Origin of the sequence: Pseudomonas sp. NBRC 111130, assembly GCF_001320485.1 — a bacterium.
Lineage (GTDB): Bacteria > Pseudomonadota > Gammaproteobacteria > Pseudomonadales > Pseudomonadaceae > Aquipseudomonas > Aquipseudomonas vlassakiae.
This window is the reverse complement of record NZ_BCBG01000043.1, coordinates 1-46,803: the sequence shown is the minus strand read 5'-3', so window position 1 is coordinate 46,803 and position 46,803 is coordinate 1. Positions and strand designations below refer to the sequence as shown.

The 46,803-nt window shown below is 60.5% G+C and carries 43 protein-coding genes, 4 pseudogenes and 1 riboswitch; of the genes and pseudogenes, 17 read left to right on the top strand and 30 right to left on the bottom strand.

Annotation, left to right across the window (positions count from 1 at the left end; all coding sequences use genetic code 11):
• The first annotated feature begins 174 nt into the window (after positions 1–174).
• Positions 175–380, top strand: a riboswitch (cobalamin riboswitch).
• Positions 381–479: 99 nt separating this feature from the next.
• Genes cobW through APH33_RS18335 form a run of 4 tightly spaced genes read left to right on the top strand, consistent with a single transcriptional unit; the run spans position 480 to position 6,983 of the window.
• Positions 480–1,547, top strand: a complete 1,068-nt coding sequence (cobW, locus tag APH33_RS18350; RefSeq protein ID WP_054886517.1) for a cobalamin biosynthesis protein CobW — start codon at positions 480–482, stop codon at positions 1,545–1,547.
• Positions 1,548–1,550: 3 nt separating this feature from the next.
• Entirely contained in the window at positions 1,551–5,312 is a 3,762-nt protein-coding gene (gene cobN, locus APH33_RS18345; protein WP_054886516.1) for a cobaltochelatase subunit CobN, read from the top strand.
• A 1-nt stretch (position 5,313) separates the two neighbouring features.
• Positions 5,314–6,315, top strand: a complete 1,002-nt coding sequence (locus APH33_RS18340) for an ATP-binding protein (RefSeq protein ID WP_054886515.1) — start codon at positions 5,314–5,316, stop codon at positions 6,313–6,315.
• A 35-nt stretch (positions 6,316–6,350) separates the two neighbouring features.
• A complete protein-coding gene (locus APH33_RS18335; RefSeq protein ID WP_054886514.1) occupies positions 6,351–6,983 on the top strand; it encodes a VWA domain-containing protein in 633 nt (210 codons plus the stop codon).
• 115 nt (positions 6,984–7,098) lie between these two features.
• Here the strand turns inward: APH33_RS18335 and APH33_RS18330 are convergent, their stop codons facing one another.
• Entirely contained in the window at positions 7,099–7,365 is a 267-nt protein-coding gene (locus tag APH33_RS18330) for a hypothetical protein (RefSeq protein ID WP_054886513.1), read from the bottom strand.
• Between the two features lie 343 nt (positions 7,366–7,708).
• Here APH33_RS18330 and APH33_RS18325 point away from each other — a divergent pair, with 343 nt between their 5' ends.
• Entirely contained in the window at positions 7,709–9,034 is a 1,326-nt protein-coding gene (locus APH33_RS18325) for a sigma-54 dependent transcriptional regulator (RefSeq protein WP_054886512.1), read from the top strand.
• Here APH33_RS18325 and APH33_RS18320 read toward each other — a convergent pair whose 3' ends face one another.
• The 11 genes and pseudogenes from APH33_RS18320 to APH33_RS27985 all read right to left on the bottom strand — a co-directional run.
• On the bottom strand, positions 9,035–11,236 hold the full coding sequence (locus APH33_RS18320; RefSeq protein ID WP_054886511.1) for an LTA synthase family protein: 2,202 nt from the start codon (positions 11,234–11,236) through the stop codon (positions 9,035–9,037). It lies immediately after the preceding gene.
• 122 nt (positions 11,237–11,358) lie between these two features.
• Positions 11,359–12,639 (bottom strand): hypothetical protein, encoded by a 1,281-nt coding sequence (locus APH33_RS18315; RefSeq protein WP_054886510.1) that lies wholly within the window; start codon positions 12,637–12,639, stop codon positions 11,359–11,361.
• A gap of 47 nt (positions 12,640–12,686) precedes the next feature.
• Positions 12,687–13,433 (bottom strand): hypothetical protein, encoded by a 747-nt coding sequence (locus APH33_RS18310; protein WP_054886509.1) that lies wholly within the window; start codon positions 13,431–13,433, stop codon positions 12,687–12,689.
• Between the two features lie 46 nt (positions 13,434–13,479).
• Complete coding sequence (locus APH33_RS18305; protein ID WP_054886508.1) at positions 13,480–14,160, bottom strand: C39 family peptidase; 681 nt, start codon at positions 14,158–14,160, stop codon at positions 13,480–13,482.
• 68 nt (positions 14,161–14,228) lie between these two features.
• On the bottom strand, positions 14,229–15,719 hold the full coding sequence (locus tag APH33_RS18300; RefSeq protein ID WP_054886507.1) for a hypothetical protein: 1,491 nt from the start codon (positions 15,717–15,719) through the stop codon (positions 14,229–14,231).
• A gap of 48 nt (positions 15,720–15,767) precedes the next feature.
• Positions 15,768–16,346 (bottom strand): hypothetical protein, encoded by a 579-nt coding sequence (locus APH33_RS18295; RefSeq protein ID WP_054886506.1) that lies wholly within the window; start codon positions 16,344–16,346, stop codon positions 15,768–15,770.
• Between the two features lies 1 nt (position 16,347).
• A complete protein-coding gene (locus APH33_RS18290) occupies positions 16,348–16,779 on the bottom strand; it encodes a hypothetical protein (protein WP_054886505.1) in 432 nt (143 codons plus the stop codon).
• A gap of 297 nt (positions 16,780–17,076) precedes the next feature.
• Positions 17,077–17,628 (bottom strand): AAA family ATPase, encoded by a 552-nt coding sequence (locus APH33_RS18285; protein WP_054886504.1) that lies wholly within the window; start codon positions 17,626–17,628, stop codon positions 17,077–17,079.
• Positions 17,625–18,191 carry a nicotinamide riboside transporter PnuC gene (gene pnuC / locus APH33_RS18280; RefSeq protein ID WP_054886503.1) on the bottom strand — a complete coding sequence of 189 codons (567 nt, stop codon included), beginning with the start codon at positions 18,189–18,191 and terminating at the stop codon, positions 17,625–17,627. The genes APH33_RS18285 and pnuC overlap by 4 nt, the downstream gene beginning before the upstream one ends.
• Before the next feature lie 107 nt (positions 18,192–18,298).
• Positions 18,299–19,033: a methyl-accepting chemotaxis protein gene (locus tag APH33_RS27990; RefSeq protein WP_371263257.1), complete on the bottom strand. Its 735-nt coding sequence runs from the start codon at positions 19,031–19,033 to the stop codon at positions 18,299–18,301.
• A gap of 138 nt (positions 19,034–19,171) precedes the next feature.
• A pseudogene (locus APH33_RS27985) lies at positions 19,172–19,843 on the bottom strand (cache domain-containing protein); the annotation flags it as partial.
• Positions 19,844–20,232: 389 nt separating this feature from the next.
• Between APH33_RS27985 and APH33_RS18270 the strand changes: the two are divergent.
• Together APH33_RS18270 and APH33_RS18265 are read left to right on the top strand one after the other, a co-directional pair.
• Positions 20,233–21,063 (top strand): undecaprenyl-diphosphate phosphatase, encoded by an 831-nt coding sequence (locus tag APH33_RS18270; protein WP_054886520.1) that lies wholly within the window; start codon positions 20,233–20,235, stop codon positions 21,061–21,063.
• A 1-nt stretch (position 21,064) separates the two neighbouring features.
• Positions 21,065–21,493, top strand: coding sequence for a DUF1294 domain-containing protein (locus APH33_RS18265; protein WP_054886501.1), 429 nt, complete (start codon positions 21,065–21,067; stop codon positions 21,491–21,493).
• On the opposite strand, the gene APH33_RS18260 is transcribed toward APH33_RS18265, so the two are convergent.
• A complete protein-coding gene (locus APH33_RS18260; protein WP_054886500.1) occupies positions 21,494–21,853 on the bottom strand; it encodes an MmcQ/YjbR family DNA-binding protein in 360 nt (119 codons plus the stop codon).
• Entirely contained in the window at positions 21,846–22,748 is a 903-nt protein-coding gene (locus APH33_RS18255; protein ID WP_054886499.1) for a LysR substrate-binding domain-containing protein, read from the bottom strand. Before APH33_RS18255 ends, APH33_RS18260 begins: the two co-directional genes overlap by 8 nt.
• 133 nt (positions 22,749–22,881) lie before the next feature.
• On the opposite strand from APH33_RS18255, the gene APH33_RS18250 reads away from it, so the two are divergent.
• Together APH33_RS18250 and APH33_RS18245 are read left to right on the top strand one after the other, a co-directional pair.
• Positions 22,882–23,493, top strand: a complete 612-nt coding sequence (locus APH33_RS18250; protein WP_054886498.1) for an FMN-dependent NADH-azoreductase — start codon at positions 22,882–22,884, stop codon at positions 23,491–23,493.
• A 133-nt stretch (positions 23,494–23,626) separates the two neighbouring features.
• On the top strand, positions 23,627–24,661 hold the full coding sequence (locus APH33_RS18245; protein ID WP_054886497.1) for a dienelactone hydrolase: 1,035 nt from the start codon (positions 23,627–23,629) through the stop codon (positions 24,659–24,661).
• On the opposite strand, the gene APH33_RS18240 is transcribed toward APH33_RS18245, so the two are convergent.
• The 3 genes and pseudogenes from APH33_RS18240 to APH33_RS26800 all read right to left on the bottom strand — a co-directional run.
• Positions 24,632–25,825: an MFS transporter gene (locus tag APH33_RS18240; RefSeq protein WP_054886496.1), complete on the bottom strand. Its 1,194-nt coding sequence runs from the start codon at positions 25,823–25,825 to the stop codon at positions 24,632–24,634. The genes APH33_RS18245 and APH33_RS18240 overlap by 30 nt on opposite strands.
• A gap of 251 nt (positions 25,826–26,076) precedes the next feature.
• Positions 26,077–27,663, bottom strand: a complete 1,587-nt coding sequence (locus tag APH33_RS18235; RefSeq protein WP_054886495.1) for an ABC-F family ATPase — start codon at positions 27,661–27,663, stop codon at positions 26,077–26,079.
• A gap of 20 nt (positions 27,664–27,683) precedes the next feature.
• Positions 27,684–27,917: pseudogene (locus tag APH33_RS26800) on the bottom strand (site-specific integrase); the annotation flags it as partial.
• 25 nt (positions 27,918–27,942) lie between these two features.
• Here APH33_RS26800 and APH33_RS27710 point away from each other — a divergent pair.
• A pseudogene (locus tag APH33_RS27710) lies at positions 27,943–28,038 on the top strand (hypothetical protein); the annotation flags it as partial.
• 148 nt (positions 28,039–28,186) lie between these two features.
• On the opposite strand, the gene APH33_RS18230 reads toward APH33_RS27710, so the two are convergent.
• The 4 genes from APH33_RS18230 to APH33_RS18215 form a co-directional block, all read right to left on the bottom strand.
• Complete coding sequence (locus APH33_RS18230) at positions 28,187–28,798, bottom strand: YitT family protein (protein WP_054886494.1); 612 nt, start codon at positions 28,796–28,798, stop codon at positions 28,187–28,189.
• A complete protein-coding gene (locus APH33_RS18225) occupies positions 28,788–28,970 on the bottom strand; it encodes a type II toxin-antitoxin system Phd/YefM family antitoxin (protein WP_054886493.1) in 183 nt (60 codons plus the stop codon). Before APH33_RS18225 ends, APH33_RS18230 begins: the two co-directional genes overlap by 11 nt.
• A gap of 465 nt (positions 28,971–29,435) precedes the next feature.
• A complete protein-coding gene (locus APH33_RS18220) occupies positions 29,436–29,756 on the bottom strand; it encodes a hypothetical protein (RefSeq protein ID WP_054886492.1) in 321 nt (106 codons plus the stop codon).
• 28 nt (positions 29,757–29,784) lie between these two features.
• A complete protein-coding gene (locus tag APH33_RS18215; RefSeq protein WP_054886491.1) occupies positions 29,785–30,504 on the bottom strand; it encodes an SOS response-associated peptidase in 720 nt (239 codons plus the stop codon).
• Positions 30,505–30,605: 101 nt separating this feature from the next.
• Here APH33_RS18215 and APH33_RS18210 point away from each other — a divergent pair, with 101 nt between their 5' ends.
• The 3 genes and pseudogenes from APH33_RS18210 to APH33_RS27705 all read left to right on the top strand — a co-directional run.
• Positions 30,606–31,034, top strand: coding sequence for a LexA family transcriptional regulator (locus APH33_RS18210; protein ID WP_054886490.1), 429 nt, complete (start codon positions 30,606–30,608; stop codon positions 31,032–31,034).
• Positions 31,024–32,298, top strand: coding sequence for a Y-family DNA polymerase (locus APH33_RS18205; protein WP_054886489.1), 1,275 nt, complete (start codon positions 31,024–31,026; stop codon positions 32,296–32,298). Before APH33_RS18210 ends, APH33_RS18205 begins: the two co-directional genes overlap by 11 nt.
• Positions 32,292–32,495, top strand: a pseudogene (locus APH33_RS27705) (hypothetical protein); the annotation flags it as partial. The gene APH33_RS18205 and the pseudogene APH33_RS27705, both read left to right, overlap by 7 nt.
• A gap of 144 nt (positions 32,496–32,639) precedes the next feature.
• Here APH33_RS27705 and APH33_RS18195 read toward each other — a convergent pair.
• The 4 genes from APH33_RS18195 to APH33_RS18180 all read right to left on the bottom strand — a co-directional run bounded on the left by APH33_RS18195 (position 32,640) and on the right by APH33_RS18180 (position 36,872).
• Positions 32,640–33,467, bottom strand: coding sequence for an aldo/keto reductase (locus tag APH33_RS18195; RefSeq protein ID WP_054886487.1), 828 nt, complete (start codon positions 33,465–33,467; stop codon positions 32,640–32,642).
• Between the two features lie 64 nt (positions 33,468–33,531).
• The gene (locus tag APH33_RS18190; RefSeq protein WP_054886486.1) at positions 33,532–34,761 is read right to left on the bottom strand and encodes an MFS transporter; all 1,230 of its coding nucleotides are present in this window, start codon (positions 34,759–34,761) and stop codon (positions 33,532–33,534) included.
• A 95-nt stretch (positions 34,762–34,856) separates the two neighbouring features.
• The gene (locus tag APH33_RS18185) at positions 34,857–35,720 is read right to left on the bottom strand and encodes an SDR family oxidoreductase (RefSeq protein ID WP_054886485.1); all 864 of its coding nucleotides are present in this window, start codon (positions 35,718–35,720) and stop codon (positions 34,857–34,859) included.
• Between the two features lie 21 nt (positions 35,721–35,741).
• Positions 35,742–36,872, bottom strand: a complete 1,131-nt coding sequence (locus tag APH33_RS18180; RefSeq protein WP_054886484.1) for a metallophosphoesterase — start codon at positions 36,870–36,872, stop codon at positions 35,742–35,744.
• Between the two features lie 135 nt (positions 36,873–37,007).
• Between APH33_RS18180 and APH33_RS18175 the strand changes: the two genes are divergently transcribed.
• Both APH33_RS18175 and APH33_RS18170 read left to right on the top strand, forming a co-directional pair.
• Positions 37,008–37,931 carry a LysR family transcriptional regulator gene (locus APH33_RS18175; protein ID WP_054886483.1) on the top strand — a complete coding sequence of 308 codons (924 nt, stop codon included), beginning with the start codon at positions 37,008–37,010 and terminating at the stop codon, positions 37,929–37,931.
• 184 nt (positions 37,932–38,115) lie between these two features.
• Positions 38,116–39,552 carry an IS1182 family transposase gene (locus tag APH33_RS18170; RefSeq protein WP_054886519.1) on the top strand — a complete coding sequence of 479 codons (1,437 nt, stop codon included), beginning with the start codon at positions 38,116–38,118 and terminating at the stop codon, positions 39,550–39,552.
• A 431-nt stretch (positions 39,553–39,983) separates the two neighbouring features.
• On the opposite strand, the gene APH33_RS26790 is transcribed toward APH33_RS18170, so the two are convergent.
• The 4 genes from APH33_RS26790 to APH33_RS18155 all read right to left on the bottom strand — a co-directional run bounded on the left by APH33_RS26790 (position 39,984) and on the right by APH33_RS18155 (position 43,866).
• Positions 39,984–40,853 (bottom strand): oxaloacetate decarboxylase, encoded by an 870-nt coding sequence (locus APH33_RS26790; RefSeq protein ID WP_082433643.1) that lies wholly within the window; start codon positions 40,851–40,853, stop codon positions 39,984–39,986.
• Between the two features lie 142 nt (positions 40,854–40,995).
• Positions 40,996–41,604 (bottom strand): L(+)-tartrate dehydratase subunit beta, encoded by a 609-nt coding sequence (gene ttdB / locus APH33_RS18165; protein WP_054886482.1) that lies wholly within the window; start codon positions 41,602–41,604, stop codon positions 40,996–40,998.
• Positions 41,601–42,509: a L(+)-tartrate dehydratase subunit alpha gene (ttdA, locus tag APH33_RS18160; protein ID WP_082433642.1), complete on the bottom strand. Its 909-nt coding sequence runs from the start codon at positions 42,507–42,509 to the stop codon at positions 41,601–41,603. The genes ttdB and ttdA overlap by 4 nt, the downstream gene beginning before the upstream one ends.
• A 10-nt stretch (positions 42,510–42,519) precedes the next feature.
• Complete coding sequence (locus tag APH33_RS18155; protein ID WP_054886481.1) at positions 42,520–43,866, bottom strand: dicarboxylate/amino acid:cation symporter; 1,347 nt, start codon at positions 43,864–43,866, stop codon at positions 42,520–42,522.
• A 194-nt stretch (positions 43,867–44,060) separates the two neighbouring features.
• Between APH33_RS18155 and APH33_RS18150 the strand changes: the two genes are divergently transcribed.
• Entirely contained in the window at positions 44,061–44,990 is a 930-nt protein-coding gene (locus APH33_RS18150) for a LysR substrate-binding domain-containing protein (protein WP_054886480.1), read from the top strand.
• A 241-nt stretch (positions 44,991–45,231) separates the two neighbouring features.
• On the opposite strand, the gene APH33_RS18145 is transcribed toward APH33_RS18150, so the two are convergent.
• The gene (locus tag APH33_RS18145; protein WP_054886479.1) at positions 45,232–46,173 is read right to left on the bottom strand and encodes an aromatic alcohol reductase; all 942 of its coding nucleotides are present in this window, start codon (positions 46,171–46,173) and stop codon (positions 45,232–45,234) included.
• 98 nt (positions 46,174–46,271) lie between these two features.
• Between APH33_RS18145 and APH33_RS18140 the strand changes: the two genes are divergently transcribed.
• Positions 46,272–46,721 carry a helix-turn-helix domain-containing protein gene (locus APH33_RS18140; protein ID WP_054886478.1) on the top strand — a complete coding sequence of 150 codons (450 nt, stop codon included), beginning with the start codon at positions 46,272–46,274 and terminating at the stop codon, positions 46,719–46,721.
• Positions 46,722–46,803: the final 82 nt, after the last annotated feature.

The following is a 46,803-nucleotide window of genomic DNA, read 5'->3' as shown; positions in this document are numbered from 1 at the left end:
TTCGGCGTTTGCTGAACTACCGCGCGCTTAGAAGCAAAAGCAGAGCAACAGCAAGAGCAACAGCAAGAGCAACAGCAAGAGCAACAGCAAGAACAACAGCAAAAGCAACAGCAAAAGCTGAACCATGGGCTTCGTGGACAGGATGGCAACAGTTGACCACCCGCCACCCCCCGCGTAGCCTTGCGACTTCGAGGTTCTTCGGCACTGCCGAAGCTAAGACGGGAACGCGGTACAAGCCGCGGCTGCCCCCGCAACTGTAGGCACCGACAATGGGTCGACACAGCCACTGCGCCACCGCGCGGGAAGGCGTCACCCCGCCAGATGCTTGATGCTCTGGAACGGTGCAAGCCAGGAGACCTGCCTCGAGACGATTTCGACTTTCAACCGGGCGGGGTGATCCGGTGGCGAACGAGCCCGGCCGGCCTTGCCTGCGGCTTTCGTCCCGTGTGCCCGCACCAACCTGCCAAGGGCAACGCGACATGAAAACACTGGCCAAGCTCCCCGTCACCATCGTTACCGGCTTTCTCGGCTCGGGCAAAACCACCTTGCTCCGCCACATGCTCGACAACGCCCAAGGCCGCCGCATCGCGGTCATCGTCAACGAATTCGGCGAGCTTGGCATCGACGGCGAAATCCTCAAGCAATGCAGCATCGGCTGCACCGAGGAAGAAGCCAGCGGCCGCGTCTATGAACTCGCCAACGGCTGCCTGTGCTGCACCGTGCAGGAAGAATTCTTCCCGGTGATGCGCGAACTGGTCGCACGCCGCGGCGACCTCGATCACATCCTCATCGAAACCAGCGGCCTGGCACTGCCCAAGCCCCTGGTGCAAGCCTTCCAGTGGCCGGAAATCCGCAACGCCTGCACCGTCGATGCGGTCATCACCGTGGTCGACAGCCCGGCCGTGGCTGCTGGCACCTTCGCCGCCTACCCGGACCAGGTCGACGCGCAACGCAAGCTTGATCCCAACCTCGATCACGAATCGCCACTGCACGAACTGTTCGCCGACCAGCTGGCCAGTGCCGACCTGGTGGTGCTGAACAAGGCTGACCTGATCGACGCCGAAGGCCTGGCCAAGGTGCGTGCCGAAGTGGCCGAGGAGCTGCCGCCAGCCGTCAAGGTAGTCGAAGCCAGCAGCGGCCGGCTGCCGCTGGAAGTGCTGTTGGGCGTAGGCGCCGAGTCCGAGGCGCACATCGATGGCCGTCGCACCCACCACGATTCCCACCATGACGGCGATGACCATGACGATCACGACCATGATGCCTTTGACTCGATCTCCATCGACCTGCCCGAAGCTGACGAAAGCCTGCTGCTCGATGCCCTGACCCAGCTGGTGGTGGAATTCGGCATCCTGCGTGCCAAAGGCTTCGCGGCCATCCCCGGCAAGCCGATGCGCCTGCTGGTACAGGGCGTGGGCACCCGTTTCGACAAGCACTTCGACCGCGCATGGCGCGCTGACGAACCCCGCATCACCCGCCTGGTGCTGATTGGCCAGGACCTCGATGCGGTACAGCTGGAAGCGCGCCTGCGCCAGGCCCTGGGCGCCTGACCCATGCACCTGCTGCGGACCCAGCCCGGCGGCTTCGTGCCAGACGACAGCATTGCCGACCTCGGCCAGACGCCCGCCGACCTAGTGATCCTCTGCAGCGGCGACTCGCACCTGGCACTGCTAGCCGAAACCGCCGAGCAACTGCCAGACGATTTCCCCAGCCTGCGCCTGGCCAACCCGATGCAGGTGCAGAACCATGCCTCGGTCGACTTGTATGTCGACGAGGTCCTGCGCCACGCCAAGGTAATCCTGGTGTCGCTGCACGGTGGCGTCGGCTATTGGCGCTACGGCGTCGAGCAGCTGGTCGAACTGGCAACGCGGGGCGTGCAGCTGATCCTGGTCCCCGGCGATGATCGCCCGGACCCGGAGCTGACCGGCCTCGGCACGGTCACCGGCGAGCCGGCCGAGCGCCTCTGGCACTACTTGCGCCAGGGCGGCAAGCGCAATGCCATCAACCTGTTCAACTGCCTGGCCAACCAGTGGCTGGGGCGTGACTACCCTTGGGACGAACCGCAGCCTTTGCCGCGCACTTCGGTGTATCACCCGCGCCTCCCCGGCGCACGGCTCGAAGACTGGTACAGCCACTGGAACAGTGAGTATCCGGTGGCACCGCTACTGTTCTATCGTTCTCACCTGCAGGCTGCCAACACCACATTCATTGACGTGTTCTGCGAGCGCTTGCAGGCCGCCGGCCTCAACCCGCTGCCCATCGCGGTGGCGAGCCTCAAGGAAAGTGCCTGCCTGGAGCAGGTCGAAGCCTGGCTGGACGAAGTGGGGGCCGAGGTGTTGATCAACACCACCGGTTTTGCCCTTTCCAGCCCGGAACGGCCCAACCTGCGCCCGTTCCGTCGTGATATCCCGGTGTTGCAGGCCATCTGTGCGCAGGACAACCAGCCCGGCTGGGAGGCCAGCGAGCAGGGCCTGGGTGCCCGCGACCTGGCCATGCACATCGCCTTGCCCGAACTGGACGGGCGCATCATCACCCGACCGGTCAGTTTCAAGGACATGGCCTGGCGCAGCGAGCGCAGCCAGTCCGATGTGGTCTGTTACCGTGCCCACCCCGAGCGTATGGACTTTGTCGCCGAGCTGGCACGGCGTTGGGTAGAACTGGCGCGCCTGCCCAATGGGCAAAAGCGCGTGGCCCTGGTGCTGGCCAACTACCCGACCCGCGATGGCCGCATCGGCAATGGCGTCGGCCTGGATACCCCGGCTGCTGCCCTCAACATCCTCAAGGCACTGCAGGCCGAAGGTTATCCGCTTGCAGAGCTGCCAGGCAGCGGCACGCAACTGATTCATCAGCTGCTGGGCGGGGTGACCAACGACCTTGAACACCTCGACCAACGCCCGTGCGCCCAGAGCCTGAGCCTGGCGGACTACCACGCGGCCTTCGCACGCCTGCCAAAGGCCAATCGCCAGGCCGTGCTGGAGCGCTGGGGGCCGCCCGAGCAAGACCCGATGTACCGCGCTGGCCGCCTGATGGTCGCCGGCCTGCGCTTTGGCCTGACCTTCGTCGGTATCCAGCCAGCGCGCGGCTACCAGGTCGACCCCAGCGCGGTGTACCACGACCCGGACCTGGTGCCACCGCATGGTTACCTGGCGTTTCACTTCTGGTTGCGTCATGCCTTTGCTGCCGATGCCGTGATCCACGTCGGCAAGCACGGCAACCTGGAGTGGCTGCCCGGCAAGGGCGTCGGCCTGTCCGCACACTGCTGGCCGGACGCGCTGCTCGGCCCGCTGCCGAATATCTACCCGTTCATCGTCAACGACCCGGGCGAAGGCGCCCAGGCCAAGCGCCGGACCCAGGCGGTGATCATCGATCACCTGATGCCGCCGCTGACCCGCGCCGAAACCTACGGCCCGCTGCGTCATCTGGAGCAGCTGGCGGACGAATTCTACGAAGCCCAGCTGCTCGACCCACGGCGTGCACGAGAGCTGCAGCGCGACATACTCGAGCTGGTCAAGGCCAACCATATCGACCGTGAGTTGCAGCTGGAGGGCCAGCTGGACGATGCCGCGGTGTGGTTGCCGCGCCTGGATACCTACCTGTGCGACCTGAAGGAATCGCAGATCCGCGATGGCCTGCATGTATTCGGTCAGTCGCCGCAGGCGCGCCTGCGCCTCGATACCTTGCTGGCTTTGCTGCGCGTGGAGCGGGGCGATGGTCGCGGTGGCAATGCCAGCTTGCTGCGGACCCTGGCCAAGGCACTGACGCCGGGCTTCGATCCCCTCGACTGCGACCTTGGCGAGGCCTGGTCAGGGCCACGCCCGGCGATGCTGCAGGCCGTGCAAGCGGGCGCTTGGCGCACTGCTGGCGATACCCGCGAGCGCCTTGAGTTGCTTGCCTTGCGCATCATCGAACAGGCCCTGGAAGGGCCGGCGCAGCTGCCCGAACAACCGCAATGGCAGCCAGTGCACGACGTGCTGGACGCCCTGCGCGAGCAGGTCGCCCCTGACCTGGATGCGTGCGGCGCTGCGGAGATCAATGGGCTGCTGGCCGCGCTGTGCGGGCGTTTCGTACCGGCCGGTCCCAGCGGTGCACCCAGCCGCGGCCGCCTGGATGTACTGCCCACCGGGCGCAACTTCTACACCGTCGATGTGCGCAACCTGCCCACCACCACCGCCTGGCGCCTGGGGTTCGCCTCGGCCAACCTGATCCTCGAACGGCACCTGCAGGACCATGGCGACCATCTGCGCCAGCTGGGCTTGTCGGTGTGGGGCACGGCGACCATGCGCACCGGTGGCGACGACATCGCCCAGGCCATGGCATTGATGGGGGTGCGCCCGGTGTGGGCTACCGGCAGCCAGCGCGTCGACGACTTCGAGATCCTGCCACTGAGCCTGCTCGACCGCCCACGGGTGGACGTGACGCTGCGCGTCTCGGGCTTCTTCCGCGATGCCTTCGGCAACCTGATCCGCCTGTTCGATGCGGCGGTGCAGGCAGTGGCGGCACTGGACGAGCCGGACGACCTGAACCCCCTGGCCGCACGGGTGCGCAGCGAACGCGCCAGCCTGCAGGCGCAGGGCGTGGATGCCGAACAGGCGGCGCGCCAGGCGGGATGGCGGGTGTTCGGGGCCAAACCAGGCGCCTACGGTGCCGGCGTGCAGAACGCCATCGACGGCCGCCTGTGGCACAGCCGCGAAGACCTCGCCGAGGTATACCTCAATCATGGTGGCTATGCCTACGGTGGCCGCGATGAAGGCACCCCGGCGCGCGCTCAGTTCGCCCGGCGCCTGGGCCAGGTGCAGGCGGTGTTGCAGAACCAGGACAACCACGAGCACGACCTGCTTGATTCCAACGATTACTACCAGTTCCAGGGCGGCATGCTGGCCGCGTCGGAGACCTTGTCCGGTGGGGCAGTGGCCAGTTATCACGGCGATCACAGCCAGGTCGACCGGCCGCGGATCCGTACCTTGAAGGAAGAGCTGAACCGCGTGATCCGTGCCCGCGCCCTGAACCCGAAGTGGATCGACGGGGCGAAACGCCATGGCTACAAGGGTGCGTTCGAGCTGGCCGCGACCGTCGACAACCTGTTCGCCTTTGACGCCACCACGCACCTGATCGATGACCATCATTACCAGTCGCTGGCCGATGCCTACGTGCTCGACCCGGCGACCCGCGACTTCATGCGCGAGCACAACCCCGAGGCGCTGCGCGACCTCACCGAACGCTTGCTGGAAGCCCAGCAGCGCGGGCTTTGGGAAGCCCCCGGTGACTATCGCGAGGCACTTGAGGAACAGTTGCTCGACGGCGAGGAACAGCCTTGAAATGAGTGAACCCGTGCAATTCCCACTGGCGGCCGTGGTCGGCGCCGAGGACCTCAAACTGGCCCTGTGCCTCACCGCCATCGACCCGAAGATCGGCGGCGTGCTCATCGAAGGCCCGCGCGGCATGGCCAAGAGTACCTTGGCGCGTGGCCTGGCCGACCTGCTGGGCGAGGGCCCGTTCGTGACCTTGCCGTTGGGCGCAAGTGAAGAGCGTTTGATAGGGACGCTGGACCTGGATGCTGCACTTGGCCAGGGCAAGGCGCAGTTTAGCCCCGGTGTGCTGGCCCATGCCGATGGTGGCGTGTTGTATGTCGATGAAGTCAACCTGCTGCCCGATACCCTGGTCGACCTGCTGCTGGATGTGGCTGCCAGTGGTACCAACCGCATCGAACGCGATGGTATTTCCCATCGGCACAGTGCCCGTTTCGTGCTGATCGGCACCATGAACCCCGAGGAAGGCGAGTTGCGTCCGCAATTGCTCGACCGCTTCGGCCTCAATGTGGCGCTCGATGGCCTGCCGGCTCCAGAGGCACGCCAGCAGATCATCCGTCGGCGGCTGGCGTTCGACAGCGACCCGCAGGCATTCTGCGAGCAGTGGGCCAGTGCCCAGGCGCTACTGCGCGAGCGCTGCCAGGCGGCGCGCCAGGGGCTGGCGGCGATTGCCCTGGACGATCAGGCCCTGGCCTGGATCACCGAGCGTTGTTTCGCCGCTGGCGTCGATGGCCTGCGTGCCGATCTGGTCTGGCTGCGAGCTGCCCGTGCGCATTGTGCCTGGCGCGGTGGGCAGGCGATCGAGGAGGGGGATGTCGACGCCGTGGCCGAATTCGCCTTGCGCCATCGCCGGCGCACGCCAGCCGAGGTGCCAGCCTCTGCGCCGCCCGGTGCAGCGGATGGCCGCGACAGGCAAGGCGAGGGTGGCCAGGGCGATTGGGGCGCACTGCCGGCGCAACCGGTGAGCAGCGGCGCACGGCGAGAGGTGCCGAACTGGGCAAAAAAGCCCTGAGCATCCGCCAACCAGATTTGCAGCTGGCGGATGCCATGCCTCGTGCCGGAAAACTGCCAGGTGCCAGCCGAGGCCGCAGCCGTGCAGCCTCCTCTGGCCGGGTGGCCTGGCTGCCGACCTTGCTCAAGGGCCGCCCACGGTTGCGCCAGGACCTTTGCTGGCAGCAGCGCCAGGCGCAGGCCAATGAACTGTGGCTGGTGATCGTCGATGCATCGGCTTCCACCCGGCGCCACCAGGCGCTGGCGCAGTGCAAAGGCCTGCTCGCCGAGTTGTTCGACCAGGCCTATCGGCAACGCGCCCGCCTTGCGCTGCTCACGGTCAGCGGTGGCGCTCCACAGTGGCAGCGTCATGGCCTGAAGGCGTCGGCAAGCCTGCAGCCTTGGCTGCAGGCCCTCGGGGCTGGCGGCGGCACGCCTTTGATCGCAGCGCTCGATCAGGCCAGGCGCTGGTTGCAGGCCCGGCACAAAGCCCATCCCCACGAGTTGCAGCGCTGCCTGGTATTCACCGATGGTCGCCTGCAGCGTTGCAATGGCGTGCAGCCCATGCCTTGCGCAACGGTGCTGGTTGACATGGAATTGGCGCCAGTTCGCCTTGGCCGGGCGCACCAGTTGGCCACGCAATTACAAGCCGTCTATCAGCATCTTGAGCAATTCAAGGTAAAGCAGTGAATAAGGTGGGGCGGGATGGGCGCGACACTATGTCGCAATAAGAAAGTTGCCTGGCAGGCTATCGCTAAGTTGCTCAAGTGCGTGCCGGGCACGCACTTGCAAAGGCGCAACGCGATTATTTCGGCATTGACCAAGGTTGCAGATCGTAACCTTTCTGGGACAGTTCGGCGCGGACTTCCTCGATCAGGCTGGCCCACTGTGCAGGGTCCGAGTAGATACGCGACGATACTTGTTTGCTGCCGATACGGGTGCTGGTCCGGTCGATCACCGCAAGGCTCAGTTCGCCTGTACCGTTGGGCGCATCCCAGGCAACGCACTGGAAGGGTTCGAATGCGTGGTCGGCAATCAGCAGTGCCTCGTTGACACGGAGCGGTGCATTCATGGTTCGGTCTCTCTATGGTCCCAAACAGCGAAGTGAGGTCCGCGTAACTGCTACGTCGCTTCAGGTGTTATCGCGATCCGCAGCGCGGGGTTACTCGTACTGATGCTCCAAGTTAGGGGTGGAGTCACACAGCGCATGTAAAATTTTTGCCGGTTACAGATTTTTTGTTTCCCGGCGCCGCTGTGACGCCAATGAATATGAAAAATTCCCGAGCCGGTTTGCTTCGTCAGAATCCGGCAGACAAACGGTCGTGGGCAGCGTCAAGTTCGTTGCTACTGTTAATTCGGCGCCGCAACTTACTGTTTTAACGAAAAAAACCAACAATTGGCGCCAAGGAACGGTCATGCACGAGACTGCCGCCCTGCGTCGCTTGCTCATCGTCGACCCCTGCGACGATTGTCACCGTCTGCTACCCGGCTTGGAGAGTGCCGGCTGGGAGGTTCACAGTTGTGGCCTGGACCAGGCCCTTGAGCACCGTTGTGATATCGGGGTGTTGCGCCTGCAGGCCTCGCACTTGCGGCATCCGGACGCGGTCAAGGACATGATCAAGCGCAGCAACACCGAGTGGATTGCCGTGCTCAACGCCGAGCAGTTGCGTATGCAGAACGTCGGTGACTTTGTCTGCGAATGGTTCTTCGATTTTCACACCTTGCCGTTCGATTACTCCCGCGTGCTGGTGACATTGGGGCGAGCATTCGGCATGGCCCGCCTGCGCGGCAAGGGCACGGTGAGGGTGGATGGGCTGGAGCATGAACTGCTCGGCGACAGCCGGCCGATCCTTGAGTTGCGCAAATTGCTCGGCAAGTTGGCGCCTACCGAATCGCCTGTGCTGATCCGCGGCGAGAGCGGCACCGGCAAGGAGCTGGTGGCGCGGACACTGCATCGGCAATCCCAGCGCAGCGAAATGCCGTTCATCGCCATCAACTGCGGGGCGATCCCTGAAAACCTCATCCAGTCCGAGTTGTTCGGGCACGAGAAAGGGGCCTTTACCGGTGCCCATCAACGCAAGGTCGGGCGGATCGAGGCAGCCCATGGTGGCACCTTGTTCCTCGATGAAATCGGCGACCTGCCCCTGGAGCTGCAGGCCAACTTGCTGCGTTTTCTGCAGGAAAAACACATCGAGCGGGTAGGTGGAAGCCAGCCGATACCGGTCGACGTGCGGGTACTGGCGGCAACCCACGTTGACCTTGAAAAGGCCATCGAACAAGGGCGCTTTCGTGAAGACCTCTACTACCGGCTCAACGTGTTGCAAGTGGTGACAGCGCCGCTGCGTGACCGGCATGGCGATCTGTCGATGCTGGCCAATCATTTTTCCCACTTCTACAGCCTGGAAACAGGCCGCAGGCCCCGTTCATTCAGCGACCATGCGCTGGCAGCGATGGGGCGGCACAACTGGCCGGGCAATGTCCGTGAACTGGCCAACCGGGTCAGGCGCGGGCTGGTGCTCGCCGAAGGGCGCCAGATCGAGGCCCAGGACCTTGGCCTGCAGGGCCTGGAGCAGGAAGAGCAGCCGCTGGGCACGCTGGAAGACTACAAGCACCGGGCCGAGCGCCAGGCGTTGTGCGATGTGCTGGACCGGCACAGCAATAACATGAGCATTGCGGCGAAGGTGCTTGGTGTATCACGGCCAACGTTCTACCGGCTGCTGCACAAGCACCAGATTCGTTGATCAGCTGGATTGGGCGATATGCCCGTCAGACAAGTCTTCCAGCGGCTCTTCCTCGCCAGGTAGCGCGGTGATCACGCTGAAGTCACTGATCTCGACCTCGCCGCCGCCGTAGCCGAGCAGGTGGAAGGAAAACGCCTTGCGCATCGTCGGATTATCGAACCCGAACTCGATTTCCAGGGGTTCGTCGGCCGTCACCCGGATCTCTTCGGGCAACCCCAGCGGCACATCCTGTTCCAACTCCTTGGCCTTGAGCTGAATGTAGGCCGCGTGCTGCCGGTCCAGCGAACGCACCTTGACCCGCACCCGGGTGTGCGAGCCTTCGGGCATTTCCAGGTACTGTGCGCCGATCAGGTTGTCAGCCCAGTCGTCGCGTATGCGCGCCTGCAACTGAATGGCGGACGGGCCGCCGAACTGATAACGCAGGTTGAGCGGCGTCTGCAAAAGCGACTGGTCGAGCACACCGGCCAGCGCGCCAATCTGTATACCCAGGGTGCTGTCGCCAGGGCCGAGGTAGCGGGCCTTGTCAGCTATGAAGCCTGGGCTGTCATAGCGGCGGCAACGCTGCTGGAAATCGCACTCGGTGAAAACGCCCTTGCCATCGTGGTAGCGCAGCATGCCGTTGGTGTAGGAAATCATCTCCCGGCCACTGTCGTAATCGCGGTACAGCGAGCGCCCGCCAAGGGCGACCGGTATCGGCAGGGCAAAGTAGTCGAGCAGCGACGTGGCCAGGTCGATGTGGCCGTAGGTACCGGTCTTGATGTGCGGCAGTTGCGCCTGCTCCGGTGCCAGGGTCAGGTTGAAGCCCCAGGACGAGGCCAGACGCACGCCATCGATACCGTGGGATTCGTCAGAGGTCACCACTACCAATGTGTCCTTGAGCACGCCCTGACGTTCGAGGTTGTCGAGGAAGGCACCGATAGCATCGTCGAGGTAGGCAACCGCCGCTTGCTTGGCGGTGTCGTAGCGCTGCAGGTAATCGTCGGGAGCGGAGTAGGGCTGGTGGGTACCCACGGTGAGCAAGGTGAGCATCCATGGGCGGTCTTGCTGGCGCAACTGGCCGACATAATCCAGGGCCCCTTCGAAGAAGGCCCGATCGTCCTTGCCCCACGGGAATTCCAGGTAGTTCTTGTTGCTGAACCACTCCAGCCCGTGCACCGAGTCGAAGCCGATATGCGGCATGATCCGGTCCTTGGCCATGAAGCGCAGGCCCGCGCCTTGCAGGTAGTGGGTGGTGAAGCCTGCCTGGCGCAGCTGTGCTGGCAGGCAGGCCTGGTTGCGCTGCTGCTGGGTGAGCAGTTCGACCCCCTTCGGTGTGCCGTTGGCCAGCTTGTCATAGTCGCCACACAGCATCGCGTACAAGCCGCGAATGGTCTGGTGCGTATGCAATACGTAGTCCGGGGTGTTCATGCCTCGTTCCGCCCAGTGGCTGAGCTTGGGCATCAGGTCTTCATCGAAGCGGCTGTGCAAGGCCTGGCGGTTGGGGCGCACATAAGCGCCGGGGATGCCTTCGAGGGTGATCACCAAGAGGTTTCGGGCACGACCTGGTGCGGCCAGCAGCTTTTGCCCGCTCAGGTCATGCTGGGTCAGGCCGGCACTTGGCAACGGCGTGACGGCGGGAGCCCGACCGGCCCAGTGCTGGGCGTGACGCTCCAGGTCGCCGACGGCCGCAGACAGCAGCTGATGAGCAAGCGTGTACTGGCGCCACTGGTCAGCGTCACTGGGCGCCAGGTGCTGGCTGCCCCAGTGTGCAGCGAACAACAGCGCCGGGATGGCCCAGGCCTTGCGCGTGAACTTCGCACCCGGCTGCCTGCGGCTGCGCCAGGCGCTCCCCAGCCAGACCAGCAGGCCGCCCGCGAGCAACAGGGGCAGCCAGGCATGGGCCAGACCGCCGCCGGTGGAGTTTTCCATGAATTGCGGGTCGAACAGATAGCTCAGGTCGGCACTGGTGGGCAGCCTGCCCACGGCGCTGACCAGCTCGGCCGAAGCCACCCACAGCGCGGCCCAGGCCAGCAGAACCGGCAGCGCCAGCCACCATGCGCGGCGCTGCAACAGCAGCACCAGCAGACTACCTAGCGCCAGGTCCGACAGATAGCCATACGGGCTGGACCAGCCCAGCAGGGCGCGCACGACCAGGGGAATCACCAGTACCAGTGTTGCCAGGGCAAGCAGCCGGGTGCGTGGTGGGCCTTGCAGGTTCTTCACGAAAACTTTCCTTTTTGCCATGAAATCGTCACAAATATGTGCGCGATGATAACAGGCCGATCCCCCGGAAAGCCGTTGCCTACAAGGTTGGTAACCAATTGGGGCGCGATGCGCCCCGACGGTCAGAAGTAGTACGGGAATTTCAGGCTGAAGGAAAAGTCGGGTGCATCATCTGTCAGGCCAATCGACAAGTTCGGTACGATCGTCAGGTTGTTAGTGGCGGCAAAGGTCAGGCCGACGTTGAAGTTGGCCGCGTTATAGTCACTGTTGGTGATCGACTGCCAATCACCCCCGTCGGGCTTGATCTTGCTCTTGCTGGAAAACTGGTCGGTCACCGAGAACGACATGCTCATCTTTTCGTTCAGGGCGAACGCGATACCGCCGCCGATCTGCCAGGAATCGCCCAGCTTCACGTCACCTGGCACCTTGGTGTTGACCTGCGGGCTGATGTCGCTGAACGAGTCCTGCATGTTGTAGGTGTATTGCAGGCTGCCGAATAGCACGGCCGGGTCGAACGTCTTGACCAGCGAGATACCTGGCGAGATCGACCAGACACCATTGCCCGTAGGCAGATCTTCCGGCACCGCCAGGTTGTCGTTGCCAGGGCTCTGGATCAGCTTGATGCCATACGGATCCTTGCCAGTGGGTGCTTTTACCCGCAGCGTGGCCACGGCGTCGGGCCAGGTTTCGTCCTCGTCGAGGAATTTGTAGGCGATACCCACGTTGACGTCGCCGATGGTCGGGTCGCGGGTCACCGATTCATCGTTGGTGGTGCCAGCAGCACCGCCTGCACCACCCGACGAATAGGTGGACTGGCGATACACGATGGGGACGTTAATATCGAACTGCCAGCGTTGATCCACGTTGTAACGGGCCGTCAGGTCCAGGGTCCAGTTGTCGGCCTTGATGCGGTCGATGTTGATGTTGCCCAGAAAGATCGAGTCCAGCGCCAGGAAACCGTTGAGGGTCAGCGCACGGGTATCGTAGTGGGTGTAGGTCAGGCCGGTTTCGACACTGAACTTGCCGCCACCGAAGAAGCCGCTCGCTTCGTCGTACAGGTTTGACACGCTCTGCGCCGGCTCCGAGTTGTCCTGCAAGGACTGCCCGTAGGAGCTGCCGCTGCTACCCGGCGTGCCGGTGGCTACGGTCTGGCCACCTTTCACCCCCTCCGCAGGGGACTTGGTCAGGCGCTTCGGTGCTGGCTGAGCGGGGGCCTCTTCGACCTGCTTGAGCCGTTGTTCAAGCACCATCAGTGCGTTCTGTTGGGCTTCGTAGCGCTGTTTCAGCGCAATCAGTTCCTGTTTGAGTGCTTCGACCTGAGGGTCGGTTGCCGCTTGCAGCAGAGTGGCCGGGGCCAGTGTTGAAATACAAACGATAGCTCTGAACGTCGACAAACGGTGCATGGATTAGCCGTCCCTTCTGACTACATACGATGAGACATGAGCGTAGTTCAGTATCCGAGATTGCGAAGGCCTTTGAGCTGCTCAAGATTGGCCCCCATGGCCCCGGCCATCGGCGCGCTGTCACGCAACACCACATTGAGCGAGGTCAGGTTGCTGACCCGGTTGCTGGAGCCGAGCAGGGTGGTGTTCTGCATCAGCCCACCTTCGCCCAGGCGCTGCAGGCTGCTGCCCTGGTTGCCGTTGGCAATGATGTTCATCTGCACGCCAGCGCTGCTGGACGACACGCTCATCGAGCCCGCGCCGTTGGACCCCACCAGGGTGGAGCCGGCCGCCAGGGCCTGGCCCTGTGGTTGGTTGGCAGGCGCTTCGTTGCCCTTGGTGACGTTGATGTCGACATTGTTGTGGGCCGTGTTGAAATCACCGGCCGCGCGTACCACCTGGGTTACCCCCTCGGTGGTGTTGAGGCCGCTGCCGCCAGTGACGGTACCGGTACCGGCGCTGCTGGTTCGGGCGCTGCCAGTCCCTTTTTCATCGATCATCGAGACATAGAACTGCGGTTTGATGGTCGATTGCTGGATTTGCATCGTCGAGGTCGCACCGATCACTTCGCCATTGGCGTTCTGCCAGGTACTGCTCATGACGACACCGAAGCTGACGATTCGCCCGGGCATCACGTAGCGCCCGCGCAGGTTCGCCAGTTCCTGATCCTTCAATTCGACCGGTTTCAATGTTTCTGCCTGGCTCGGCAGGCTGGCGGCAAGGCAAATGACTGCCAGCCACAGGGAAGTCTTCATGGGGTTCTCCCGGAGCGTCTTGCCCTACTTCATGAAAAGAAGGTGGTTAGAAGAAGTCGCTTTGAATGAAACCGAAGTCCATCAACTCTGCGTCCTGCACCGGCTGGAAGTTGCTGATGCGGTTCTTGGCGCTCAGCGGCAGCGGTGGGTCGAGCAGGATGTTGTTCTTGTCATAGCCCTTGCCGATGACGGCGAAGATGATGCCGTTCCAGCCTTTGACGAAATCATCGAGCTTGAAGCGTTTATGGCCGAGAACCGGATCGCCGATATACACCCAGCCCCTGTCGACTTTCTGCATGACCACGAAGTGCTTGTAGCCGCGGATGTCCATCAGCACGACCACGGGAATGCGGATGCTGTTGAGTGTGTCTGGGGCTACCTTATAGCCGCGTGCACGCATGCCCAGGCTTTCCACGTACTTCTTCATGTCGAGCATGGAGAACCCTTGTGTGCGCACCAGGTCCTGGTTGGCGTGGGCCAGCATGCCCTCGATTACCTGGTGTTCATCCACGTCCAGCCAGTAAGCCTGGCGCAGGATGGTCGCCAGCGACGCTGCTCCGCAGCTGAAATCGGTCTTCTGTTGCACCAGGTCGGCGAACTTGCGTTCGCGAACGCTCTGGATCGGTTTGTAGATGACTGCACCACCTGGCAGTACGGACAACGGCATCTGCGAGGCTTCGCCGACGCTGGCGATGCACAGCAGAAATGCCAAGGCGAAAATGCGCATGTTCGACGCCCCCTGCCTTCTTCTTGTTGGAAAGAGGCTCCCCGAAGGGAGCCTCCAGACCGCAGTGCTTACATCGAGGTGTTGGAGATGGCCAGCGAGTTGCTCTGCTGGTTGCCTACACCCGCTGCCACGTTCACGCCCAGGTTGCCGCTGCCACCGTTCACCGAACCACTCAGGGTGGCGGTGTTGGTCACAGGGTTGGCCCAGCCGGTCGGGGTCAGCACTTGGAACGACACGGTGTTGCTCAGCGCGTACTCGCTAGACTCGCTGAAGCTCTTCGAGATGCTGTCCGACGACTGCGATGCTTTTTCGCCGGCTTTCTCGTAAGCCGAGGCACTGGCTTTTTCCCATGCCGAGGCGTTGGCTTTCTCGTAGGAAGTATCGCGAGACTTGTCGTAGGACGAGTCATGGCTACGGTCATACGAAGAGTCATAGGCTCTGTCGAAAGACGAGCTGAGCGACTTGTCGAACGACGAGTTGCTGGACGAGTCATGCGACTTGTCGATCGATGCATCCAGCGATGCACTGAGCGATGCGTCGAAGTCCGAGCTGCGCGAGCGAGTGAAGTTACCGAAGGTTTGCGACGACGATGCGCTGCCATTGGCGCTGGCATCGAGCGATGCGCTAACCGTGGTGTTGGAGGACGAGCTGTGGTCGCGGCTGGACGAGCCGTTCGCAGCCCAGTTGTTGGAGCCACTGGCGCTCATGCTGTTGCTGCCGCTGGAGCTGCTGCTGTTAGAGCCGCTGGCGGTCATGCTGCTAGAGCCGCTGGAGCTGCTGCTTTTGCTGCCGCTGGCACTGGCGCTCTGGCTGCCAGATGCGCTGTAACTCGAGCTGGAGCTCTTGTCGACGCTGGCATCGAACGAACCGCTACGCGAGGCCGAACCACTCGAAGAAGTGGTGAAGCTCAGCGTGTCGATGGTGTAGGTGCGGTCGGCACGGTTGTTCACCTCCAGACCAGGGCCGTTCTGATCGGCCGAGGCGGTGGCGGTCGAGTTACCGATAGCCGCAGCGTTGTTGGCGATGGCCATGGTATTTTTCTGCTGGTTCAGGTCGCCGCCAGCGATGTTGATACCAATGTTGCCGCTGCTGCCGTCAGCCGAGCCGCTCATGACCGCAGAGCTCTGCGTCGACCAGTTGTTGACGGTGTTGTTGTTGCTGCGCTGGGTAACTTCAGCGGTAGCAGTAGAGGTGCCGAACACGAAGCTGTTGTCGATGTCGGCATTATCGGACGAAGTGTTGGCGATGGCCGCAGCGTTGTCCTGCTGGTTGCCGTTACCGGCGGCCACGTTGACACCTACGTTGCCGCTGGCGCCGGTACCGGAGCTGCTCATTTCAGCTTCGTTGATGGTGCCTTCGTTACGAATGGTGTTGCCGGTGCTTCTTTGGGAGTCGGTCGCTTCAGCGGTGGCGCTGGTGTAGACCGCCCTGTCCATTTGCCGGTGGTGGTTGTTATGGTTGTCGTGACCACGACGATTGTTCTGATCCGCTTGTGCAGCAACAGCCATGACCGCAGCAATTGCGAAAACCAGAGGCTTGATTGCCATCGAGGGTTTCATGGTGTTTCTCCGTCTTTTAGGTTAAGTGTTGTTCTTTACCTGTCTGGGTCAGTTCGCGACCCTAACGCTCAGGGTGTTTGCCGTCTGGTTACCCACCCCGGCGCTCTGATTCAGCTGAATGACCCCGCGGCTACCGGTGAATGCCTGATCACCGGTGGTGACCTGGCGATAGCCGGGTGAGGTATCAGCTGGATCGGAGCTGTTGATCAGCGCCACGTTCTGTTGCAGCAGGACGCTGTCATCGATGCTTTGCGGTTGTGTACTGATGCTGATGCGAAGGGCATTGGCCTGCTGGGTTGCCGCGCCGGCACTCTGGTTGACGCCCAAGGCGCCGTTGCCATGACTGAAGGCGTTGCCCTGAATGCTGGCGCTGGCGCCCATGTTCGGGTCGACGATGGACAGCTGGCGCTGACGAATTTGCGTGCTGGCAGCGGCCTCGTGCCCCGTAGCGAGTGCCCTGGCGTTGGCTTGTTGCTGTTGATCGCCAGCGGCCTGGTTAACGCTGAAATTGCCTTGGTACTGTGCGCCGGAACTGTCGATGTTGGCGTCGTTGATAACCGGAACCGGAGATTGTGCCAGCGCCGAGGCACTGCTCAGCAGGGCCAGGATAAACAGCGTCTGCCTCATCTCATTTGCCTCCGGTCAGGATCTGCAGTGGGGCAAGACCGCGCTGAACGCTCGAGTTGACCATGTTGGAAATGCCGTTGCCCGAGCCGGTGCCGCGGCCGGCAGCCTGGTTTGCCAGCTGCGTCTGATTGCCGATCTGGCCGCCAAGGTTGTTGGTCTGCTGAGTGACCAGCGAGGAAATCCCCGTGCCGCTGGTGATGCTGGCAAAGTCGCCATCGCTCAGTTCGTTGGTCTGTTTGAGAACGTATGCGGAGGGATTGGCATTGGCGGTGGTAGGGTTGGGGTCGGGCGCCAGGGGCGCTCGGATGGCCATGCGCGGTTGAACATCGCGGGTGATGACGATGATGCCGTTATCGGCCATCGCGGGCAGCACCGAGAACCCAGCACAACCGACCAGCAGCAGGCGAACAATGCCTTTATCCAGTTTCCCCATGACGGCTACTCCTTCTTTTGGCGCTGGTCTTGTGCAGCGTTGCGAAGGAGAAGAGCGAAAGCCGTGCCGTTTTTGGATAATGCTTTAAAATCAGTTGGTTGCGCGCATTGCCTGAAGTGGTCGTGAATTTGTTGTATCAGCGCTGAGACAAATTTTCAGTGAATTGGCGTTTGGCCCAGCATTTGCGTTACTCGAAGGGGCTTTTCGACGATTGTTTCACAACCTTGACACTGCCCCCACAAATGGCTGGGAGCCCACAGAAACGGGAGCTTGGCCTCAGCCAGGTGTGTCATGGGGTTAACACTCGGTGGGGCAGATCGGGGGTTTTCCCTGCAGCAGGCGCTGAACTGCAAGCAGGGCCGTCGCACTGCGTTGCGGCCAGTCTCCCTCAATGATCTGCAGCGCTTGCCCGTGGCGCTCCAGCCAGCGACGGCTGTCGTCGAAAAACACCTGGCGGTCGGCAAGGGCTGGCTGGCTGCGCTGGCCATCGTCGACCCAGCCTACGCCTTGCGGGCTGAGCAGCAGATGCAGGTCGTAGCGGCGGGCAAGCAAAGCCTGCTCCAGCCAGGGCGGGCACGCGGCGAACAGGGCCTGGCTCCACAGCATGTTGCTCAGCAGGTGGGTATCGAGGATCAGCAGTTCAGGCGCCTGCTGGCGGGCCTGGTCTTCCCAGGCCAGCTGGCCGCGGGCGATGGTGGGGATATCGGCATAGCAGGTGTCGCGGCATTCCTGGTCGATGAAGTGGCGAACGTATTCGGCCACCACGATGCCGCCGAAATGCGCCTGGATTTCACCGCTGAGCCAGCTTTTGCCGCTGGATTCGGGGCCGCACAGTACCAAGACCTTCATGCGTGCACCACAGCCGGGTCTCGGCGCCATTCCAGCCAGCCGCGTACCGCGATCAGGGTCAGTACGGCAAAGAAACCCGCCGTGAAGTACAGCTGCTGGTGCAGGTACTGGCCGACATAGACCACATCCACCACGATCCACAGTGGCCAGCATTGCACGCGTTTTTGCGCCATCCACAGTTGCGCGACCAGGCTGAAGCCGGTCAGCGTGGCATCCAGCCAGGGCAGGGCGGCATCGGTCCAGCCGGCCATCGCCGCACCGAGCGCCACGCTCAGCAGCAGCCCTGCCAGCAACCCGCCGAACAACGCCCGGGTTGGCAGGCGCGAGACCTGGCGAGCGTCCTCGACCCGGTCCGGGCGCTTCCATTGCCACCAGCCATACAACTGCAGCACGGCGTAGGCCAGCTGCAGCAGCATGCCCGAGTACAGCTTCACTTCGTAGAACAGCCAGCCATAGATCAGCACCATGACCAGGCCGATCGGCCAGCACCAGGCATTCTGTTTGACGGTGAGCCACACGGCGGTGACGCCGAGCACGGCGGCGAGGAGTTCGAGGCCGGACATCGGCGATCCCAGGTTGGCAAAGGGCGCCGATTGTAGCGTGTGCAGGGCAGCAGGTGTAGCGAGCAATCCGCAGCGGCCCGCCTGGCGGGCCGGTGATCACGCCCGGTTCAGACGCGGAATTGGCGCAGTAGTTGTTCAAGCTCCACGCTCAACTGCCCAAGCGCCGTGCCGGCGTCGCTGGACTGGCGCGCGGCATCGGCGGTCTGCTGGGACAAACTGGCAGTGTCCAGCACATTGCGGTTGATCTCCTCGACCACGTGGGACTGCTGCAAGGTGGCACTGGCGATCGACGCATTGAGCGCAGTGAGGTTATGCAGCGCCTGGCTGATGGCAACGAGGCTGGTGCCGGCCTCGCGGGCCTGGTGCACGGTCTGGCGCGAGGCCTCGCTGCTGGTATCGATGGCTTTGACCGCAGCATCGGACTGGCCTTGCAGGTGCTCGATCATGGTGTGGATTTCGGCCGTCGACTGCGCGGTACGTTGGGCCAGCAGGCGCACCTCGTCGGCAACCACGGCAAAGCCGCGGCCCTGTTCGCCAGCGCGAGCGGCTTCGATGGCAGCGTTGAGGGCCAGCAGGTTGGTCTGTTCGGCGATGGCGCGGATCACTTCCAGCACCCCGCCGATCTTCGTGCTGTGCCCGGCCAGCTCACGGATCACCTGGACGGCCTGGTCGATGGTCGCCGAAAGCTGATCGATCTGTTGCAGGCTGCCGTGAATGGCCTGCTGGCCGTGTTCCACCTGCTGCTGCGCGGCGCGCATCTCAGCGGCGGCCTGTTCGGCGGTCTTGGCCACGTCCTGCACGGCATAGGTGACTTCGTTGACCGCCGTCGCCACCTGGTCCATCTGCAAGGACTGCTGGGCGCTGTGCTGCTGAGCAGCGCCAGCGTTGTCGCCAACATTCCCGGCCGACTGCGCCAGGGCATGGGCGGCACCCTGAAGCTGGCCGATTACCCCTTGCAGTTTGCCGTTGAACTGGTTGAAGTGCTGGCCCAGGTGGGTGATCTCGTCATGCCCGTGGGTGTCCAGGCGGCGGGTCAGGTCGCTTTCGCCGCTGGCGATGTTGCCCATCGCCTGCACCGCTTCCTGCAGGGGGCGGGCAATGCTGCGGGCAATCAGCATGACCACCAGGGCCATCAGCACGGCGATGGCCAGGCCGACCAATGAGGCATCACGCAACTGGCGGGCGAATTCGGCTTGCACATCGTCGACGTAGACGCCGGAGCCGATGATCCAGCCCCAAGGCTCGAACAGCTGGATATAGGAGGTCTTGGCCACCGGCTCGCTGGCGCCCGGCTTGGGCCAGCGATAGTCGACCGGGCCGGCACCCTGGCTGCGGGCGAGGGCCACCATCTCGTTGAACACGGCGAAGCCGTCCGGGTCGCGAATGGCGGAAAGGTCCTGGCCATCGAGCTTGGGGTTGGCAGGATGCATGATCATCTTCGGCCCCAGGTCGTTGATCCAGAAATAGTCGTTCTGGTCGTAGCGCAGCGCCCGCACCACTTGCAGGGCCTGCTGCTGGGCCGCCTCGCGGCTGAGCGTACCGGCGGCTTCCAGGCCTTGGTAATAGGCCAGTACGCCAGCGGCGGTCTGCACCACGTGGCGGGTTTTTTCCGCCTTGGCCTGGTACAGATCGCCATGGATCTGGCGCAGCATCAGCAGGCCGAGCATCACCAGCATGCCCACCGCAACCACCAGAATCAGCCATAACCGACGGCTGATCGACATCGACCGCAATGCCTTCATCGAAAACTCTCCTGCATTGTTCTTCTTATTCAGGTGCATCCAAGCATGCTTTGCAGACGGCAGGCACTCGACTAATGGCTAAGTGCTAGTTATTGGCTACTCTGCCACAGGCTGAGCGCGCCTTTGCCTCGCCGCTTTGATAGGATCTCGGCCGGGCAAGATGAAACCTTTAGCCAAGGTGAACTTTTCCACTGGCGTAGGTCCCAGAAGTCGCTGTAAAAAGGCCGCGCCGCGTGCGGCAACCACAAGCAAATCAAGAATAAGGGGCCTGCAAGCAGCAGTGCTTCCTCGGGGGAATGATGGATTTTTGGACTGCCTTCCAGGCAATCATCTTAGGTGTGGTCGAGGGGCTCACGGAGTTCCTGCCCATTTCCAGTACCGGTCACCAGATCATCGTCGCCGATCTCGTCGGGTTTGGTGGCGAACGGGCCATGGCGTTCAACATCATTATTCAGTTGGCGGCGATCCTGGCGGTCGTGTGGGAGTTCCGCAGCAAGATTCTCGAAGTGGTGTTCGGCCTGGCCAACCAGCCTAAGGCCCGGCGCTTTACCGGTAACCTGCTGCTGGCGTTCATGCCGGCAGTGGTGTTGGGTGTACTGTTCGCCGACCTGATTCACGAATACCTGTTCAATCCGATCACCGTGGCGACGGCGCTGGTGATCGGCGGCGTGATCATGCTCTGGGCTGAGCGTCGCCAGCACACCGTAGCGGTCGACCATGTTGACGACATGCGCTGGACCCACGCCTTGAAGATTGGCTTCGTGCAGTGCCTGGCGATGATCCCGGGTACCTCGCGCTCGGGTTCCACCATCATCGGCGGCCTGTTGTTTGGCCTGTCGCGCAAGGCAGCCACCGAGTTCTCCTTCTTCCTGGCAATGCCGACCATGGTCGGCGCAGCGGTGTATTCGGGCTACAAGTACCGCCACCTGTTCGAACCAAGCGACCTGCCGGTTTTCGCCATCGGTTTCGTGACCTCGTTCATCTTCGCCATGATTGCTGTGCGGGCGCTGCTGAAGTTCATCGCCAACCACAGCTACGCGGCCTTTGCCTGGTACCGCATCGTCTTTGGTTTGCTGATCCTGGCGACCTGGCAGTTCGGCTGGGTCGACTGGGCGACGGCACACAGCTGACATGGCGCGGGCACAGCACACGGCGCCACGCGGCGCTGGACACACGCAGAGCGTGCGCAATGCGCGCATCAAGTTGCTGCTGCTGGCCGTGCTGTGTCTGTTGCCAGGGCTTGGCGCGGCGAAGATGGGCTGGAACGGGCAGAACTGGGTACCCCTGGCGATGTACCCGCTAGTCAGCCTGATCAGCCTGCTGCTGTACTGGCAGGACAAGCGCCAGGCCCAGGGCGATGCCTGGCGCACCCCAGAAAAGGTCCTGCATGCCAGCGAATTGCTGGGGGGCTGGCCCGGCGCCCTGGTCGCTCAGCAACTGTTCCGCCACAAGACGCGCAAATGGTCCTACCAGCTGGTGTGCTGGGGCATCGTGCTGCTGCACCAGGTGTTCTGGCTCGACTACCTGTTCCTGGGCAGCCGTTTCCTGCCTTTCAACTGATCAGCCCAGCAGGCCTGCCTGCAAACGTCTTGGCAGCCGCCGCACCACCAGTTGGTGCGAACGCTGGAGCAAGTCGCACAGTTCTTCACGGCCCATCGGGTAGGGTGGCGCCATGCTGATCCATTTCGCCCGTGCCAGATAGGGAGCGGGCCGCACACCCGGCCGGTCGCAATAGCCCAGGAACAACTCATCGGCCACCTTGAACGACAACCCGGCGCCAGCCAGGTCGAGCACCGCGAACATCTTGTTGCCGGCTACGGAGAACACCCGGACACCGCCCCATTTGTAGTCTTCCCGCGCACCCGGCAGGCTCAGGCAGAACGCCGCCACCTGGTCCTCGCTGATCGTCTGCCTAGACATAACGTTCCCCACACGCCTCGAACGACACCGCCAGGTGGTCTATCCATGCCCGCACGGCCGGTAACAAGCCACGCCGATGAGGATAGACCGCCTGCAGGTAGCCGCCTGGCAATGACCAGTCCGGCAGCAGCTTCACCAACTCGCCACGTTCCAGCTCCTCCTCGCAGAACATGCTGGGCAAAGCGGTAAAGCCCAGCCCGGCGCGCACGGCAGCGTTACGCACGACGAAATCGTCAATCGCCAGGCGTGGCTCCAGGGCGATTTCCTGTTGTTGGCCATTGGGCCCGAACAAGCGAAAGTGCACCAGCCGATCGGCTTCGGCGGCTCCCAGCACGGGCAATGTGGCCAATTCGGCGGGCTCGCGCAGGTGCTCGGCAAAGCCCGGCGCTGCCACCAGCTGCATTTGCGCCTGGCGCAGCCGGCGAGTGACCAGGGCCGGGTCCTCGTCGCCCAGGTCGCGCACGCGCAGGGCCACGTCGATGCCTTCGGAAATCAGGTCGACTCGGCGGTTGAGCAAGACCATGTCCAGTTGCACCTGTGGATACTGCTCGAGAAAGCGGCTGATGATGTCCGGGAGAAAGGCATGGGCCAAGGCCACCGGGCACGACACACGCAGCCGCCCGCGCGGCTCGCTGCTCATGCTTGCTACCACCTCGTCGGCAGCCTCGGCCTCCAGCAGCATGGCCTGGCAGTGGTGCAAGTAGCGTTCACCCACGGCAGTCAGTTTGAGCTGGCGCGTGGTGCGCTGCAGCAAACGGGTGCCGAGGCGTTCCTCGAGTTCGGCGATGCGCCGCGACAGCCGCGACTTGGGGATGCCCAGCTGGCGACCGGCTGCAGCAAAACCGCCGGCTTCGACCACCTGGGCAAAATAGAAGAGGTCATTGAGGTCTTGCATGGTACCGGCTCACTGTTCTACCTGTGGGACAAACTAACGCATTTTTAGCGACTTCTCAGCAATTCGTCGTCCCGGTAGGATTCTTTCCATCGCGATCGCCCACCGCTGCGGTCTTCACTCACAGGAGAGTCCCATGAAACTGTTGCATATCGATTCGAGCATCCTGGGCGACAATTCCGCCTCTCGCCAACTGAGCCGCGAAGTTGTCGAAGCCTGGAAAGCTGCAGACCCAAGCATCGAAGTGGTCTACCGTGACCTGGCCGCCGACGCCATCGCCCACTTCTCGTCCGCCACCCTGATGGCGGCCGGTACTCCGGAAGAAGCACGTGACGCCGCGCAGGCCTTCGAGGCCCAGCTGAGCGCCGAAACCCTGGAAGAATTCCTTGCCGCCGACGCCGTGGTGATTGGCGCACCGATGTACAACTTCAGTGTGCCGACCCAGCTCAAGGCCTGGATCGATCGTGTGGCCGTAGCGGGCAAGACTTTCCGTTACACCGAAGCCGGCCCGGAAGGCCTGTGCGGCAACAAGAAAGTGGTGCTGGTCTCTACCGCCGGTGGCCTGCACGCTGGCCAGCCGACCGGCGTCGGCCATGAAGATTTCCTGAAGGTGTTCCTCGGCTTCATCGGCATCACCGACCTGGAAGTCGTCCGCGCCCACGGCCTGGCCTATGGCCCGGAGCACCGTACCCAGGCCATCGACGCCGCCCAGGCGCAGATTGCCAACGAGCTGTTCGCCGCAGCCTGATCCTCTGGCGACAGACAAGCCGGCTGGCGCTCCATGCGCCAGTCGGCTTTTTTTCATCCAGTTTTCATGTGCCGGTGGCCATGCCGGTTCTATGCTGACGCTATCCTGGTGCCTGTTGCGCGATAGCCGACCGATGAACACTCCCCGCTGTTTGCTGGCATTGCTGCTCGGTGGCCTGTTGAGCCAAGCCGAAGGCTCCCCTTGGGTTGCCGGTTTGCACCACATGACCCTGGATGACCCGGTCGATGCCCGGCCGATGCAGGCCTTGGCGTTCTATCCATCCCAGGGTACGCCGCGTAACATCCGCATCGACGGTTACCCCATCGACGTCGCTGAAGAGGCCCCGGTCGCCCTTGGGCAGTTTCCGTTGCTGGTGCTGTCCCACGGCAACACTGGCAGCCCGCTGGCGCTGCATTACCTGGCCACGTCCCTGGCCCGTCAGGGCTTCGTCGTGGTGGCGGTCGTACACCCGGGCGACAATGCCCGCGACCACAGCCGCCTCGGCACGCTGAGCAATCTTTATGGCCGGCCCCTGCAGATCAGCGAGGCCATTACCTCGGCCCGTGAAGACGCGTTGCTTGGCCCTTACCTCAATGATGGCAAGGTCGGTGTGATCGGCTACTCGGCTGGCGGTGAAACAGCGCTGATCCTGTCTGGCGCCCAGCCCGACCTGGATCGCCTGCGCCGCTATTGCCTGGAGCGCCCCGGTGATGCCGATGCCTGCAAGACCCACGGCGTGCTGATTGCCGACCGCAGCGAGCTGGCGCCCAAGGCTGACCCCCGGGTAGGTGCGGTGATGCTGATGGCACCGCTGAGCCTGATGTTTGGCCGCCATGCCCTGGCTGCTGTGAAAGTGCCTGCGCTGATCTACAGCGGCGACAGCGACCAGTTGGTGGCGGTGGACCGCAATGCGGAAGAACTGGCACGCAAACTACCGATCACCCCTGATTACCGTTTGCTGGAGGGGGCCGGGCACTTTGTGTTCATGGCCCGCTGCGACGAGGAGCAGCATGCGCGCATGCCGGTGCTGTGCAAGGACGCCGAGGGTGTCGACCGGCGCCACATCCACCATTCACTGCAACGCGACACGGCCGCGTTCTTCACCCAGGCCCTGGGCGCACCGGAGCCGGCCGAGCGTTCAGCCGCGGCGGCTGCGCCGCGCCAGTAGCAGTGTCAGGCCGACACCGGCCAAGGCCAGCAGGGCTGCGACGCAGAAGATCGAGGCATACCCCAGGTGCACGGCCACCGCGCCCATCAACGGGCCGGCGATGGCCAATGCCATGTCGAAGAACACAGCATAGGCCCCCAGCCCGGCGCCCCGGCTGCTGCTGGGCACTTGCTTGATGGCTTCGACGCCGAGTGCCGGATACACCAGCGACAGGCCGAAGCCGGTCAGGCCGGCACCGACCATTGCCCAGGGCGGCGAGGGGGCCAGCCACAGCAGGCTCAGGCCGATCACTTCGGTGGCCATGCAGGCCATGGCCACGTTGTAGCCGCCGAAGCGGTTGACTGCATTGACGAACAACAGCCGAGAAATGATGAAGCACAGGCCGAAGGCGCTCAGGCACCAGGCGGCGCCAACCCAGCCGCGTTCCAGGTAATAAAGGGTAACGAAGGTGGTCAGTGTGCCATAGCCGATCGACGCCAGGGTCAGCCCCAGGCCGCAGGGCGCGACGCGGCCAAAGGCCGACCAGAAGGGCAACCGTTCACCGCGCGTCACCACCACGTCGGGGCGTTTGCGCAGGACCAGCAACGCCAGCAGCGCCAGTACCAGCAGGGCAGGGCCGAGCAGGCTGAAACCCATGCCAGCGACTGCCAGCACACCGACCGGCGCGCCGATGGCGATAGCCCCGTACGAGGCGATGCCATTCCACGATATCACCCGCGCCGTGTGTTCCGGGCCGACGTGGCTGATACCCCAGCTCAAGGTAGCAACGCCGATCAGCCCTTGGGCCAGCCCTAGCAGCACCCGGCCACCGAGCAGCAGGGCCAGGCTCAGTAGCGGCGCGCTCAACGACCAGGCCGAAAGCAGCGTCAGCACCCCGCAACCGGCGATGCCCAGCAAGCCATAGCCAATGGCCTTCTTACCCCCCAGGGTATCGGCCACGCGACCGGCAAAAGGGCGGCTGAGCAGGGTCGAGAGGTACTGTAGGCCGATGGTCACCCCGGCAACCACCGCGCCGAACCCCAGCTGGTCGTGGACATAGCCGGGCAGCACCGCGATTGGCAGGCCGATGCAGAGGAAGGCAATGAAGGTATAAAAGACGATCGACAGGATCTGCAGGGTAATGCTGAAGGTACTGTTGGCGGGGGCGGGTTGTTGCGCGGTCATGGGCACGTTCGCGGGCGGGCGGTTGGGCGTGCCCTAATCATGGCCGCTGCGCGAAGTAAATGAAAGCATGCTAACGATATATTCGTCGGGAAGTGTCACCCTGTGACATAGACGGCGGCTTCTTCGCTCGTAAACCCGCCCCCACGGGGCCTCCACAGCGCCTGAAGGCAACGAAATCTCCTGTGGGAGCGGGTTTACTCGCGAAGAGGCCGGCCCAGCCACCACAAGGTGATCAGGCCAGCTCAGCTATTTCAGACCACGACACCCTGGCTACGCAGGTAGTCGTCATAAGTCCCGCTGAAGTCCACTACACCATCAGGGCTCAGCTCGATGATACGAGTCGCCAGCGACGACACGAACTCGCGGTCATGGCTGACGAACAGCAGGGTACCCGGGTAGTTTTCCAGCGCCAGGTTCAGCGCTTCGATCGATTCCATGTCGAGGTGGTTGGTCGGTTCGTCCATCACCAGCACGTTCGGCTTCTGCAGGATCAGCTTGCCGAACAGCATGCGGCCTTGCTCACCACCTGAAATCACTTTCACCGACTTGAGGATCTCGTCGTTGGAGAACAGCATGCGCCCCAGGGTGCCGCGGATCACCTGCTCGCCGCTGGTCCACTGGCCCATCCAGTCGAACAGGGTCATGTCCTCTTCGAAATCGTGGGCATGGTCCTGGGCGTAGTAGCCCACCTCGGCGCTGTCGGTCCACTTTACCGAACCTGCATCCGGGGTCATCTCGCCGACCAGGGTGCGCAGCAGGGTGGTCTTGCCGATACCGTTGGGGCCAATGATCGCCACGCGCTCGCCCGCTTCGACGGTGATGTCGAAGTTCTTGAACAGCACCTTGTCATCGAAGGCTTTGGCCATCTTCTCGACGACCACCGCCTGGCGGTGCAATTTCTTGTTCTGTTCGAAACGAATGAACGGGCTGACACGGCTCGAAGGCTTGACCTCGGCCAACTGGATCTTGTCGATCTGCTTGGCACGCGAAGTGGCCTGCTTGGCTTTGGAGGCGTTGGCCGAGAAGCGGCTCACGAAGGTCTGCAGTTCGGCGATCTGGGCTTTCTTCTTGGCGTTGTCCGCAAGCAACTGCTCGCGCGACTGGGTGGCGGCCGTCATGTACTCGTCGTAGTTGCCCGGGAACAGGCGCAGCTCACCGTAGTCCAGGTCGGCCATGTGCGTGCACACGCTGTTGAGGAAGTGCCGGTCGTGGGAAATGATGATCATGGTGCTGTTACGCGCCGTGAGAATGTTTTCCAGCCAGCGGATGGTGTTGATATCCAGGTGGTTGGTCGGTTCGTCGAGCAGCAGCACGTCCGGGTCCGAGAACAGTGCCTGGGCCAGCAGTACCCGCAGCTTCCAGCCCGGTGCCACTTCGCTCATCGGGCCAAAGTGCTGTTCCAGCGGAATACCCAGGCCGAGCAGCAGTTCACCGGCGCGGGATTCGGCGGTGTAGCCGTCCATTTCGGCGAATTCGGTTTCCAGCTCGGCGACGGCCATGCCGTCCTCTTCGGTCATTTCCGGCAGCGAGTAGATGCGGTCGCGTTCTGCCTTGACCTTCCACAGCTGGCCGTGGCCCATGATCACGGTGTCGATCACGGTGAATTCTTCGTAGGCGAACTGGTCCTGGCGCAGTTTACCCAGGCGGGTGTTCGGCTCGAGCATGACCTGGCCACCGGACGGCTCCAGGTCGCCGCCGAGGATCTTCATGAAGGTCGACTTGCCGCAACCGTTGGCACCAATCAGGCCATAGCGGTTGCCGTTGTTGAATTTGACCGAAACGTTTTCGAACAGCGGCTTGGAGCCGAACTGCATGGTGATGTTGGCGGTGGAGATCAAAGGGCTTACCTATCAGTAACTTACGACGCTGGATTTTCAGCTGATACCGATTTGATACCAATCTTGAGTTTTTCCAGCTCGCTCCAGTCGGAGCTTGAGTTGAGCCAACGGGCATACGTCGACAGCAGCATCTGCACGCTGTGACCCAGCTGTTGGGCGATAAATGCGGGGTTGAGGCCGGACATTAAGCATATTGTCGCATAGGTGTGACGGCAGTTGTATGGGGGGCGACGCCTGATCCCCAAATCGTTCAGCAGTACCAAACGGTCCCTCCCAGCCGACAGCCTCGAGGTAAAGGTGAGAGCGCTCCTGGCCGAGCGGCGACAGCGTATCGGATATGAGAAAGAGCTTGAGGCAGCAGCCAGCGCTTGCCGCTGCTTGCTCAGCAGCTTGAATGAAGTCGAATGGCAGGCCTGGCTTGCGAAGCGACGCCTGACCGGCGTGCACCGCAGATGCAACAAAGCCCGGCACAATCACCGGGCTTGAAGGTAGGGCTCTGGTCTATTCCTGGAGAGGTATCGGTTCAGCCGCGGTAGCGTCCCGGCTTGTGCCAGCGGATCAGCACCAGATTCATTGCGACGGTGCCCACCGCCGACCAGGCCATTTTGTCTGCTGGCAGGTAGAAGGCTGCGATCAGAAACAGCGCCGCATCGCAAACGAGCTGCGCCACGCCGGCGTTAATGCCGAATTTCCGCTGTAACCAGAGAACCATAGAGCCGGTGCCGCCCATAGATGCGTTATGCCTGGCCAGGCAGAGAATGCCCATTCCCAGAAGCGTACCGCCGAGCGCCCAGCCAATCGCCGGGTCGATGCCGGCAACGTTCAACGCCGGGGTAACCAGCTTTACACCCAAACCCAGGGCGAAGCTGACCAGAACGCTTTTCAGGGTGAAGTTCCGGCCCATGGTGAACAATGCGAACAGCAGGAACGGCACGTTGATGGCCGGCACCAGGACCGAAGGCGGGTAGGGGGTGACGAACGACGCCAGCAGCGCCATGCCAGCAATGCCGCCAGTGATCAGCCCACTTTTGCCCAAGATGGCGATACCGGTCGCAGCCAGGGCGATGCCAGTAAACAGCCCATAAGCGTCATCCAGAGCGCTGTGGCGCGGGTAGGTCGCCGCCTCACAGCTCATATGGCGCCTCCAATAGGACGGTGCCGCGATGGCGCAGGCCGTCTACAGGGGTAATGCGAGCAACCTCTACACCGTGGCGGACAATAACCACCTCGGTTCCATAGATCACTTGTTCAAGGATGAACTCAAGGCTTGATTGAGCCTCGGGCAGGTCATATTTCACCTGATGCATGAAGGTTTTCCTTTTGGGATTGGTATTGCACGAGGAAGGCGGATACGCCTCTTGCTGCGCGGCCGGGTAGGCGCAACGCTCGGCAATATAATGATTCTCCTGACCAGAAATGTGCTTTCGAAATGTGCGTGGTTTTCGGCTATGTGCGAATAGAAATTACGATGATCACAGGGCTAGAGAATAATTTATGCTCTCGGCATCCTGTAGTGATCTTGCCTGGGGTGGGACTGGCACAGGTGTGCCTATACCGGCTGTATCAAACGGGGTGTAGATGGGTGATGATTTCCGCTGGTGCCCACTTGCATGAAGAGGGACAGGGTTTTGGACAAGCGGACCTTCATCGGGATGATTGAGGCGGGAGAGCCTCTGCTGAAGGAGGCTCTTGATGCCATGCGCGCAGGATGAAGGGAAACCTGCTGAGTTTGGTGTGAGGGTAGTCTGGCAACCAGGCTACCCTGCTGGCGCCTAGAGTTTGTACTGGATGGTGTAGGACGCATCAGTCCTTGGCTCTATCGTAATTGGAATGCCGAATAGCTTTCCGTGGCATTCACTTACGATACAACGATACACGGCGCCCTGGCGGAGCTGGTCCCACAAGCCTTCGTCATGTATCGAGATACGCAAAACGCGGTTGTTCGGATCCTCCCTGACCAGAGCAACGTGGTGGTCCAGGTCGCAGCCGAAATCCGTAGAAGTCAGCTCTGAATCGTAGCCGATCAGCACGCCGTGTCTTTTCAGATCGTCCCTGATACGCTCAATTACGTCATCTGCTTCTTGTTTTAGCATGATGGTTATCTCGCGGTGCTTTCACTCATCAAAACTCTAGCTGACCCTGCTGATCTTCGCTGTCTTTGGGCGTAATCAACGTTACACCCTCATTCCTGACATTACCTACCGCCTTGCCTACGGGATACCAGCGGAAGTCCGCTGCCGGCCTGCACCCCTGTTCCACGATTGCCGAAGCCCGCTGCGCTGATGTAGTCGGGTCGAGCCATTCCTGGGCAAGCTCAGGGCGCAACACCAAGGGTTTTCTGTCGTGGATATCGATCAGTCCTTGGTCTGCGGCTGCTGTGATGATCACAAACCCATCGCGCTCATCCGCCTCAATGTTCCCGTGCACTTCGGCGAGCGCTGCGAAGTAGAGCGGCCCTCCGTCAGCGCTGGTGATGTAATAAGGCTGCTTGCGCTTAGGGTCGGCCGGATCCGGTATCCATTCAAACCAGCCGTTGGCCGGCGCCAAAGCTCGCCCCTCTGGCCACAGCCCACTGAAAAACTTGCCCGTCACCACTGTCTCGGCCCGTGCATTGATCGGATCGGGGCGCTTCCCCTTCGCCCAGAATGGCGACCATCCCCACTTCACCCGGTCCACGATCAACCCATCCCCGACCTGGCGAATGATCTCGACTCGGGTCGACGGCGCTACGTTGTAGCGATTGATCGCCTCATGGTCATAGCCATTGATCACCACCAGGTCCAGCGATAGCTGGCGTAGGTAATGATCCATCGACTCGTAGATCGAATATCGTCCACACATGGCTGACCTCTCGCCTGTCAGAAATATCGCTGCCCAGATTGACCGGAGGAACGATGCCAGATTTACTGTATATGCATACAGCTTGCATTGGACCTTCCATCATGACCATCACTTTCTTGGGTACGCCAACCGGCGGCACCGAACCGTTACCGCTTTACTCGTTTCATGTCCCAGCCGGTTTTCCTTCGCCTGCGGCAGACCATCTGGAAGGCCATATTTCCCTGGATGAGCTATTCGACCTCCGCGCGCCCCATGTGTATCTGGTTAAAGTGGAGGGCGACAGCATGCAAGGGGCAGGGATCTACTCGGGTGACATCGTAATTGTCGACCGCGGTCGTGAGGCAGAGCATGGGGACATTGTCATCGCAGCGGTCAACAGCGAGCCTGTCTGCAAGCGTCTGCACCGCCGCGATGGCGTGGTAATCCTCAAATCGGAGAATCCAGCATACCCGCCGCGGTACATCATGGAGGGTGATGAACTCGTCGTTTGGGGCGTTGTGCGCTACAGCGTTCGTGATCATGCGCAGTGACCAAGTGTTCGCGCTGATCGACTGCAACTCGTTCTATGCGAGCTGTGAGCGCGTGTTCCGGCCTGACTTGGCCAAGACGCCGATTGTCGTATTGAGCAACAACGACGGCTGCGTGATCGCCAGGTCATACGACGCGAAGCCCTTCGTGAAGATGGGGGAGCCGTATTTTCAGGCGAAGGAGAAGCTCCGCCGCCACGGGATCATAGCCTTCAGCAGTAATTACGCGTTGTATGGTGACATGAGTGAACGCGTAATGAGCTTGATCGAGTCGATGGTACCGGCGACACAGGTCTACAGCATCGACGAGTGTTTCGCTGACCTCTCTGGCATTCAGGAAAACCTGACGCAGTTCGGGCGGAAGCTGCGCTCGAGGATTTTTCAATGCACGGGCATCCCGGTGGGGGTGGGCATCGCTGGCACCAAGACGCTCGCGAAGTTGGCCAACCATACGGCCAAGCGGTTGCAAGCGCAGACTGGCGGTGTGGTCGACATCACTGATCCGTTCAAGCGCGATTGGGTGCTGCGCAACAGCCAGGTGAAAGAGGTATGGGGCGTAGGCCGACGTATGGCTGCCCACCTTGAGGCGATGGGGATTCACACGGCGATGGACCTGGCCAAGGCTGATGCCTGGACGCTGCGCCAGAAATTCAGTGTGGTGGTCGAGAAGACTGCTCGCGAATTGGCTGGCACAGCGTGCCTGGACCTGGACGAGGCGCAACCCCCGAAACAGGAGATCTGCTGCAGCCGGATGTTCGGCAAGCGCCTCACTGAGCTGGCGCCCATCAAGCAGGCGGTGGCTACCTATGTTGGTCGGGCCGCAGAAAAGCTTCGGGCCCAGGGCTCAGTGTGTAAACGCATGCGCGTGAGCATCCGCACCGGCATGTTCAATCCAGGTGAAGCGCATCACGCTCAGGGGGCTCTGGTTGAGCTTCCATATCCCACTTGCGACACGCTGATGATGACGCGACTGGCCACCGAGGCGGTCGGGCAGATCTTTAGGCCAGGATTTCGCTACAGCAAGGCCGAGGTACTGCTGATGGACCTGCGGCAACCAGGTGAGTTTTCAGAGGATTTGTTCGCGCTCAAGCAATCGGTGGCATGTGACCGGCTGATGCAAGTGATGGATGGCATCAACGAGCGCTGGGGGAGGGGGACAATGCGAGCCGCCAGCGTGCCTGCGACACCGGACTGGGGGATGAGACGGGAAATGATGAGCCAATCCTATACGACACGGATCGATCAGCTGTGGACCGTCAAGTGCTGAATCTTCCTGGCGCGTGGCTAGACGAGTTGAATGACCAGACGGCACTTCGAGCAGACCCGGATGGTCGTGCGCTGGTCCTGAGTGAAATGGCACACGCGGCACATCGCCGACGGGATGTCGGTGATGAAGACCTTGTAGAGATGCTCGAATTCGCTGAGGCCGCCAGATTATGGGCGTTGACCGAGACAGAGTTCGCCTGATATTGGTCGATGACGATCACTCGCGAAAGGCTGCTTTCGACCCAGAGCCGCCATTCACGAAGGGCCGCAATCGGCCAAAAGCAGACGGTCACAACCGCTAGAAGCTAATCGCCTGCTTGTTTCAAGACGAAAGAAAAAAGCTCAGCCAAGTACGACTGGATCTGGCCCCAGTCGCTGCTCTCTGTCGAGAGCGGCAATTGCCCCTATCTCATCGTCAGACAATTCGAAGTCGAACACGCGGTAGTTTTCTCGGATGCGAGCTTCCGTGACCGACTTAGGAATGACCACTAGGCCGAGCTGCAGATGCCAGCGGATGATTACCTGAGAGCACGTGCGGTCATGCTTCGCAGCAATTTCGCGTACTAGCGGATCATCGATTGCTTTCCCCTGCGCCAAGGGGCTCCAGGACTCGGTGCGAATTCCGAGTTCGGCGTTGCTCCGGCGTAGGTCAGCCTGCTGGAAGTATGGGTGCAGCTCGATTTGGTTCAGGACTGGGGCGACTCCTGTGTCCTCAATTAGTTGCTTCAGATGATCTGGGTTGAAGTTCGAGACGCCAATGGAGCGAGCCTTGCCTTGCATCTTGGCCTCGATCATCGCCTTCCAGGTATCAAGGAATAGCCCTTTCGCCGGCGCCGGCCAGTGAATGAGCAGCAAGTCTACGTATTCCAGCTTGAGCCGAGCCAGGCTCTCGTCCAGAGCTTTGCCAGAGGCTTCAAACCCCTGGTCAGCGTTCCAGATTTTTGTGGTTACGAAGACCCTCTCACGGTCGACACCGGAGTCACGCAGGCCTGCTCCGACACCTTCCTCGTTCTCATAGATCGAGGCGGTATCAATGTGGCGGTATCCGATCTGTAGCGCTTGGCTGACAGCTGTACGGGCTTGCTCTTGGCTCGCTTGCCAGACGCCCAGTCCCAATTGAGGAATCAGGTTCCCGTCGGACAGCTCGATCATAGGTTGGTGGTTCGTCATGGTTACCTCACCAGGGATTAACAAAACAGATTGGAAGCAGCGGAGTGCCCTTTGATCTATGGGATCAGCTTGGCTGCGATGTGGTTCTTGCCGCACTTTCCACCATCACGGAAATGGCCATCGCCACGATGCCCAGGAGCGCAAGCAGGGCTCCAACCCAGCCCGTTGATGCCCAGCCCAGGCCCATGGCGATAGACATCCCGCCGAGGCTCGCCCCCATTGCGTTGGAAATATTGAAGGCGCTGTGGTTGAGGGCGGCCGCAAGTGTTTGTGCGGGCCCGGCGACATTCATCAAGCGCACCTGTAGAGCAGGTACCAGAGCGAAGCCACAGCCCACCAGGAACAGGACTGCGAGCGTCCCAACCTTCGACGGAGCGAACAGGGAGAACAGTGTGAGGAAAATCACGTTCCACACCATGATGGCGAAGATGGCTCGGATCAGGCCTCGGTCCGCTAACCAGCCGCCAACCAGGTTGCCGGAGATCATGCCGATACCCCAGAAGGCCAGCACCATCGGCACCTGGTTGATCGAGAAGCCAGTCATCTCGGTCAGCGTTGGCGTGATGTAGCTGTACACCGCGAACATGCCACCGAACCCGATCGAGGCAGTCGCTAGCGTCAGCCATATCAATGGGCGCATGAGCCCACTCAGCTCGGCCCTAGGACTGGCGTTCGGATCACGCGGTACCGACGGGACGTACAGCCAGAACAAGAGCATTGTGGCGATACCAGCTACAGCGAGTGATCCAAACGCTGCTCTCCAGCCGAAGGTCTGACCTATCCAGGTCGCCGCGGGCACACCTATCACGTTGGCGGCCGCAAGACCGGCCATTACATATCCAGCCGCTTGCGCCTTTCGCCCTTCACCCACCATGGCGGCAGCAACCAGGCAGGCAACGCCGTAGTAAGCGCCATGAGGTAGGCCTGCCAGAAAGCGTGCGCCCAGCAGACTGAAGTGGTCCCATGCAACAGCACTGGCGGCGTAGCCAATGGCGAATAGTGCTATGAGGGCAATCAAAAGGGCTTTTCGAGACGAGCGTGCTGCCAGGATCGCGATCAGCGGAGCGCCAATCACAACCCCCAGCGCATACGCGCTGATGTAGCTGCCTGCCGTTGGTATAGACACCCCGGTGCTTTCGGCCAGGCCGGGCAAAAGGCTCATCGAAACGAACTCACCGGTACCGATGAAAAGGCCTCCAAGCCCGAGGGTGACTATCGCAGTTGCTACGCCATGCGGGGCGTGAATTTCTGAACTGACTGAGGTGCGCGGTGAAGCGCTGGATATCGAGGCCATGGAAATTCTCGGAAAAAAGATGCCCACACCTGCAGAGGGTGGGCAGTGCAAAGGAGCAGTAAGAGGTTGCTGCGCTGCAGCGCACTTCGATGGGGTTACTGCGGCGGGGCCTCATCAGCGATGTACGCGTTGAACTGCTCGCGGTACGCGGGATGCCAACGAGATAAGGCAGGCCGGTTTTGGATAAGGTCGTCTGCGCTCCACTGCATGCGTCGCTGATCCACCTCGCGACTGACTTCGTTGTCCTCGCAGAAGATATAGAAGTCGCTACGAGCCAGGCCCTCTAACAAGCGATCAACGACCTGATCGGCTGTCCATGGCGCGTTGGGTTTTGCGGAGCCGGCCGCCATGCCCGGAAAATTCATCGGTGTGAACGTGTAGCCGGGAATCAGTAAATGGGCCGATACGCGGCCATCGGTACGCTCGCGCAGCTCATGTTCAAGGTGCTCGGTCAGCACCTTCACTGCGACCTTCGAAACGGAGTAGGCGGTGTTTCCTGGAGGGGTGGTAATTCCCTCCTTGGAGCCAACATTCACAATTGCGGCAGGGTAGTCTTGGGTGAGCAGGTAATCGACGAACAGCTGCTGGACTGCCAGGACCGCCCAGAAGTTGACCTCCATCGTCTTACGCCACTGTTCCTGGTCGTTCCAGGGACCAGCCCCTTTGAGGATGGCGGCATTGTTGACCACGAAAGACACTTCGCCGAACTCTCGGGCCACAGTAAACAGTTTCTGCAATGCGCTTGGAGACGTTACATCCCCAGTGGCGGTGGCCACCTGAGCATTTGCATTCTTGCCATACAGCGACAGTACTGCAGTGTCGAGTGCGGTCTGGTCCTTATCGAATAGGACAACCTTCATCCCCAACTGGGACAGGCGACTAGCAATTGCATAGCCGATCCCGACTGCAGCCCCGGTGATGACCGCAACTCTGTTCTGGCGGATAGCTTGATGACCCATGTGGAATCTCCTGGATTGGAATTAGGTGGACGAATCCACACGAAGAATGAGTTCGGTGATCTCAGCTGGCACGCCGAGACGTATGGGGAATCCACTCCAGAGACCCGCTCCATTGCTCGTGTAGAGAGTCATCGCACCCACCTGGTAGGCGCCGGAGATGAAACCTTCGTTGGCGTAGCGGCCTACCTGATCCAGTCCTTTGATCATTCCACCGTGGGTGTGACCGGAGAGCTGCAGTGCTACGCCTGCTTGGGCGGAGCGATCTGCACCGGATGGTCGATGCTTGAGGAGGATGATGGGTGCACTTTGTGGCACTCCCCTAAGCGAGGCATTCAGGTTCGGCCCAGCCATCCCGAATTGAGCGGCGGCTTCGTCAGTGACACCGGCTATGACCAGCGACTCGGTGCTTGCTCCAATCACTATGTGCTCGTTCAGCAGCATCTGCATTCCGAGGCGCTCGAACTCGGCGCGCCACTGTGGCTCGTTGAAGTAGTACTCGTGATTGCCAGGAATGCCGATGATGCCGAGGCGAGCCTTCAGTCTTGCCAGGGGAGCTACATCGAGCTGTCGATCAATGGTTGTCCCATCAATTAGATCGCCGGTGATCAGAATCAGGTCGGGGTTGAGTGCATTGGTACGGGAAACTACCGCATCTACCCAAGGCAGCTGGAAGAGTTTGCTGATGTGCAGATCTGTCAACTGCACCACACGCAAGCCATCCATCGCCTGTGGCAGACTCTTGATCCTGACTTCCACAGTGCGAACACCTGGCACCTGCGCCGCTTGGTACACGCCAAATGCCGACAGAAGAAGGGCAAATGCTGCGGTCAGGTATCGACTGCTCGGCCCTACCAGTTTTTTGGCTGCACGTATCCGCAGGACTGACAGAGCGCCGTTGACCAGATCTGCCAGTACCACGAAGACGAACAGCAAAACGAACGAGCAGAACGCCCAGCCGGCTACCAACACTGCCCACCGTGGCATCTCGGGCGAGAACATGGTCCCGAATACCCAGATCTGAATCAGGTGGTACTTCGATACCACGAGCAGGACGGTAGCCAGGGCAGTACGTCCGCCCTTCGAGATTGGAAGCGGGAGAATGAATCGCCACAGGACGTATAGGTACGCAAGGCCAAGATAGACGTGAAACACGGGAAAGCTCTTCTAGGGATGGCGGACTAAGATCAACTATCGTTGAATTTCTTTAATGTTAAACTCTAAGGGAAGTCGCTTTGTTTAGGCGTTATCCATGAATCATTGAGAATTTCTCAACACTAGGTTGCCCCGATGCCAGTACTCCCGACCACAAAGCTGTCACGAGCTGACTTAGCCGATCTGAATTCCTTTCTTGCTGTGGAGAGTCATCGCAGCTTCTCCAAGGCTGCCGTTGAACTGGGTATCACCACGTCCGCGCTCAGTCATTCCATTCGAAATCTGGAGACCCGTCTGGGAGTAAGGCTGCTCAACAGAACCAGCCGAACAGTTTCTCCGACAGACGCTGGCGCAAGCTTGGCGAAGCGTCTGGCTGTCGGTTTTCAGGAGATTGGAGGGGCGCTGGCGGAAGTAGATCGGCATCGCGACCGTCCTGCAGGTCGCCTGCGTATCAACGTCCTCAGTGACGGCGCTCGGCTGCTCTTCAATCGGTGGCTGCCGAAGTACCTGGAGGCCTATCCGGATGTATCAGTCGAGGTCGCAGTAGAGGACCGGATGGTGGACATCCTGGCCGCCGGATTTGATGCGGGCATCAGGTATGGTGGGACGATCGCTGAAGACTTTATTGCTGTGCCCATCAGTGACCGGCTGCGCTGGGTTGCCGCGGCATCGCCTCGCTACCTCAACAGGACAGCGAGGATCGTGGTGCCGGAGGATCTGAAGAACCATAACTGCATTCAGATTCGGACCGGCCAAGGCGTCATCTATCGCTGGGACTTCGAGAAGGAAGGCGACCACCGAGTGATTGAGGTGCCTGGCCAGCTTTGTGTGAACGAAACCGAGTTTGGCATTCAGATGGCGCTATCGGACCGAGGCATTACATACTGCCCGGAGGAGCGCATCGCAGATTACATCTCGCGGGGAGAGCTCCAGGTCGTACTGCCTGACTGGGCGCCCATTGAACCAGCATTCCACATCTACTACCCAGGCCGCCGGCAAATGCCTCCAGGCCTGCGGGAGTTAATAGACCTGCTTCGCACCGACTCAGCTACCTGGTAGCTAGTAGCTCGGTGCTCGCCAACAGGCGGGGGGTCATCAATACTTGAGAGTCCCCAAGGACTTTGCCTACGTCCGCTTTTGCCCGATCGCTGTCTTCCCCAAAGGGCAGCTTTGGGTCCAGGCTGTGTGAAAACGCACGTGATTGTCTAACCTTCTGATCGTCGAGATCGTGGCGGGGACGATCATGAAGCGATTCATTGAAGGTGAAGCCCGGACGCAAGTCACGCTGCTGCCGGAGTGCCTGGATGATTACATCACCGAAGAAAACCCTGTTCGGGTGATTGACGTTTTCGTCGATGAACTCGACCTCGGAGCGCTCGGGTTCGAGGGTGTCGATCCGGCTGCAACGGGTCGTCCGGCCTACCATCCAGCAGTCCTGCTGAAAATCTACATCTATGGCTACCTCAACCGGATTCAGTCCAGCCGCCGGCTTGAGCGCGAGGCAGAGCGCAATGTCGAGCTGATGTGGCTAACGGGCCGGTTGGCTCCCGACTTCAAAACGATTGCCGACTTTCGGCGAGACAACGGCAAAGCCATTCGCAGCGTCTGCCGGCAATTCGTAGTGCTTTGCCGCAACCTCAATCTTTTCTCCCAGTCGATCATTGCCATCGACGGCAGCAAATTCAAAGCCGTAAATAACCGCGACCGCAACTTTACCCAGGGCAAGATCAAGGCGCGCATGCAGCAGATCGAGCAGAGCATCAACCGCTATCTTGCGGCGATGGATTCGGCGGATCGGACAGCGCCCGAGGTCGCCCAGGCCAAGGCTGAACGGCTGAGCGAAAAAATAGAAAAGCTGAAACAGCAGATGACGAAGCTCAAGGACATTGAAGCGCAGCTTCATGCCAGCCCAGATCAGCAAATATCTCTTACCGATCCTGATGCACGCTCAATGGCCACGAGTGGCGGAGGTACTGGCACGGTTGGCTACAACGTACAAACAGCAGTCGATGACAAATACCATCTGATCATTGCTCATGAAGTCACCAATGTTGGCAGTGACCGAACACAGTTGAGCAATATGGCGAACCAGGCACGCGAAGAGATCGGTGCTGAGTCGCTGACAGTGGTCGCCGACCGAGGCAATTACAAAGGTCCGGAGATCCTTGCTTGCGAGCAGGCCGGGATCACCACTTTTGTCCCGAAGCCGCTGACATCAAGCAGCAAAGCGGAAGGCAGATTCGGCAAGCAGGACTTCATCTACATCGCTGCATCGGATGAATACCGATGCCCTGCGGATCAACTACTGACCCGCAGGCATTCTTCGGTGGAAGACGGCATGTTGCTGCACTCCTACTGGTTCTCTGGCTGCCAAAGTTGCGCCATGCATAAGCAGTGTACGACGGGTAAGGAACGCCGGTTGAAGCGCTGGGAGCATGAAACGGTAGTTGAAGCCGTTCAGATCCGATTGGAGCATGACCCAGGAAAGATGAAGGTACGCCGGCAAACGGTGGAGCACCCCTTCGGAACGCTCAAATACTGGATGGGAAGCACTCACTTCCTGACCAAAACCCTACCGAGGGTAAGCACCGAGATGAGCCTTCACGTGCTTGCTTACAATCTCAAACGAATGATGAGCATCTTCGGCATCGCTGGGCTGATTGAAGCGATCAGGACATGAGTCCACGCGTTCTATGCGTCCGTATACGGCTATCTGGGCCGCTGCCGCGGCCTAGATAGCACAGGTCGCGCCTGGTGCCCGACTGAGGTAGATCTGCATTTAGATCTGCTGAATTTACAGGAGGCCCCAGCTTCTTTCGCTACTCGACGTACTTACTGGCGTTTTCACACAGCCTGGACCCATAGCGGCCATTCGCAACCGTCCGCATGCCACTTTCAGCAACGTTGCGAGCTATCAAATAGGTTGTTGGTAACACCGTAGCGCAGGCTAGTCAGACGCTACAGTAACTTCCATCGCCCAGGAAACGGAAGTATGAGCGTGCTTGATTTACTAAAATGAACTTATTTTCTCGCTATTTTCCTCCCTGTCGATGGCCCCATAGTAGGGCTATTCACACTAGGTAGACAACCCAAAAGGGGCTTCTGGTTTGCTTATTCACGGGGAAACTGCATAAGTATCGCGGCTTGATCACTGTAATCCTCCTGCAGACAGTATTTTTTCACGAGCGTAGCAGCACAACTACTTCCAATGTTGTTTTGGTTACGCTGTGCCCGCAGGCTTTCAAACGTTGCCTGAACAGCTACAAAGTAGGCCGTGTGTCCGTCTACTATGATGCGAGTGCCAAGGTCTGCTAGGCCAGGTGCATCTCGGATCTCGCTGTTACCATAGGTTATGAGCATGATCGGAGTGCTTAGGCCGTCTGCAATAGCTGCAAGACTTTCAAAGTCCTTTACTCCTACGAGGCAAATAGCATCGGCGCCGGAGCTTTCAAATGCCCTGGTTCGTTTAATAACATCTGATAAAGGCTGGGCACCTGCATGTGTGCGGGCGATTATCGCTAGCGACGCATCCACTCTTGATTCTTTAGCTGCGCGTATTTTACCTATCGCTTCATCAATACCTATGAGCTCAACCGGTCGCCCCCCGAAGCGCGCAGGCAGTAATGTATCTTCAATCGTAAGCGCTGCAACGCCAGACCGCTCAAGCTCCGTAACTGTGCGCATCACGTTCAGGGCATTACCATAACCGTGGTCAGCATCGGCAATAATCGGTAATCGGGCTACTCTCCCGATGCGTGCAGCCTGTTCTGCAAATTCGCTCAGCGTAATCAAGGTGACGTCTGGGGCACCTAATACCTGCAGAGATGCCACGGATCCACCTAAAATTCCGGCTTCAAAACCAAGGTCCGCAGCTATGCGCGCCGACAATGGATCAAACACTGAAGCCGTGGTAATACATGCTTGACCTTGAAGTATTCTGCGGAAGTCATTGCGTAATTCATGGTGGGAACGGTTTCGCATGGCGATCTCTTGAAATTATCTAGTGAGGCGTAAATTGAGGCCGTGCTAGGATTGGTGTTGGGTGTTCTGACTTATAGATAAGTGCCTTAACAAGGTTAAAAGATGGGCAGTTTAAGTGTATTCGCTAAACTGCCCCTGCTCGTCACTTGATGAAACGGACTTGGCTATTGATCTTCTCGATGACCGCACCTTTGCGTTCGTTGAAGCGGGCCTTGTTCTGCTCGAACAGGTTGTTGCCCTTGGTGTCGATGGAGATGATCAGAGGCCCGAACTCACGCACCCGGTTGACCCACAGCGTCTCCGGCATGCCCAAATCCTGCCATTCGGCACGCTCGATTTCCTCGACCTGGGTGGCGGCCAGTACTGCGCAGCCCCCGGGGAACACTGCATGTACGGCTTTGTTCTGCAGGCACCCGGTGGTGGTCTCCGGCCCCATCCCGCCCTTGCCCACGATCAGCTTGACACCGGTCTGCTCGATGAACTGCTTCTCGAATTTTTCCATGCGCATGCTGGTGGTCGGGCCGATGGACACCATCTCGAAGCTGCCGTCTTCTTTCTTCTTGACGATTGGGCCAGCGTGGAAAATAGCGCCGCCACGCAGGTCAACAGGCAGCTCGCGGCCCAGCTCGATGAGGCGGCGGTGGGCGACGTCACGGCAGGTCACCAGTTGGCCGGTAAGGTAAACCACATCGCCGACGTTGAGGTTGGCCAGATCTTCGTCGCTGATCGGGGTATTGATGATCTTCTTCACAGTACTACCCCTTCGTGGGAGAGGATGTCATAGGTCAGGTCGGCGTTGATGCGAATTTTGCCGCGGCGGTGTGCCCAGCAACCGGTGGACACTGCCACGCCAATGGTCGAGGGGTGACGCGCCGAAGACTCGATATTCACGCCCATCACGCTGCTGTTGCCGGTCAGGCCCTGCGGGCCGATGCCGATTTCGTTGAGGCCTTCTTCCAGCAGCTTTTCCATCATCGCTGCGCTTTCGTTCGGGTGGCTGGAGTCCACTTCGCGCAGAATGGCCTTCTTCGACAGGCGTGCTGCGGTCTCCACTGAGGTGGAGACACCCACACCTACCAGCAAGGGTGGACAGGCGTTTACCCCACGGGAGGTGATTACATCGAAGACAAACTCAGTCACCCCCTCATAACCTTGGCCTGGCATCAGTACCTTGGCCGAACCCGGCAACGTGCAACCGCCACCGGCCATGTACACGTCGACGATGGCGTAGTCGGCATCGGGGATGATTTCCCAGTCCAGCCACGGGATCTTCGAGCCGGTGTTGGTGCCCGTGTTCTTCTCGATGAAGGTTTCCACCGCGTTATGGCGCAGGGGCCCATGGATAGTGGCTTCCTTGGTCGCATTTTCGAGGATGCCTTCCATTTCACCGAGCAGCGGGAAGCGCGCGCCGGCCGAGATGAAGTACTGGATCACGCCGGTGTCTTGGCAACTGGGGCGGTTGAGCTTGTCGGCGTATTCCTGGTTGTCGGCCATCGAGTCGTACACCGCAATGGCCAGTGGGTTGGTTTCGGCTGCACGCAGCTTGGCCGTTTTTTCCTTCACGTCTTTGGGCAGCCGTTTGCCAATATAGGCAGTGAACTTGGCCAGCGTGTCGGTCAGCGATGAGACGGCTGCTTCTTTATCTAGGGTATCCACGGTTACTTCCTCAGTGCATCACAAGGTGTTTTTTTTCAGGGCTGACGGCAGTGAGTGGAGCCGTCCCCTGTAACGCTTCTTTCTCTGGTTCAGCGCAGGCCTTGCCATCAAGAACCTGGTTCATCCGGTCGCTATCAAGTGCACCCACCCACTTCGCGATGGCCATCGTTCCGACCGCGTTGCCGATGGTGTTGGTGATAGCGCGAGCCTCGGACATGAAACGATCGACGCCGAGCAGCAGCACCATGCCGGCTACCGGAATGTTGTCCATGGTTGCCAAGGTCGCAGCGAGCGTGATGAAGCCTGAGCCAGTTACCCCTGCCGAACCCTTGGAGGTGAGCAGCAGCACGCCGAGTACGATCAGTTGATCCATCAGCGACAAGGGGGTGTTGGTGGCTTGGGCAATGAAGATCGCGGCCATGGTGTAGTAGATGCATTGGCCGTCAGGGTTGAAGGTGAGGCCGGAGGGGATAACCAGGCCGACGACAGGCTTGGACACCCCGACCTTCTCCAGCTTGTTCATCATTTGCGGCACCACCGACTCAGATGAGCTGGTGCCGAGCACGGTGAACAGTTCTTCGCGCAGGTACTTGAGGAACTTCCACAAGCTGAAGCCCGACATCCGCGCGATGCTGCCCAGGATAATCACCACGAACAGGAAGCAAGTCAGGTACATGGTGGCCATCAATTTGCCTAGCGACGCGATTGAGCCCAAACCGTACTTGCCTACGGTGAACGCCATTGCTCCACAGGCTGCCAACGGCGCGACGCGCATGACCAAGCCAACGATGTGGAACATGCCGTGGGAGAACGCCTCCAGCACGTCAACTACCGGCTTGCCGCGTTCGCCGAGATTGGCCAGGGCGATGCCCAGCAAAGCAGAGAAAAGCAGGATCTGCAGGATTTCATTCTTGGCAAAGGCGTCGACTACGCTGCCCGGAATCAGATGCAGCAGGAAGTCGGTGACACCGCCCGTGCCAGTGGCTGCGGCTGAGGTGTAAGTGGAAATTGCCTGGGTGTCGAGGGTGGCCGGGTCGACGTTCATCCCTTGTCCCGGTTGCACCAGATTGACAACAATCAGGCCCAGGACGAGAGCGAAAGTTGACAGTATCTCGAAGTAGATCAGAGCGCGCACACCGACCCGACCCAACTCTTTCATGTTTTCCATCTTGGCGATGCCCAGCACCACCGTCGCGAAGATGATGGGCGCGAACACCATCTTGATCAGCTTGATAAACGCATCACCCAGCGGCTTCATGTCCACGCCGACCTGCGGCCAGAACACGCCTAACAGGATGCCGATCGAGACCCCGATCAGCACCTGCACGTACAACTTACCTACCCATCGCTTGACCATTGCCGTCTCAGAATTATTGTTGTGAGTCGGATTTATGTGGCGACTGGACTACGCAGCGAGAGGAAAACCTCCTCACAGGCTGGCAGCTAATAGCCCAGATTTTTTGTGGTTAATCACGCAGGGCCTAAGGTAATGGTTTTTTCAAAACGGTGTAATACAATGAAATTAAACTCATTGTTTACCTAGAGTTAATTATGAACCCAGTGTCTGAGCTTGCTTTCTTTAGTCAGCTGGTCGGGGCGGGCAGTCTGGCGGCCACCGCTCGCGAGCTGAACCTCACGCCACCTGCAGTGACGAAGCGTCTTGCGCAATTGGAAAAGCGTCTTGGGGTGCGCTTGCTTAATCGGACGACACGCAGCATCAGCCTCACGGCGGAAGGCGAGACCTACCTGGTCAATGCCAAGCGGATCCTTGAGGAAATTGAGGAGATGGAGCGGCAGGTTTCAAGCAGCCGCGCCGAACCGAAGGGGTTGCTGCGGGTGAATGCGCCTCTTGGCTTTGGGCGTACGCATGTAGGGCCGGCAATTTCATCCTTTGCCAAGCGTTACCCTGAAGTGGAGGTCCAGCTGCACCTAAGCGACCGTCCTATCCATCTTCCTGATGACGCGATCGATGTGGCTATTCGTTTCGGTGAGCTACCGGACTCCAGACTGATTGCTCGAAAGATCGCCACCAACCGCCGACGTCTCTGTGCCACACCGGGCTATCTCGACGCCTTCGGCAGACCGGAGTCTGCCCGTGATCTGATGAAACACAAATGCATCGTGTTGCGGCAAAACGATGCGGCATTTGCCACCTGGCGATTGAGTCGAGGTAAGCAAATCGAGTCCATAAAGGTTCATGGTGGCTTGAGTACCAATGACGGCGAGGTCGCTTTGAACTGGGCCTTGGAGGGGCATGGGATACTGATGCGTGCGGAGTGGAACCTGGCTGATCATTTGCGATCCGGACGGCTTGAAGAGGTGCTAGGGGACTATGAAACGCCTCCGGCAGACATCTATGCCGTTTACTTGGAACGCCTGAATTTATCGGCGAAAGTGTCATTTTTCATTGAACACCTCAGAAATTTTTTCAAGAGCAAAGCAGATCAGCAGGCAAATAGTCTTGCTGCCTGGGCGCGTTAATACTGTATCGCACCTGTTGTTGTAGAGCCTCGACTGCTTCAGGCCAGAACTCGCCCTTGGCGAACGTCTGCTTTGGGTCGAAAGCCGTCAGTCGCGACCGGCTGCTCCCGACCCATTGCGGACACTGAGACTCTACGCTGAGGTCTAGACAGCTTGTCATCCTCTAAACGCTCAACCTAGTTATCAGCGTCCACTGTCGAACCTAGGAGTTTGCCGGCAAATCAGCTATCTGTCGTCGCGCTCACTTGCCCCCAAGGTTCGCCCGAGCCCATTGCTCAGCGGTGGTTACTGGAATCGACTGCTGTTCGTTGAAGGTTCCCGATTTAGGCCATGCCACACCTCTGCCCTGTGCGAACACAGCACGGTACTTTTTGATGTGATGGGTAGGGTCTTTCCTCAGCTCATCCATCAGGAACGGAACAGTCCACACGTTAGTTTTGAACGGACGGCCCAGCGCATTTTTGAGGATGTTCGCGACTTGTCCATACGACACCGTGTCGCCTGAGAGATAGACAATCTCGTTGCGGAAGCGAGGTTCGAAGAAGACGATTTCCGCCGTGAGTGCGCCGATGTCGTCTGGTGTGGTGAGCGTCACGCCGTTCTCAAGACTGCCGAGAGCGTTAACGGTGTCATTGTCGAAGTCGACGACCTCAAATACGGGCTCGAAGAGGAAGCTGGTGAACATGCCCGTCGAGATGATTACCCATTCGGTTTCGTCTTGCGCGCGGAGCGCCTCGCGTACATCGAGTTGAGAATCGAAAAGATCTTGGGGGCTGCCCCGACCGATCACTTCGAAATCCACGCCAAACTGCCACGGGAAGTAGCGCTTCACACCCGACCTTAGCGCTGCTGTCGCCAGTTTCATGGGGGTTTCTCGACCCGCGACCATGCCGGCACAGCCTATGACAGTATCGAACCGGGCGAACACTTCAGCTAGCTGTTCAATTGAATCGTTCACCAGATCCGCAGCGACCATTTGAATGCCCAGCCCACGAAGCTCATCGATTTCGGCCTTTTTCTCCGGTATCTGGGTGTTGATGGTCGACTCCCGGAGAAGAACGCTGATTTGGGAACCGGGTGCGCGTTTTGCCACTCGCACGAGATTGCGCAGAACTGGGAGACCAAGTTCCCCGGCGCCGAGAACAAGAATGGATTGAGGGGAAAGCGGGGTTGCTTCGGTCATGATTCCTCCTGAGGCGTGATGCCTATAACATGAGCAAATGCTGGCATGATCAGGCAGTACTCGTAAGAAGGCACACACGTGATACCTAGGAGGAATAGATGACCAATCAGGACGCTCTGAGCCAGGCAGAAGCCATCTGTCAAACGCTCCGAGAAGATGATGATGGCGTCAGGCGGGAAGTCCTCGCTCACGCAGGTAGCCGATGGTCATTGGGCATCCTGCATGCCTTGGGCGTGTATGGCACGATGCGCCACGCCGAGATAAAAAGGCAGATGACTGGGGTGACCCAGCGAATGCTCACCAAGACGCTACGCGCCATGGAGCGGGATGGATTACTGCTTCGACGGGAGTTCGGGGAAATTCCACCGCGCGTTGAATACGAGCTGACGCCGCTCGGTATGGAGCTGTTGGTTCGGATGTCACCCGTTTGGATGTGGGTGGTCGAAAACGCTGAGGAATTCCGCGAGGCGCGTCGCGCTTTCGACAGTCAAGGTGAAAACAAGCCCGCCTGGCAAATCCCCACCCCGGCACTCTTTGATCCAGAGTAATCGATAGCGTTCACCCTCATTTAGATAAGTAGCACTCGATTTGACCTGGCAAAAATCGAACGCATGCCTTTGGTCTACAGCC

Bases quoted from the DNA above. Each gene is read 5' to 3' on its own strand.
- APH33_RS18305 (WP_054886508.1), bottom strand. From the start codon at position 14,160: ATGCGCATTTTCGCCTTGGCATTTCTGCTGTGCATCGCCAGCGTCGGC.
- cobN (WP_054886516.1), top strand. From the start codon at position 1,551: ATGCACCTGCTGCGGACCCAGCCCGGCGGCTTCGTGCCAGACGACAGC.
- APH33_RS18325 (WP_054886512.1), top strand. From the start codon at position 7,709: ATGCACGAGACTGCCGCCCTGCGTCGCTTGCTCATCGTCGACCCCTGC.
- APH33_RS18335 (WP_054886514.1), top strand. From the start codon at position 6,351: ATGCCTCGTGCCGGAAAACTGCCAGGTGCCAGCCGAGGCCGCAGCCGT.
- APH33_RS18185 (WP_054886485.1), bottom strand. From the start codon at position 35,720: ATGGGTCATCAAGCTATCCGCCAGAACAGAGTTGCGGTCATCACCGGG.
- APH33_RS18175 (WP_054886483.1), top strand. From the start codon at position 37,008: ATGCCAGTACTCCCGACCACAAAGCTGTCACGAGCTGACTTAGCCGAT.
- APH33_RS18300 (WP_054886507.1), bottom strand. From the start codon at position 15,719: ATGAAACCCTCGATGGCAATCAAGCCTCTGGTTTTCGCAATTGCTGCG.
- APH33_RS18190 (WP_054886486.1), bottom strand. From the start codon at position 34,761: ATGGCCTCGATATCCAGCGCTTCACCGCGCACCTCAGTCAGTTCAGAA.
- APH33_RS18230 (WP_054886494.1), bottom strand. From the start codon at position 28,798: ATGAGCTGTGAGGCGGCGACCTACCCGCGCCACAGCGCTCTGGATGAC.
- APH33_RS18225 (WP_054886493.1), bottom strand. From the start codon at position 28,970: ATGCATCAGGTGAAATATGACCTGCCCGAGGCTCAATCAAGCCTTGAG.
- APH33_RS18215 (WP_054886491.1), bottom strand. From the start codon at position 30,504: ATGTGTGGACGATATTCGATCTACGAGTCGATGGATCATTACCTACGC.
- APH33_RS18220 (WP_054886492.1), bottom strand. From the start codon at position 29,756: ATGCTAAAACAAGAAGCAGATGACGTAATTGAGCGTATCAGGGACGAT.
- cobW (WP_054886517.1), top strand. From the start codon at position 480: ATGAAAACACTGGCCAAGCTCCCCGTCACCATCGTTACCGGCTTTCTC.
- APH33_RS18310 (WP_054886509.1), bottom strand. From the start codon at position 13,433: ATGAAGACTTCCCTGTGGCTGGCAGTCATTTGCCTTGCCGCCAGCCTG.
- APH33_RS18285 (WP_054886504.1), bottom strand. From the start codon at position 17,628: ATGAAGGTCTTGGTACTGTGCGGCCCCGAATCCAGCGGCAAAAGCTGG.
- APH33_RS18240 (WP_054886496.1), bottom strand. From the start codon at position 25,825: ATGACCGCGCAACAACCCGCCCCCGCCAACAGTACCTTCAGCATTACC.
- APH33_RS18295 (WP_054886506.1), bottom strand. From the start codon at position 16,346: ATGAGGCAGACGCTGTTTATCCTGGCCCTGCTGAGCAGTGCCTCGGCG.
- APH33_RS18210 (WP_054886490.1), top strand. From the start codon at position 30,606: ATGACCATCACTTTCTTGGGTACGCCAACCGGCGGCACCGAACCGTTA.
- pnuC (WP_054886503.1), bottom strand. From the start codon at position 18,191: ATGTCCGGCCTCGAACTCCTCGCCGCCGTGCTCGGCGTCACCGCCGTG.
- APH33_RS18145 (WP_054886479.1), bottom strand. From the start codon at position 46,173: ATGACCGAAGCAACCCCGCTTTCCCCTCAATCCATTCTTGTTCTCGGC.
- APH33_RS18155 (WP_054886481.1), bottom strand. From the start codon at position 43,866: ATGGTCAAGCGATGGGTAGGTAAGTTGTACGTGCAGGTGCTGATCGGG.
- APH33_RS26790 (WP_082433643.1), bottom strand. From the start codon at position 40,853: ATGCGAAACCGTTCCCACCATGAATTACGCAATGACTTCCGCAGAATA.
- APH33_RS18255 (WP_054886499.1), bottom strand. From the start codon at position 22,748: ATGCAAGACCTCAATGACCTCTTCTATTTTGCCCAGGTGGTCGAAGCC.
- APH33_RS18290 (WP_054886505.1), bottom strand. From the start codon at position 16,779: ATGGGGAAACTGGATAAAGGCATTGTTCGCCTGCTGCTGGTCGGTTGT.
- APH33_RS18170 (WP_054886519.1), top strand. From the start codon at position 38,116: ATGAAGCGATTCATTGAAGGTGAAGCCCGGACGCAAGTCACGCTGCTG.
- APH33_RS18245 (WP_054886497.1), top strand. From the start codon at position 23,627: ATGAACACTCCCCGCTGTTTGCTGGCATTGCTGCTCGGTGGCCTGTTG.
- APH33_RS18140 (WP_054886478.1), top strand. From the start codon at position 46,272: ATGACCAATCAGGACGCTCTGAGCCAGGCAGAAGCCATCTGTCAAACG.
- APH33_RS18150 (WP_054886480.1), top strand. From the start codon at position 44,061: ATGAACCCAGTGTCTGAGCTTGCTTTCTTTAGTCAGCTGGTCGGGGCG.
- APH33_RS18260 (WP_054886500.1), bottom strand. From the start codon at position 21,853: ATGTCTAGGCAGACGATCAGCGAGGACCAGGTGGCGGCGTTCTGCCTG.
- APH33_RS18340 (WP_054886515.1), top strand. From the start codon at position 5,314: ATGAGTGAACCCGTGCAATTCCCACTGGCGGCCGTGGTCGGCGCCGAG.
- APH33_RS18195 (WP_054886487.1), bottom strand. From the start codon at position 33,467: ATGACGAACCACCAACCTATGATCGAGCTGTCCGACGGGAACCTGATT.
- APH33_RS18265 (WP_054886501.1), top strand. From the start codon at position 21,065: ATGGCGCGGGCACAGCACACGGCGCCACGCGGCGCTGGACACACGCAG.
- APH33_RS18315 (WP_054886510.1), bottom strand. From the start codon at position 12,639: ATGCACCGTTTGTCGACGTTCAGAGCTATCGTTTGTATTTCAACACTG.
- APH33_RS27990 (WP_371263257.1), bottom strand. From the start codon at position 19,033: ATGGACCAGGTGGCGACGGCGGTCAACGAAGTCACCTATGCCGTGCAG.
- APH33_RS18250 (WP_054886498.1), top strand. From the start codon at position 22,882: ATGAAACTGTTGCATATCGATTCGAGCATCCTGGGCGACAATTCCGCC.
- APH33_RS18270 (WP_054886520.1), top strand. From the start codon at position 20,233: ATGGATTTTTGGACTGCCTTCCAGGCAATCATCTTAGGTGTGGTCGAG.
- APH33_RS18205 (WP_054886489.1), top strand. From the start codon at position 31,024: ATGCGCAGTGACCAAGTGTTCGCGCTGATCGACTGCAACTCGTTCTAT.
- APH33_RS18330 (WP_054886513.1), bottom strand. From the start codon at position 7,365: ATGAATGCACCGCTCCGTGTCAACGAGGCACTGCTGATTGCCGACCAC.